The sequence below is a fragment of the Blautia sp. AF19-10LB genome (assembly GCF_003461245.1).
GTDB lineage: Bacteria > Bacillota > Clostridia > Lachnospirales > Lachnospiraceae > Blautia_A > Blautia_A intestinihominis.
Window position 1 is genome coordinate 115,343 of the sequence record NZ_QTWS01000002.1, and the last position, 57,671, is coordinate 173,013.

The 57,671-nt window shown below is 45.6% G+C and carries 52 protein-coding genes, 6 tRNA genes and 1 other annotated feature (2 of these 59 running past the window's edge); of the genes, 1 reads left to right on the top strand and 57 read right to left on the bottom strand.

Annotation, left to right across the window (positions count from 1 at the left end):
- From DWX28_RS02360 to DWX28_RS02620, 53 genes are all read right to left on the bottom strand, one after another.
- Positions 1–125 carry the start of a cobaltochelatase CobT-related protein gene (locus DWX28_RS02360; protein ID WP_118251620.1) on the bottom strand. Its footprint begins 1,669 nt before the window's first position, so only the first 125 of its 1,794 coding nucleotides appear in the window; its start codon is at positions 123–125; its stop codon lies beyond the left edge, outside the window.
- Positions 118–1,035, bottom strand: coding sequence for an AAA family ATPase (locus DWX28_RS02365; RefSeq protein ID WP_118251622.1), 918 nt, complete (start codon positions 1,033–1,035; stop codon positions 118–120). The genes DWX28_RS02360 and DWX28_RS02365 overlap by 8 nt, the downstream gene beginning before the upstream one ends.
- A gap of 21 nt (positions 1,036–1,056) precedes the next feature.
- The gene (locus DWX28_RS02370) at positions 1,057–3,171 is read right to left on the bottom strand and encodes a glutamine synthetase III family protein (protein ID WP_118251626.1); all 2,115 of its coding nucleotides are present in this window, start codon (positions 3,169–3,171) and stop codon (positions 1,057–1,059) included.
- Between the two features lie 46 nt (positions 3,172–3,217).
- On the bottom strand, positions 3,218–4,117 hold the full coding sequence (locus DWX28_RS02375; protein WP_118251739.1) for a diacylglycerol/lipid kinase family protein: 900 nt from the start codon (positions 4,115–4,117) through the stop codon (positions 3,218–3,220).
- 165 nt (positions 4,118–4,282) lie between these two features.
- Positions 4,283–4,356 (bottom strand) — tRNA-Met (locus DWX28_RS02380).
- 17 nt (positions 4,357–4,373) lie between these two features.
- Positions 4,374–4,446, bottom strand: a tRNA-Val gene (locus DWX28_RS02385).
- Between the two features lie 7 nt (positions 4,447–4,453).
- Positions 4,454–4,527: transfer RNA gene (locus tag DWX28_RS02390), tRNA-Met, on the bottom strand.
- Positions 4,528–4,544: 17 nt separating this feature from the next.
- Positions 4,545–4,617, bottom strand: a tRNA-Val gene (locus DWX28_RS02395).
- A 7-nt stretch (positions 4,618–4,624) separates the two neighbouring features.
- Positions 4,625–4,698: transfer RNA gene (locus DWX28_RS02400), tRNA-Met, on the bottom strand.
- Positions 4,699–4,714: 16 nt separating this feature from the next.
- Positions 4,715–4,787 (bottom strand) — tRNA-Val (locus DWX28_RS02405).
- Between the two features lie 126 nt (positions 4,788–4,913).
- Positions 4,914–5,396 carry a YdcF family protein gene (locus tag DWX28_RS02410; RefSeq protein ID WP_022213784.1) on the bottom strand — a complete coding sequence of 161 codons (483 nt, stop codon included), beginning with the start codon at positions 5,394–5,396 and terminating at the stop codon, positions 4,914–4,916.
- Entirely contained in the window at positions 5,396–5,905 is a 510-nt protein-coding gene (locus DWX28_RS02415; RefSeq protein WP_022213785.1) for an SEC-C metal-binding domain-containing protein, read from the bottom strand. Before DWX28_RS02415 ends, DWX28_RS02410 begins: the two co-directional genes overlap by 1 nt.
- A 243-nt stretch (positions 5,906–6,148) precedes the next feature.
- A complete protein-coding gene (locus tag DWX28_RS02420; RefSeq protein ID WP_022213786.1) occupies positions 6,149–6,970 on the bottom strand; it encodes an HAD family hydrolase in 822 nt (273 codons plus the stop codon).
- A gap of 52 nt (positions 6,971–7,022) precedes the next feature.
- On the bottom strand, positions 7,023–8,303 hold the full coding sequence (locus DWX28_RS02425; protein ID WP_022214776.1) for an adenylosuccinate synthase: 1,281 nt from the start codon (positions 8,301–8,303) through the stop codon (positions 7,023–7,025).
- Between the two features lie 39 nt (positions 8,304–8,342).
- Positions 8,343–9,776, bottom strand: a complete 1,434-nt coding sequence (gene purB / locus DWX28_RS02430) for an adenylosuccinate lyase (RefSeq protein WP_022214777.1) — start codon at positions 9,774–9,776, stop codon at positions 8,343–8,345.
- 117 nt (positions 9,777–9,893) lie between these two features.
- Positions 9,894–10,643, bottom strand: coding sequence for an amino acid ABC transporter ATP-binding protein (locus DWX28_RS02435; protein WP_173905270.1), 750 nt, complete (start codon positions 10,641–10,643; stop codon positions 9,894–9,896).
- Between the two features lie 32 nt (positions 10,644–10,675).
- Positions 10,676–11,323, bottom strand: a complete 648-nt coding sequence (locus DWX28_RS02440) for an amino acid ABC transporter permease (RefSeq protein ID WP_022214779.1) — start codon at positions 11,321–11,323, stop codon at positions 10,676–10,678.
- Between the two features lie 100 nt (positions 11,324–11,423).
- Positions 11,424–12,302 (bottom strand): amino acid ABC transporter substrate-binding protein, encoded by an 879-nt coding sequence (locus DWX28_RS02445; protein ID WP_022214780.1) that lies wholly within the window; start codon positions 12,300–12,302, stop codon positions 11,424–11,426.
- A 162-nt stretch (positions 12,303–12,464) separates the two neighbouring features.
- Positions 12,465–14,576, bottom strand: coding sequence for a glycoside hydrolase family 13 protein (locus DWX28_RS02450; RefSeq protein ID WP_022214781.1), 2,112 nt, complete (start codon positions 14,574–14,576; stop codon positions 12,465–12,467).
- Positions 14,577–14,865: 289 nt separating this feature from the next.
- Positions 14,866–16,653 carry an ATP-dependent zinc metalloprotease FtsH gene (ftsH, locus tag DWX28_RS02455; protein WP_118251741.1) on the bottom strand — a complete coding sequence of 596 codons (1,788 nt, stop codon included), beginning with the start codon at positions 16,651–16,653 and terminating at the stop codon, positions 14,866–14,868.
- A 64-nt stretch (positions 16,654–16,717) separates the two neighbouring features.
- Entirely contained in the window at positions 16,718–17,251 is a 534-nt protein-coding gene (gene hpt / locus DWX28_RS02460; protein ID WP_118251634.1) for a hypoxanthine phosphoribosyltransferase, read from the bottom strand.
- Positions 17,248–18,666 (bottom strand): tRNA lysidine(34) synthetase TilS, encoded by a 1,419-nt coding sequence (gene tilS, locus DWX28_RS02465; protein ID WP_118251638.1) that lies wholly within the window; start codon positions 18,664–18,666, stop codon positions 17,248–17,250. The genes hpt and tilS overlap by 4 nt, the downstream gene beginning before the upstream one ends.
- 13 nt (positions 18,667–18,679) lie before the next feature.
- Entirely contained in the window at positions 18,680–20,173 is a 1,494-nt protein-coding gene (locus tag DWX28_RS02470) for a SpoIIE family protein phosphatase (protein ID WP_022214785.1), read from the bottom strand.
- A gap of 109 nt (positions 20,174–20,282) precedes the next feature.
- A complete protein-coding gene (locus tag DWX28_RS02475; protein WP_118251743.1) occupies positions 20,283–20,540 on the bottom strand; it encodes an FtsB family cell division protein in 258 nt (85 codons plus the stop codon).
- 10 nt (positions 20,541–20,550) lie between these two features.
- Positions 20,551–20,934: a spore cortex biosynthesis protein YabQ gene (yabQ, locus tag DWX28_RS02480; RefSeq protein ID WP_158565269.1), complete on the bottom strand. Its 384-nt coding sequence runs from the start codon at positions 20,932–20,934 to the stop codon at positions 20,551–20,553.
- 14 nt (positions 20,935–20,948) lie between these two features.
- Positions 20,949–21,230, bottom strand: a complete 282-nt coding sequence (gene yabP, locus DWX28_RS02485; RefSeq protein WP_022214787.1) for a sporulation protein YabP — start codon at positions 21,228–21,230, stop codon at positions 20,949–20,951.
- 85 nt (positions 21,231–21,315) lie between these two features.
- Positions 21,316–21,558 (bottom strand): RNA-binding S4 domain-containing protein, encoded by a 243-nt coding sequence (locus DWX28_RS02490; protein ID WP_118251644.1) that lies wholly within the window; start codon positions 21,556–21,558, stop codon positions 21,316–21,318.
- A gap of 65 nt (positions 21,559–21,623) precedes the next feature.
- Positions 21,624–21,899, bottom strand: coding sequence for an HU family DNA-binding protein (locus DWX28_RS02495; protein WP_022214789.1), 276 nt, complete (start codon positions 21,897–21,899; stop codon positions 21,624–21,626).
- Between the two features lie 155 nt (positions 21,900–22,054).
- Positions 22,055–22,435, bottom strand: a complete 381-nt coding sequence (locus tag DWX28_RS02500; RefSeq protein WP_022214790.1) for a MazG nucleotide pyrophosphohydrolase domain-containing protein — start codon at positions 22,433–22,435, stop codon at positions 22,055–22,057.
- Between the two features lie 15 nt (positions 22,436–22,450).
- A complete protein-coding gene (locus DWX28_RS02505; RefSeq protein ID WP_022214791.1) occupies positions 22,451–24,184 on the bottom strand; it encodes a phospho-sugar mutase in 1,734 nt (577 codons plus the stop codon).
- A 154-nt stretch (positions 24,185–24,338) separates the two neighbouring features.
- A complete protein-coding gene (locus DWX28_RS02510; protein ID WP_118251649.1) occupies positions 24,339–25,322 on the bottom strand; it encodes a CotS family spore coat protein in 984 nt (327 codons plus the stop codon).
- A gap of 115 nt (positions 25,323–25,437) precedes the next feature.
- Positions 25,438–26,754: a CCA tRNA nucleotidyltransferase gene (locus tag DWX28_RS02515; RefSeq protein WP_118251651.1), complete on the bottom strand. Its 1,317-nt coding sequence runs from the start codon at positions 26,752–26,754 to the stop codon at positions 25,438–25,440.
- A gap of 1 nt (position 26,755) precedes the next feature.
- Positions 26,756–28,189, bottom strand: coding sequence for a proline--tRNA ligase (gene proS / locus DWX28_RS02520; RefSeq protein ID WP_118251653.1), 1,434 nt, complete (start codon positions 28,187–28,189; stop codon positions 26,756–26,758).
- Between the two features lie 76 nt (positions 28,190–28,265).
- Positions 28,266–28,484, bottom strand: a binding site (T-box leader).
- Between the two features lie 80 nt (positions 28,485–28,564).
- A complete protein-coding gene (locus DWX28_RS02525) occupies positions 28,565–30,472 on the bottom strand; it encodes an LTA synthase family protein (protein WP_118251655.1) in 1,908 nt (635 codons plus the stop codon).
- 13 nt (positions 30,473–30,485) lie between these two features.
- Positions 30,486–30,974 (bottom strand): deoxycytidylate deaminase, encoded by a 489-nt coding sequence (locus DWX28_RS02530; protein ID WP_118251657.1) that lies wholly within the window; start codon positions 30,972–30,974, stop codon positions 30,486–30,488.
- Positions 30,975–31,090: 116 nt separating this feature from the next.
- A complete protein-coding gene (gene rpiB, locus DWX28_RS02535; protein WP_022214797.1) occupies positions 31,091–31,552 on the bottom strand; it encodes a ribose 5-phosphate isomerase B in 462 nt (153 codons plus the stop codon).
- Entirely contained in the window at positions 31,549–32,613 is a 1,065-nt protein-coding gene (locus DWX28_RS02540) for an L-threonylcarbamoyladenylate synthase (RefSeq protein ID WP_118251659.1), read from the bottom strand. The genes rpiB and DWX28_RS02540 overlap by 4 nt, the downstream gene beginning before the upstream one ends.
- A 159-nt stretch (positions 32,614–32,772) precedes the next feature.
- On the bottom strand, positions 32,773–35,022 hold the full coding sequence (locus tag DWX28_RS02545; RefSeq protein WP_118251661.1) for a DUF2298 domain-containing protein: 2,250 nt from the start codon (positions 35,020–35,022) through the stop codon (positions 32,773–32,775).
- Positions 35,012–37,003, bottom strand: a complete 1,992-nt coding sequence (locus DWX28_RS02550; protein WP_118251663.1) for a hypothetical protein — start codon at positions 37,001–37,003, stop codon at positions 35,012–35,014. The genes DWX28_RS02545 and DWX28_RS02550 overlap by 11 nt, the downstream gene beginning before the upstream one ends.
- A gap of 119 nt (positions 37,004–37,122) precedes the next feature.
- Positions 37,123–37,830 (bottom strand): N-acetylmuramoyl-L-alanine amidase, encoded by a 708-nt coding sequence (locus DWX28_RS02555; RefSeq protein ID WP_319638473.1) that lies wholly within the window; start codon positions 37,828–37,830, stop codon positions 37,123–37,125.
- A gap of 103 nt (positions 37,831–37,933) precedes the next feature.
- The gene (gene sigE, locus DWX28_RS02560) at positions 37,934–38,665 is read right to left on the bottom strand and encodes an RNA polymerase sporulation sigma factor SigE (RefSeq protein WP_022214802.1); all 732 of its coding nucleotides are present in this window, start codon (positions 38,663–38,665) and stop codon (positions 37,934–37,936) included.
- A gap of 12 nt (positions 38,666–38,677) precedes the next feature.
- On the bottom strand, positions 38,678–39,529 hold the full coding sequence (locus tag DWX28_RS02565; RefSeq protein WP_022214803.1) for a sigma-E processing peptidase SpoIIGA: 852 nt from the start codon (positions 39,527–39,529) through the stop codon (positions 38,678–38,680).
- A gap of 246 nt (positions 39,530–39,775) precedes the next feature.
- Complete coding sequence (thrS, locus tag DWX28_RS02570) at positions 39,776–41,737, bottom strand: threonine--tRNA ligase (protein WP_118251667.1); 1,962 nt, start codon at positions 41,735–41,737, stop codon at positions 39,776–39,778.
- Positions 41,738–42,152: 415 nt separating this feature from the next.
- Positions 42,153–43,547: an aldehyde dehydrogenase family protein gene (locus tag DWX28_RS02575; protein ID WP_243002302.1), complete on the bottom strand. Its 1,395-nt coding sequence runs from the start codon at positions 43,545–43,547 to the stop codon at positions 42,153–42,155.
- Positions 43,548–43,677: 130 nt separating this feature from the next.
- Positions 43,678–43,956, bottom strand: a complete 279-nt coding sequence (locus tag DWX28_RS02580; RefSeq protein ID WP_022214806.1) for a BMC domain-containing protein — start codon at positions 43,954–43,956, stop codon at positions 43,678–43,680.
- Positions 43,957–43,978: 22 nt separating this feature from the next.
- Positions 43,979–45,043, bottom strand: coding sequence for a galactitol-1-phosphate 5-dehydrogenase (locus DWX28_RS02585; RefSeq protein ID WP_022214807.1), 1,065 nt, complete (start codon positions 45,041–45,043; stop codon positions 43,979–43,981).
- Positions 45,044–45,076: 33 nt separating this feature from the next.
- Positions 45,077–45,727 carry a deoxyribose-phosphate aldolase gene (gene deoC / locus DWX28_RS02590; protein WP_334290848.1) on the bottom strand — a complete coding sequence of 217 codons (651 nt, stop codon included), beginning with the start codon at positions 45,725–45,727 and terminating at the stop codon, positions 45,077–45,079.
- A 171-nt stretch (positions 45,728–45,898) separates the two neighbouring features.
- Positions 45,899–46,687 carry a triose-phosphate isomerase gene (tpiA, locus tag DWX28_RS02595; RefSeq protein ID WP_158565270.1) on the bottom strand — a complete coding sequence of 263 codons (789 nt, stop codon included), beginning with the start codon at positions 46,685–46,687 and terminating at the stop codon, positions 45,899–45,901.
- 120 nt (positions 46,688–46,807) lie between these two features.
- On the bottom strand, positions 46,808–47,032 hold the full coding sequence (locus DWX28_RS02600; protein WP_022214810.1) for an HPr family phosphocarrier protein: 225 nt from the start codon (positions 47,030–47,032) through the stop codon (positions 46,808–46,810).
- A gap of 100 nt (positions 47,033–47,132) precedes the next feature.
- Positions 47,133–48,137: a substrate-binding domain-containing protein gene (locus DWX28_RS02605; RefSeq protein WP_118251672.1), complete on the bottom strand. Its 1,005-nt coding sequence runs from the start codon at positions 48,135–48,137 to the stop codon at positions 47,133–47,135.
- A gap of 70 nt (positions 48,138–48,207) precedes the next feature.
- Positions 48,208–49,155 carry an ABC transporter permease gene (locus tag DWX28_RS02610; RefSeq protein ID WP_022214812.1) on the bottom strand — a complete coding sequence of 316 codons (948 nt, stop codon included), beginning with the start codon at positions 49,153–49,155 and terminating at the stop codon, positions 48,208–48,210.
- Complete coding sequence (locus DWX28_RS02615; protein WP_022214813.1) at positions 49,152–50,660, bottom strand: sugar ABC transporter ATP-binding protein; 1,509 nt, start codon at positions 50,658–50,660, stop codon at positions 49,152–49,154. The genes DWX28_RS02610 and DWX28_RS02615 overlap by 4 nt, the downstream gene beginning before the upstream one ends.
- Positions 50,661–50,684: 24 nt before the next feature.
- Complete coding sequence (locus DWX28_RS02620; protein ID WP_118251674.1) at positions 50,685–52,187, bottom strand: FGGY-family carbohydrate kinase; 1,503 nt, start codon at positions 52,185–52,187, stop codon at positions 50,685–50,687.
- A gap of 373 nt (positions 52,188–52,560) precedes the next feature.
- Here DWX28_RS02620 and DWX28_RS02625 point away from each other — a divergent pair, with 373 nt between their 5' ends.
- On the top strand, positions 52,561–53,529 hold the full coding sequence (locus DWX28_RS02625) for a sugar-binding transcriptional regulator (protein WP_022214815.1): 969 nt from the start codon (positions 52,561–52,563) through the stop codon (positions 53,527–53,529).
- A 104-nt stretch (positions 53,530–53,633) separates the two neighbouring features.
- Here the strand turns inward: DWX28_RS02625 and DWX28_RS02630 are convergent, their stop codons facing one another.
- From DWX28_RS02630 to DWX28_RS02645, 4 genes are all read right to left on the bottom strand, one after another.
- Positions 53,634–54,791, bottom strand: coding sequence for an iron-containing alcohol dehydrogenase (locus DWX28_RS02630; protein ID WP_022214816.1), 1,158 nt, complete (start codon positions 54,789–54,791; stop codon positions 53,634–53,636).
- A 117-nt stretch (positions 54,792–54,908) separates the two neighbouring features.
- A complete protein-coding gene (locus DWX28_RS02635) occupies positions 54,909–56,036 on the bottom strand; it encodes an alcohol dehydrogenase catalytic domain-containing protein (protein ID WP_022214817.1) in 1,128 nt (375 codons plus the stop codon).
- Positions 56,037–56,059: 23 nt separating this feature from the next.
- A complete protein-coding gene (locus DWX28_RS02640; RefSeq protein ID WP_158565271.1) occupies positions 56,060–57,595 on the bottom strand; it encodes a xylulokinase in 1,536 nt (511 codons plus the stop codon).
- A gap of 29 nt (positions 57,596–57,624) precedes the next feature.
- A protein-coding gene (locus DWX28_RS02645) for a Gfo/Idh/MocA family protein (RefSeq protein ID WP_022214819.1) crosses the window boundary here: on the bottom strand, positions 57,625–57,671 show its 3' portion. Its footprint extends 940 nt past the window's final position; the window shows 47 of its 987 coding nt (coding positions 941–987); its start codon lies off the right edge, out of view; the stop codon is at positions 57,625–57,627.

The window sequence follows — 57,671 nt, forward strand, 5'->3', positions numbered from 1 at the left end:
AAAAGTGAAACATCCGGTTTCATATCCAGTTTATAATCACCGCTGACTGTCCACAGAAGATTTCGGATCCGGTTCTCGAGTTCCAGACGGCTGTCCTCTATTTCCAGTGTTTCTTCTTTATTCATAGACATCCTCTCTGATCCATTCTGCCGGAATCCTCGTATGTACAACGTCCTCCACGATTTCCTTCTCAAAGACATCAAACGTCTTGTTCACGATTCCCATCTGCACTGCAAGGGACGGAGAAAGTCCGACTTTGATGATCTTCATTGCCGCCAGAAGTCCTCGAAGATCCAGCGCCTTCGTGGAGATCTCACTGTTCAGTGCTTTGAGCTGGAGATCCAGGAACAGTCCGGTAAACTGCTCAATGGCTTTTTCCTTTGCATCCGGGAACATTTCTTTAAAAATAAAACGAAGTGTTTCCTCTGTCTGCGCCGGCATATCGATCACGAGGAAACGGGAAACCAGAGCTTCGTTCAGCTCCTTGGTTCCTGCGTATCCATAGTTCATCGTTCCGATAAACCGTGCTGCCGGATGAAGGTCTATCTTGTCATATCCCGGCACATCGATGGAACGGCGGTAGTCCAGTGTCGCATGAAGCACAGAAACTGCGTCGTTTTTTGCCATATTGATCTCGTCCAGGATACCGAATCCGCCATATTCTGCACAGCGGTAGATACTTCCCTTGCGAAGCTTCACTTCGTTGTCCTCAAAAGTATCCGTTCCGATCAGATCACCACTGTTGGTATTTACGTGAAACGATACATTGTAAGACGGACGGTTAAAAATATATGCCAGGTTCTCGGCAAGGATATTCTTGCCGGTCGCTTTCGGTCCGGTCAGGAGCAGGTTCTGACCCTGGAGGATGGCTGCGATCGCCATCTCCAGGATCTCCTTTCCATAGAAAGGTATGGAAGGTTTCGTGATCCTTCCTGCTGCTTCTTCCTTTACCGAATAAGCCTGTCTGAATTCTTCGACTCTTTTTATCAGTTCTGGAGAAACATTCTGTTCCTCCAGAAATCTTAATTCTTCCATTTATAAGTACTCCCAGAAATCTTATACTTCAAAGATCAGATCGCCGTAGGAAGGCATCGGCCACATTTCCTTGTCAACCAGCATTTCCAGTTCATCCACCGGTGTACGCAGTTCTTCCATTGCTTTTGTGATGGTGTCCTTGCAGTATACGGCGCGTTCTCTTCCCTCCGGGATCTCCGGAACTCTGGCTACTGCCTTGGAAAGTTTGTTCATTGCGCTGTTGGTGCTCTTGAGAAGTGCAGAGCATTTCTTGAGAAGGTCAAGCTGTACGCTCACATCGATCGCACCGACTGCCTGTACGGCATTGATGGAATCTGCCAGTACAGTCGTATATCTGATCACTGCCGGGATGATCTGCTTGGTTGTAATGTCGATCATGGCCTTGGCTTCAATGTTGATCGCTTTTGCATAGATCTCGTACTGGATCTCTGCACGGGATTCCAGCTCTGTTCTGGTAAATACATGGAATTCCTCGAACAGTTTCACAGCTTTATCTGTGGTGAGTGCCGGGATCGCATCCACCATGGATGGAAGGTTCGGAAGTCCGCGGCGTTTCGCTTCCTCTGCCCATTCCGGAGCATATCCGTTGCCGTTGAATACGATCCTCTGATGATCGATCGCGTATTCCTTGATCAGATCATGGACTGCCATATCAAAGTCCTCGGCAGCTTCCAGACGGTCGCAGGCTTCTTTGAAAGCCTCGGCTGCAATCGTATTCAGTACGACGTTGCATTCAGAGATAGAGTCCCTGGAGCCCACCATACGGAATTCGAACTTGTTTCCGGTAAAAGCGAACGGTGAAGTACGGTTTCTGTCCGTTGCGTCCTTCATGAAGTCCGGAAGAGTCTTGACACCTGTCTCCAGGATGGTTCCCTTCTTGCTGTGTGTGGCTGTTCCTGTGCTGATAAGCTGATCCAGGACATCACCAAGCTGCTCGCCAAGGAATACAGAGATCACCGCCGGCGGTGCTTCGTTTCCACCAAGTCTCTGGTCGTTTCCGACATCTGCCGCGGACTCACGGAGAAGGTCTGCATGTGTATCTACAGCCTTGAGGATACAGGTCAGGACGAGAAGGAACTGAACGTTCTCATGCGGTGTCTTGCCAGGATCCAGAAGGTTGATCCCGTCATCTGTAGTCAGGGACCAGTTATTGTGCTTACCGGAACCATTGACTCCTGCGAATGGTTTCTCATGGAGCAGGCAGCGCATACCGTGACGGCTCGCTACTTTCTTGAGGATGCGCATCATGATCTGGTTATGGTCTGCTGCGATGTTTGCCGGTGCATAGATCGGAGCCAGCTCATGCTGTGCCGGTGCAACTTCGTTGTGCTGTGTCTTGGCTGTCACGCCCAGTTTCCAGCATTCTTCGTTGACTTCTTTCATATAAGCGGAAATCCTCTGACGGATGGTTCCAAGATAATGGTCGTCCATCTCCTGTCCCTTCGGAGGCATTGCTCCAAACAGAGTCCTTCCTGTATATGTAAGGTCTTTTCGCTGAAGCCATTTTTCCTTATCTACGAGGAAGTATTCCTGCTCTGCACCGACAGACGGAGTTACTTTCTTAGATGTGGTATTTCCAAAAAGTCTGATGAGACGTAATGCCTGTGTATTGATCGCTTCCATAGAGCGGAGAAGCGGTGTCTTCTGGTCCAGTGCCTCTCCTGTATAGGAGCAGAATGCAGTCGGGATGCAAAGTGTGCCGCCTGCGGCATCATGACGTACAAAAGCCGGTGAAGTGCAGTCCCACGCTGTATAACCTCTCGCCTCAAATGTAGCACGAAGTCCACCTGACGGGAAAGAAGATGCATCGGATTCTCCTTTGATCAGTTCTTTACCTGAAAAGCTCATAAGAACCTTGCCATTTTCCTTCGGTGCTGTGATAAAAGCATCGTGCTTCTCTGCTGTCACACCTGTCAGTGGCTGGAACCAGTGGCTGTAATGTGTCGCACCTTTCTCGATTGCCCATTCCTTCATCTCATGAGCAACAACATCTGCTACTTCCGGTGAAAGCTCCTTGCCTTCCTCGATGGTTTTTTTGAGTTCTTTGTAAACTTTCTTCGGGAGTCGTTCTTCCATGACAGAATCATTGAATACATCGCATCCAAAAAGTTCTGTTACATTCACGTAATCTGACATTCTGTTTCTCCTTTGATTGTATTTCTATTAATTGTTTCTTGACAGTTTAATTTTGGGTACTCTTAAGATAAAGATTCAGTGCCTTATGACGGTTCTCAATCTCTATGATCCTGTGGTCGCCGCCAAATTCTCCATCCAGAGTCCATGGGACTTCTTCTTCTGCCTCGATCGTAAGCTTCCTGGTCTTGAAGGAATATACAAGATCCGTATTGTCCTCTGCCATTACAAGAGCTGTAATGATCTCCTGCAGTTCCAGCGGATTCTTTGGATTCACGATCAGTGTCACCTCAAAAAGTCCATCATTCATATCGACATTCTTCCCGGTAAGATTCTTAAATCCACCTACAGATCTGGAATTTGTTACCATTCCGACGATAAAATCATCTTCCACCTCAAGTTCATCTGAAGTAACCTTCATATGATAAGACTTGATGTCAAAAAGACGCTTTACACCTTCCAGAATGTATGCCACATGTCCAAGAACATTCTTGAGATCCTGGTCTGTCTCATAGGACACATCTGTAAAAAGTCCAAAAGCAGCAACGTATGCAAATATCTGCTGATTAAATCTGCCGATGTCACAGTGATAAAGTTCTTCTTTCGTAATCATCTCTGCCGCTTTGACCATATTCTTAGGCATAAAAAGACTGTTGGCAAAATCATTCGTACTTCCGGCAGGAATATATCCGATCGGTACATTGCTTCCTGTTTCCATAATTCCGGTAACAACTTCGTCAAGAGTGCCGTCACCTCCACTGCATACGATCAGATCAACAGAATCTGCATATTCTTTGGCTTTTTCATAGGCATCACGCGGTGCCTGCGTAGCACGGATAATGACTTCATAATCATGTCCGCTGAAAATATCTACGATATCCAGGAGGTGCATCTTGATCCTGCCCTTTCCTGCTTTGGGATTAAAAACAAAAAGCATTTTTTTCCCCACGGTCTGATGTCCCCTTTCTTTTTTATTTCTTACGCATTCTATATCATACAACAAATCTTTTGAAATTCCTAGACGCAAATTTTTCGACAGGTGACACCAAAAAAATTTATTGTACAGCCTGTGTTTTTATGCAAAAAAAATCCCCTGAATTTCAGGGGATTCAAGTAGCGAGAGGGGGATTCGAACCCTCGACACCACGGGTATGAACCGTGTGCTCTAGCCAACTGAGCTATCTCGCCATATTCTATTTGAGGTATGGGACCTATAGGGCTCGAACCTATGACCCTCTGCTTGTAAGGCAGATGCTCTCCCAGCTGAGCTAAGATCCCATTCTAATAGCGAGAGGGGGATTCGAACCCTCGACACCACGGGTATGAACCGTGTGCTCTAGCCAACTGAGCTATCTCGCCATATTCTATTTGAGGTATGGGACCTATAGGGCTCGAACCTATGACCCTCTGCTTGTAAGGCAGATGCTCTCCCAGCTGAGCTAAGATCCCATTCTAATAGCGAGAGGGGGATTCGAACCCTCGACACCACGGGTATGAACCGTGTGCTCTAGCCAACTGAGCTATCTCGCCATATTCTCTTGAGGTATGGGACCTATAGGGCTCGAACCTATGACCCTCTGCTTGTAAGGCAGATGCTCTCCCAGCTGAGCTAAGATCCCACTTCCTGTGCCTGCCGCTTCAAGAACTCTCTTTCGAGGTGCTCTCTCGCAACCGACTTCGTTAGTATACTATGTGTTTGGCAAAGTGTCAACACTTTTTTTAATTTTTTTTATATTTTATTTTGTTCACAAATTTCCTACTATTTTATCCTTGATGATCGCAAGGATTTCACGTGGAATATAAACCAGCAGTCTCCAGGTTCTGTATCTCGCCGGAATGGGATAAATCTGCCTGCATCCACACTTTCTGCCGATCGCCACACCACGGAACACATGAAAATGATTCGTCACGATCCCGATCGAGGTATCCAGTGTCCCGATCTTCTCCAGGCTGAAATCCAGATTCTCCTTTGTATTGGTGGACCTGTCCTCAAGGATCAGCCGGGAACCGTCAATCCCATGCTCTGTGAGATACCGGTACATTGCCTCCGCCTCGCTGATTTGCTCTCCCTGCCCCTGTCCGCCGGAGAGAACCGCGCGTGTCTCAGGATTCTCCTCAAGATAACGCAAAGCCCTCCTGGTTCGTTCCAGAAGGGCTTTGGATAACCGTGTGCCTGCGACATGTGCGCCAAGCACGATAATATAATCCAGATCTGGCCGGACTTTCATTATCTTCCACAGCAATGTTTGTATTTCTTACCGCTGCCGCACGGACAAGGATCGTTACGGCCAATCTTGTGCGGCTTTACAACTGTACCGGATTTCTTCTGCTCCATGTACAGTTCTTTACGTTTCTCCTCTGTGAAGATCGCATCCCACTGAGGAAGCTGATACAGCCAGTCTGCCTTGGCATCAACCATGTTCTTGTAAAGAAGTTCTTTATCAAAAGCCAGAGTTACTCTGGTGTTCTCATCCATTGTCTCGATCGGGTTCGGGATCTTAAGGCTGTCATTGATTCCGTCAAGAAAACCAACCATAGTCAGGACTTCCTGTCCGTATTTCTCAGCCAGTTCTTTGACTGTACCGCTTACAACTTCGTCCGGATTGGAAAGAAGCTGCTCGTAGATTCCCTTCTCGATATTGAAATAGTTTGCCCAGAATCTCTGGAGCTGATTGCGGTCTGCCTGCTGATCGTAAGCAATTGAACGCCACTGCTCTAAGATTGTTTTATCACTCATTTGTTTTCATCCTCTTTTCAAAAATTTTGCCTGTGCCCCATTATATCATCTTTTCTCACAAAAGACAAATCCCTTTTTATACAAATTATAAGAAAGTTGTATAAAAAGGGATTCACATGCCCATACTATAAATGTCCACCGAAACCCATATCGGCGGCACAGCAAAAGATACAATCTAAGAAATACTTATATCCTCCCCTTACAAGGTCCTGGGACTGACGAAATGCCGCGGTCCCGGGATTTTTATTTGATCCCGTAAGTTTCTTCCATTTCTTTCGCTGCCTGTTTGAGATCTTTAAACTGAATTGTGTGGATTCCTGCCTTTTCTGCACCCTGGCAGTTCTCTGCACGGTCATCAATGAACAACGTCTCCTCTGCTTTCAGATTAAATTTACTGAGCAGTGTCTGATAAATCTCTATATCCGGTTTCATCTGGTTTACATCACAGGAGAAAATAACTCCGTCCATATATTTCAGAAATGGCATTTCGTTCTGCTTCGTGCCGTCCAGCATATATCTGCTGTAATTGGACAGGATGTAAAGGTTATATCCCTGCTCCTTAAGATATTTTGTCCAGGTCTCTGCATAGTCCATCTTCGTGACACATCTCGTAGAATTCCTGATAACATCCTCGATATCCTCTGCATACTCCGGAGCCAGTGCCTTGAATTTCTCACGATATTCTCTTTCTTCAAGAAGTCCTTTGTCACGCTCATCCCACACTTCACTCTGGAAGGTTGCCTTTGCGATCTTATCTCTTTTTTCTTTGTCAAAGTGAAAACTGTCCAGATAAGACTGCCAGTTAAATTCCACCAGCACAAGTCCTACGTCAAAAACAATATTTTTGATCATACGTTTATCCTCCTCGTTTTTCTTCTTATTTACAAGTCGAAATACCATCCAGATCACATACCCCATGACTGCCACAAAAAGCACCGTATACAAGGATGCCATAAATGCTTCCTGCGAAAAATCGCCCTTCAATGCAAAAAACATCGGCAGGCAGAAGATGATCAGCAGTGCCACAACACCCAGAAGGGCTGCGATTCTTTTTCCGTTTTTCATAAACACCTCAATATGAAATACGCCGGAGAAAAACTCCCCGGCGCTTTGTAATTTATTTATTTCTGTAGATAATATCGTTTCTTCCTGGTCCGTTGGAGATCATGGTGATCGGGAATCCGATCTGTTTCTCTACGAACTCTACGTATTTACGGCAGTTTTCCGGAAGATCTTCGTAGTTCTTGATTCCACGGATGTCTGTCTTCCATCCCGGAAGTACCTCGAGAACAGGTTTTGCTTTCTCAAGAAGTCCTGTTGTCGGGAATTCTGTAGTAACTTTGCCGTCGATCTCGTAGCCTGTGCATACCGGGATCTCATCAAGATATCCAAGTACATCAAGTACAGTAAATGCCACGTCTGTGGTTCCCTGCATACGGCATCCGTATTTGGAAGCAACACAGTCAAACCATCCCATACGTCTCGGACGTCCGGTTGTTGCGCCGTACTCTCCGCCGTCGCCGCCTCTTCTTCTGAGTTCGTCAGCTTCCTCGCCAAAGATCTCAGAAACGAAAGCACCTGCTCCTACTGCGCTGGAGTATGCTTTGCAGACTGTGATAACCTGTTTGATCTCATATGGCGGGATTCCTGCACCGATCGCACCATATGCAGCCAGTGTGGAAGATGATGTAACCATTGGGTAGATTCCGTGATCCGGGTCCTTGAGGGATCCAAGCTGTCCTTCGAGAAGGATCTGTTTGCCGTCTTTGATCGCATTCCACAGGAACAGGGAAACGTCTCCAACATACGGAGCTACCATTTCTTTGTATTTCATCAGTTCTGCATAGATCTCATCCGGATCAAGAAGCGGTTTATGATACAGGTGCTCCAGTAAAACATTCTTTGTTGCAACAACGCGCTCTACTTTTTCTTTCAGGGCATCGTCGTGGAACAGTTCATTTACCTGGAAACCGATCTTTGCATATTTATCTGAATAGAACGGAGCGATACCGGATTTGGTGGATCCGAAAGATTTGCCGCCAAGACGTTCTTCTTCATACTGATCGAACAGGATGTGATATGGCATTACGATCTGTGCTCTGTCGGAGATCATGATCTTCGGTGCCGGAACTCCTCTCTCGATCACTTCGTTATATTCTTTGAAGAACACCGGAATGTTCAGAGCAACACCATTTCCGATCACGCTTGTGGTGTGATTGTAGAATACACCTGACGGAAGTGTGTGCAGTGCAAATTTACCATAGTCATTTACGATTGTATGACCTGCGTTTGCACCTCCCTGAAATCTTACGATGATATCTGCCTCCTGAGCAAGCATATCGGTAATTTTACCTTTACCTTCATCTCCCCAGTTAGCTCCAACTACTGCTTTGACCATAACACTTTATCCTCCTCGTGTTTTTGATTGATCTGTATTTTAGACATTGATTTCTGCTTTGATTCCCAGCATTTCTTTGTGCTCGTCGAGAACCGGCTGTACCACTTTCTCAATGAAAGCTGTGGTCTGCTCTTTGGCTCTTCCTACATATCTGGAAGGCTCCATGGACTTGTTGAGTTCTTCGATCGTAAGGTTGAATGCCGGATCTGCCGCGATCAGGTCAAGAAGGTTATTGTCCTTTCCTTCTACCTTCACAGTGCGTCCTGCTTCCATGGAAAGCTCACGGATGCGCTCATGAAGTTCCTGACGGTCGCCGCCTGCCTTAACTGCATCCATCATGATGTTCTCAGTTGCCATGAATGGAAGCTCTGCCATCATGTGTTTCTCGATTACTTTCGGATATACTACCAGTCCGTCTACTACGTTCAGACAGAGGTCAAGAATACCGTCAATCGCAAGGAATCCTTCCGGAATGCTGAGACGCTTGTTTGCAGAATCATCCAGGGTTCTCTCAAACCACTGTGTTGCGGAAGTGATCGCCGGATTCAGTGCGTCGATCATCACGTATCTGGAAAGAGAAGCAATACGCTCACTTCTCATTGGATTTCTCTTGTATGCCATTGCGGAAGATCCGATCTGAGATTTCTCGAACGGTTCCTCAACTTCCTTGAGGTGCTGGAGAAGGCGGATGTCGTTGGACATCTTGTGTGCACTTGCCGCAATACCTGCAAGAATATTCAGGACTCTTGTATCGACTTTGCGGGAGTAGGTCTGTCCGGAAACCGGATAGCACTGCTTGAATCCCATCTTCTGCGCGATCATCGGATCGATCTTGTCAATTGTTTCCTGATCCCCGTCAAAAAGTTCCAGGAAGCTTGCCTGTGTTCCGGTTGTTCCCTTGGATCCAAGAAGCTTGAGACTTCCGAGAACATATTCCAAATCCTCAAGATCCATCATGAATTCCTGAGTCCACAGAGTAGCACGTTTACCAACAGTTGTCGGCTGTGCCGGCTGGAAATGGGTAAATGCCAGTGTAGGCTGATCCTTGTATTTATCTGCGAATTTGGAAAGCTCTGCGATCACATTGACCAGTTTCTTCTGAACCAGCTTCAGAGCTTCTGCCATTACGATGATATCTGTATTATCTCCTACATAACAGGAGGTTGCACCCAGATGAATGATTCCCTTTGCTTTCGGGCACTGTACTCCATATGCATACACATGGGACATAACGTCGTGACGTACCTGACGTTCTCTCTCCCTGGCCACGTCATAGTTGATATCATCCTTGTGAGCCTTGAGTTCGTCAATCTGCTCCTGGGTGATATTGAGGCCAAGTTCTTTTTCTGTTTCTGCCAGAGCGATCCACAATCTTCTCCATGTACGGAATTTCATATCCTGAGAAAAAATGTACTGCATTTCCTTGCTGGCATAACGCTCTGAAAGGGGGCTTACATATCTGTCTGTACTCATGGTATTTACTCCTATCCTCTCGCCAGATTAACCGCAGGGGTAACTGCGGTTAATCTTAGTATTTTTCCTGTCTTTACGCTGAAATTATATAACATTGCCTGATTAAAAGCAATCCCTTTATTTTTCTCCCTGATGAAATTTGCCAAGGAATTCTTTCATTCTGGCGTTGCTGGAAGAAAATACCTCGGAAGGTGTTCCTTCTACTGCGATCACGCCCTTATCCATAAAGATGACTCTGTCGGAGATATCTTTTGCAAAATTCATCTCATGTGTTACGATCACCATCGTAATATGAAGATCCGCCAGAGAACGGATAACACGAAGGACTTCTCCTGTAAGTTCCGGATCGAGTGCGGATGTCGGCTCATCAAAAAAGAGGATCTTCGGATTCAGTGCAAGTGCCCTTGCGATCGCGACACGCTGGCACTGTCCACCTGAAAGCTGATACGGATAGGCATCTTCCTTATCAGAAAGTCCCATCTTTGCCAGAAGTTCTCTTGCTTCTTTATAAACTTCGTCTTTGTTTCGTTTCTGTACATGGATCGGTGCATCTGTGATATTTTTCATGACGGTAAAATGCGGAAAAAGATTGAAGTTCTGGAACACCAGACCGAAGTAGGACTGGATATCCTTGATCTCATTCTTGGACGGCATACAGACTTTGCCATTTTCTGTCCAGATCGCCTTTTTGCCCATGTAGCTGATTTCTCCACCGTCGATGCGTGTCAGAAGTGTCGCACAGCGGAGCAGTGTAGACTTGCCGGAGCCGGAAGGTCCGATGATAGAAAGCACCTCTCCTTCCTCTACATGGATGGAAACGTCTTTCAGCACCTGAAGCCCGTCAAACTGTTTTTTGATATGATTCATTTCAAGAAGATTCGTACTCACGCCCATTCCTCCTAACGATAATAGTTCATTTTCTTTTCAAGCCATTCCATTACCCATGCAACAACAAAATTGAATACATAATAGAATACACCTGCGATCACAAACGGAAGGACCGTTGTCTGTGCTGCTGCGATCTGTTTTGCCAGTGCAAACATCTCGATGTAGGATACAGAATATACAAGTGATGTATCCTTGACAAGGGTGATAACTTCATTCGTCACTGACGGAAGTACGATTTTGACAACCTGCGGAAGTACGATCTTAAAAAATGTCTGGCTCTTGTTATAGCCGAGAAGCTGTGCTGCCTCATACTGTCCGACCGGGATAGATTCAATTCCGGAGCGGTAGATCTCAGCAAAATAAGCTGCATAGTTCAGAGAACATCCAAGGATGATCGCTGTAAATTTGTACCCCCCGATATTCATTCCCCAGAGATAAAACGGTCCGAAATACCACAAAAGCAGCTGCAGCATCAGCGGTGTTCCTCTCATAATAGAAATATAGGCTTTCACGATCCAGCTCAGTGGCTTGAAACGGCTTACTCTTCCGAAATATACTACCATCCCCAACGGCAGTGAGAAAAGTAAAGTCAGAAAAAAGATAACCAGCGTAGAACCGAATCCTGTGGTAAGCTGCTGTAACATTACCTGAAAACTCATGTCTTCTCCTCCATTAACTTACAACAGGGATGCTCCCCGGTGAGACCCCAGGGAGCATCCCATATGTCTTATATCTTATTTCGTATTTTTGAATTTCTGATCATTCTGCGTCTTCGGATGTTTCCTCAGCTGCCGCATCATCAGAAGCTTCTTCTGTATCTTCTTTCGCATCAGCATCATCAGAAGCCTTGAGAGTTACCATATCAGCGATCTCATATTTCTCAGCAAGCTCTGCTACAGTTCCGTCGTCTGCCAGTTTCTGAAGGTCTGCGTTTACGATATCGCAAAGCTCGTCATTGCCTTTCTTGAAACCGATCGCATACTGCTCTGTGTTCAGAGTCTCATCAAGGATCTTGAATCCCTCTCCTCTGGAGTTGAGCTGGTATTTGGCAACACCGATATCGATTGCAAGTGCATCCAGTGCTCCTGCCTGCAGTTCTGTGAATGCTGTGTTGTAATCAGCAAATTCATTCAGTGCTCCGAAGGTATCTGCCAGTTCTTTCTGTCCGCCTTCTTCTTCGCTCTGAAGAAGATCAAGTGCTGCAGAAGCTGCCTGAACACCAACAGTCTTGCCTGCAAGGTCTGTGAGTTTCTCGATGCCGGAATTGTCAGCAACAACGATCACCTGGCTGTTATCTACGTATGGTACGGAGAAAGTATAGTCATCTTCTCTTCCGTTCATGGTAAATCCGTTCCAGATACAGTCGATAGATCCGGAATTCAGTTCCATATCCTTGGAATCCCAGTTGATCGGTTTCTTATCCAGAGTCCAGCCCTCCAGATCACATACTGCCTGAGCAAGTTCCAGGTCAAATCCTGTGTACTCTCCATCCTCATCCATATAGCCATATGGCGGATACTCTGCATCAAATCCTACGATCAGGGTCTTGTCCTCTACGCTCGCCTGTACACTTGCTGCAGAAACCATTCCCATAGCCATTACTGTGCTCAGCATCAATGCAACTGCTTTTTTCTTCATACCTCTATCTCCTCTTAAATTATTTTTATAGTTTATCACATAGTCACTCTACCACGTGAAAGTATGGTTATCGTAACATACCAATCCTTTTCTGTCAAGAAAAAAACAAAGTCCGGAGCCGTGATATTTGAAAACAGGTCCGGACTTTGCATTTTTGCGTGATTATGAAATCTTGTCTTTGTGATAAAGAAGAGTGACGCTGCGCGGCGGCAGATAGAGATTTACCATTCCGGCACGTGCCCGAATCTCCTTCGGGCGGTCATTGTAACCATCCTGGCTGGAACGGATCAGTCTCGTCATGGAAACTTCTTCCATACGGGTGATCCCCGCCGGCCATACCTTGATCGTGACTTCTCTTCCCTCATCACGGTTATTCAGGACAACGATCATCTGCTCGATATGCGAGAAACGTCCGTAGCACAGTCCCTGATAGTCGTTCCACAGGAATTTGAGGGATCCTGTACGAAGGATACGGTATTTCTTGTGGATCGCGATCATTTTTTTGTAAAAAGAAAGCAGTTCCTTGTCCTCGTGTCCCCACGGATAGGTACGGCGGTTATCCGGATCGGTAAATCCGCAGACACCAGCCTCATCACCATAATAAACAGTCGGTGCTCCCGGCCAGGTCATCTGGATCGCGATCGCTTCTCTCATGATCGCCGTATTGATATTCTCAGAAGCCGCCTCTGCTCCGGCGTAGGAAACCCTTCCCACGCGGCGGTTCGTTCTTGTCAGGAATCTGGAATGATCGTGATTCGACAGTTCATTCATCGCCACATGAAGGGCAGACATATGAAGAGAACGCATATGTGTCTTCATTGCACCGATAAACGCCTCACTGTTTCCATACAGATCCTCTCTGTACTCATCACTGTGCTTCTCCATACCGGTCAGGAACCAGGTCACAGGCTCCATAAAAGCATCATAGTTCATGACAGAATCCCATTCATCGCCCTGAAGCCAGCCTTCCGGGTTGCCGTAGTGCTCTGCAAGGATCAGCGCATTCGGATTTGCCTCCTTGACTGCCTTGCGGAAGTCCTTCCAGAACTGATGATTGAACTCATTGCTGTGTCCAAGGTCCGCTGCAACATCCAGTCTCCATCCATCTACGCAATACGGCTCAGACACCCATTTGCGCGCGATATTCAGGACATAGTCATAAAGTTCTCTGGATCCTTCATAATTGAGCTTCGGAAGCGTATCGTGCGTCCACCAGCCATCATAAGACAGGTTGTACGGCCATCTTCCCTCGTCACGGAAATTGAAGAAATAACGATACGGGCTGTCTGCTGAGATATAAGCCCCCGGCGCATAGCCCTCCTGTCCTTCATAGATCCGCTCACGGTCCATCCATTTATTGAAAGAACCGCAGTGATTGAAAACGCCATCCAGGATAACTTTCATTCCACGTTTATGCAGTTCCTGCACCAGCTCTGCAAAAAGCTGATTACTTGCTTCCAGATTCTTCTTGTCGGTAACTCGCTTGATGTATTTCGCCGCATGTGAGTTCTCACGGTCCCATGGAGCCAGAAGTCCGTCACAGTCCTCTACGATCCTTCCATAATGTGGATCTACATAGTCATAATCCTGTGTATCATACTTGTGGTTACTCGGCGATACAAAGATCGGATTCAGGTATACGACCTCCACGCCAAGATCCTGGAGATAATCCAGTTTATCCATAATGCCCTTAAGGTCTCCGCCATAAAATTCCCGGACACCCATGACAGCCGGTGTCTTGGACCAGTCATGTACCTGCTCACAGTGTTCTCCAATATAAGAATATTCATCTGTCAGAACACTGTTGGTCGGATCTCCGTTGCAGAAACGATCCACAAAGATCTGGTACATCACCGCCCCCTTCGCCCAGTCCGGAGTCTGGAAATCTGGATAGATCTCAAAATCATCGCGTTCCTGTAATTCTGTACAGACTCCCCGCTGATTATAGTAACAGTTTACCCAACCATACAGAATTTCAAAGTGATATCGAAAAACCTCATCCGGCATCACGATCTTGGTTCCGTAATAGTCGAAGCCCTTGACCGTCTTATAGATCTTCATCTTATGTTTCTTCTCACCGGATACAAGGTATACTGCGTCTGCATTGTTTTTCTGGGTCCGGAAACTGATCATTACCGTTTCCCCCGCCTTTGGTTCGGTAGGATTTCTGTAATATCTCGTTCCGTCACTGAAAAAAGCGTCCTTATTCAGCACCGGCCGCATATTCAGAATGTACTGCATTTTTCTGGTAATGTCTTCGTTTTCCCATTCCATAATTAAAGTCCCCTTATTCTTAAGCATATGTCTATTCTAGTTGAAAATTCATAAAAGTACAATATAAAAACCACTGAAATACCGTCTCGATTATGGTTATTTTTACAAAATAAAAAAGACAGCGGGATAGGCTGTCTTTTTTGGAGAAGGTATTTCTTCTTATGGGGTGTAGCAAAAACTATATAATGTATTGGGGGGTTTTTACGATGTATATAGTACCATGCGTCTACCGAAAAGTGTGCACAAAGTTCACAAAAATCACAATTTGTTTTTGTGCATCTTGCATACTTTATTTTGAGAGATCAACTTTTTCTGATGTAAAAAGTGCCTCAAACTCTTCTCTGTGGACTTTTTCCTTCTCTAAAAGAAGAGCTGCACACTTGTGGAGCACGTCCATATGCTGAGTGATGATCTCTCTTGCATCCTGGTGGCACTTGTCGATGATATCATGTACTTCCTGGTCGATCTCCTTGGCAACTTCCTCGCTGTAGCTTCGGGTATGTGCCAGATCTCGTCCGATAAATACCTCATCACCGTCATCACCATAAGTGATCAGACCAAGCTTGTCTGACATACCATACTGCATGACCATTGCTCGGGCAGTTCCTGTCGCACGCTTGATGTCATTGGATGCACCTGTCGTGATATCGCCAAAGATCAGTTCCTCGGCAACACGGCCGCCAAGCAGCGTTGTGATATCCTGAAGCATCTTGCCCTTGGTATTGAACATCTCATCATTCTCCGGAAGAGGCATGGTATATCCTGCTGCCCCAACACCTGTCGGAATGATGGAAATCGTATAAACAGGATCCATATCCGGAAGCACATGGAACAAGATCGCATGTCCAGCCTCATGGTATGCTGTGATCTTCTTCTCTTTGTCAGAGATGACTTTGCTTCGTTTCTCTGCACCGACACCAACTTTGATAAAGGCCTGCTTGATGTCCTGCTGCGTGATATAGGATCTGGTCGCCTTGGCCGCCATGATCGCAGCTTCATTCAGGAGGTTCTCAAGATCTGCGCCTGTAAATCCTGCTGTTGTCTGCGCGATCTGTGCGAGATCAACATCCTCGCCAAGAGGTTTGTCCTTGGCATGAACGCGAAGGATCTCCTCACGTCCCTTGACATCTGGTCTGCCGACTGCAACCTTACGGTCAAAACGTCCCGGACGCAGGATCGCAGGGTCCAGAATGTCGACACGGTTGGTTGCTGCCATAACGATGATCCCCTCGTTCACTCCGAATCCATCCATCTCTACAAGAAGCTGGTTCAGAGTCTGCTCTCTCTCATCATGACCGCCGCCCATACCGGTTCCACGCTGTCTTGCAACTGCATCGATCTCATCGATAAAAATGATACACGGTGCATGCTTCTTGCCCTCTTCGAACAGGTCGCGGACACGGGAAGCACCGACACCGACAAACATCTCCACGAAGTCTGAACCGGAAATGGAGAAGAACGGAACCCCCGCTTCTCCTGCAACAGCCTTGGCAAGAAGTGTCTTACCTGTTCCTGGAGGACCTACAAGGATCACGCCCTTAGGAATTCTGGCTCCCACACTGGTATATTTCTGTGGAGATTTGAGGAAATCCACAACTTCCACCAGATCTTCCTTCTCTTCCTGAAGACCGGCTACGTTCTGAAAAGTTACTTTTTTGCCGTCCGGAAGCATCATCCTTGCACGGCTCTTGCCAAAATTCATCATCTTGGAGTTGCCGCCCCCTCCTGACATCTGTCTGTTCATCATGACAAACAGGATCAGGATAAATGCTCCTGTAAGGATCACAGGTAAAAACGTTGTGAGAAAAGCACTCTCCTGCGGAACATCCTTCACATCCGGATGAATATCGTATTTCTCAAGAATCTCCTGTGCAGTGTTTACATCTGTTACATTGACCTTTTTCTGTCCTTCGCCCTCGATCTCTGCCACAACAGATCCCGTCGGTACCTCCCTGTTCTGATACAAGGATGCAGAAGTCACCTTGCCGTCCTCGGCTGCCTGCTGCAGTTCTTCCATCGTGTAATTACTCTGGGAAGTTACCTGATTATTCAGATAAAAATATCCTGCAACCAGCATCACGATCAGCACCAGATAAAGACCAATTTTGCCTGGCTGTCTGTTCACTTAACTGAATCTCCTTTCACTCGCCGTCAAATTCCACAACTCCGATGAACGGGAGGTTTCTGTACTTCTGAGCATAGTCAAGCCCATATCCTACAACAAACTCATCTGGAATATTGAAGCAGCAGTAATCTACTTTTACATCTTTCTTAACTCTGCGCTCTGGCTTATCAAGCAGAGTACACAGACGGATGCTGTTTGGATGTCTGTTCTCAAGAATCTTGAGCAAATAGCTTAAAGTTCTTCCTGAGTCAATGATATCCTCTACGATCAGCACATCCTTACCGATCAGCGGCTGGTCCAGATCCTTCACGATCTTGACAACACCGCTTGACTTGGTATCATCTCCGTAACTGGATACGGACATGAAGTCCAGAGTTACCGGTACAGTAATTCTCTTTGCAAGTTCACAGGTAAAGAACACGCCGCCCTTCAGTACGCAGATCAGATGGACTTCCTTTCCTGCATAATCCTTGCTGATCTTGGCTGCAACCTGCTGGATTCTTGCATCCACTTCTTCTTCGCTCAGTAAAACCTTGATTCTCTCACTCATAACCTGGTTCCTCCTTGGTATGTAATTTCTAATACATTTCTTGTGCATGAAGTAATTTTATACCGTTCGCTGATCCTTCCGCCTATGATCCACAAAATCTCCCCGCCATCTGCGATCAGTGGTACCTGATCTCTGGTCTCCTTTGGAAATTTATCATCGATCATGCATCTGGTCAGCTTTTTGCGGCCTCCGTCCCTGCCGACAATGAGATAATCTCCTGTTTTGCGGGTACGGACTGACAAACCGCACTTTATTTTATCACAATCAAACCATTTCGTATACTTTTTTTCTAAAATCTTCTCGCCGGAATAGGAAAATACTTTGATCGTAAACCGGCCAAACGGTGTTTCCACCTCTTCCGATGTGGCTGGAAGGGGAATTTCCTGTTCCTTTCGCCCTTCTGTTCCCGGTTTCTGCTGTATTTTCTTCCTGAGGATCACTCCATCGTAAGTCCGCACAGCCTCCAGTCCATATGGAAGCGAAATCCGCTTGCTCACCCGGCAGGAATAAAGTTCCAGTACCTGCCGGATATGCGTCTGTGTGAGATCCCGGCTGCGGCCGCTCAGTTTTTCAAGGATCGTCCGGACTCCATAGCTTTTGAGGATCTGTTTTTTCTGAAAAAATCCTTCTCCAAGGCAGTAACTTCCATCCGGTTCTCTGTAATAATCTGCGGCCAGCTGCGCCGCCTCGTCTGTCAGAAACTCCTCCGCCTCTGAGAGCAGCCTCGAAGTCTCTGCCATGTGCTCAACCGTTTTGGCATTGATCTCTCGCTCCATCACAGGAAGAAGATGCCTGCGGATGCGGTTTCTCGTATATTCATCCTCCAGATTCGTGCTGTCCAGGACACTCGGGATCCCGCACTCTCTAATATAATCGTCAATTTCTCTTCTTTCTAAACACAAAAGAGGACGGATCACCTCTCCATTCACCGGTTTCAGAGAACATAAGCCCCTGAGACCTGTCCCTCTCGCCAGATGATGGAGCATTGTCTCGGCAAGATCGTTCTTATTATGTGCCAGTGCCGTACGGACAACCGCATATTGTTTCCGGCACTTGTGCGTCTCTGCGTCAAAAGCCTGCCTGCGCACGATCCTTCCCGTTTCTTCTGTTCCCAGTTTCCATTTCACCGAAAGCTCCGGGACATCATAGCGATACACGCTGCATGGGATATTCCATTCGGTGCATACAGTCTCCACCATCCGCTGATCCCTGTCTGCCTCCGCTCCCCGGATCCCATGGTTCACATGCACCACCCGGAGATGAAAATGCCAGATCTCTCTCAGTCTCCTCAGAAGATGCAGCATCGTCATAGAATCGTTTCCACCGGATACGCCCGCAATGACCGCGCAGTTCCTGGCGAGCATTTCATTTTCTTTCACAAAATCCTTTACTTTATCGAATGTCTTTTCCCGCATTTTCTTATGTCCTTTACTTTCTTACTACATTGGCAACCAGCACGGTCATGTCATCTCTCGCCCGATAGTCACTGTAGCCAAGCACTCTCTCCAGAATTCCCCGGCTGATCTCACGCGGAGCACTCTCCTGCACATCCAGAATGATTTCTTTCATTGTTTCTTCTTCACAGTCTGTTGGAAGGGCATCCAGAACTCCGTCCGTCATCATAACAAGACAGTCCCCATGATACAGTTTCCGTGAGGCTGTGTCAAAATCAATTCTCTGTACCAGACCTGCCGCAAGGCTCTCCGATGAGATTGCCTCTACCCAATGATCTCTCCTGATAAAAGTAGCTGCTGCTCCTGCCTTGAGGAATTCACAGATTCCCGTATAAAGGTCCACTGCACAGATATCAACTGTGGAGAACATACCTTCCCGTCCATTCAGAATCAGGGCAGAATTGACCATTCTCGCCGCTGCCTCCTGTGAAAAACCTGATTCCATGAACTGCTCCAGTAATTCTACCACAATCTCACTTTCCCTGCACGCATCCATTCCAGAACCCATTCCGTCCGAAAGACACATCACAAATTTTCCTCCATCCTCCTGTCGGCAGATGTAATTATCTCCTGAAACTTTTTCCTTTTCTCTGGTAAGCTTTGCGACACCATACAGCATCTGATAGCTGACATCCTCCACAAAGTGAACCGTATGGAAATCCCGGTTCACAATACAGCGGCTCCCCTGTGCCGAGGTCATTGTGCATTCGCATATCCCGGACAAAATCTGCGAGATTTCTGATACAGCAACACACTGTCCGCTTCTGGCGCGCATGGTCAGAAAAATCTGTCTGCGCCCTTCGACCTTGTCCATGACCCATGCCCGTTTCAGGATCACATGACGCTTTCGAAGACTCCTGGCAAGTTCTTCCTGAAAAACGGGTTCCGCCGCACTGATATCATAGAGATCTTCTGCAACCTGCTGCATAATATGTGAAATCTCATTCAACTGCTGTGCAACTGCAAGCCGACTCTCGATCATCCGGTTCCCCCAGATCATCTCCTGCTTTTCCTTCTGAAAACAGTCCTTCAGGGATTCCAGGTACTGCGCTGATCTGCCGCAGTTCTCTCCACATCGTTTCCGTGCTTCTTCGATCTTCTCCTCATCCGCCTGCTCTATCGCACGTACCATTGCCTCCCCGCACAGATACATCTCCTCTGCGTGGTCTCCCCAGCACAGTTCTCTCCGGTAACAGTTTCTGCAGAAACGTTCTCCCGTCTCCCGGATAACATTCTCAACCTGGGCACTGCTTAAATATTCTTTCTTATATGGCATTCCATAAAAAGTATCTGCAAGTTTCTGAAATGAGGCTGCGTACCGTTCTACTTTTTCTTTCTGGGGATGTTCTCCGCCTAAAGGAAAAGGCTCTTCTTTTCTGGATTTTCTTCCCTTCAAAACAGTTTTTGCCATGTCCCGCAAAATCAGCAGAATGCTGAGCACGAGCATGGCAATTATCCATTCCTGCATGTTTTCCCCTCCCCTGATGTCTTCATTAAGGGAAATTATAAAAGGGATTTTATAAAATATCTGTCAAATACTGTCAGCTATTTCAGAAAAGTTTTCTTCAAAATATGTGTTATTTCTCCTCTTCAAAAACAATCTCATTGCTTTTGACAAGCCCGAGACGGTCTCTGGCGATCTCTGCCACATATTCATCTGTCTGCATATATTCTTTCTCTTCGTCGATCTGTTTGGTTCGATCCTGTTCTTCTTCTATCGAAGTTCTTATCTCTGCTGCTCTTGTATCGTAGGATGAGATTTTGGCTTTCAGTTCATTACTTTGCACTGTAAGAACTCCCAGAAGAAGCACAACAACTACCGATATCAGAGCCATCCCGAGGTAATTATTTAATATTCTTGTGTTTTTTTTCTTTTTTTTGGACTTTTTCAATCTGCTTTCCCCTCTTCCAATTACAAAAGCGGTTTTCCATAATTATTGAAATTTTACCTCTTTTAACAAGAAATAGCAACCTCTTTAACAAAGAATTCATCAAAAAAGCCCCCAAAAAGACGGCAGGCAGCAAAAAGAGCCTCAAAACGCCTTCATTATACTGGTAAAGCTCTGCAAAAACCACACTACCTGACAGAATCCAGTACAAAAGGTCAAAAAACGCCACAGATCTCCGCCCCGGAAACATCCAGCGAAAAATTCCCAGGACCCTGTAAAACAAAAACAGCCCTGCACCGGTTCCTGCCGCTATCAGAAACAGGAACGTCTCTCTTTCCATATAACTGCTCATTTTCAGCGAAACATCCGTTTCAGAAGTTTCTCGTCCTTCTTCGGGGTGTTTCTGGAAAGATAGATCAGGCTGTTTATTTTGCCCTCGATATCTGCCTCACCTTTTTCCAGGTTCAGTCGTTTAACATGAAGTCCTTCGCCTTTGATCTGGAGCTTCCCTTCCTCGGTCAGAAGAAGGATTTCCTGTTCATGAAAGGACTGGACATCCTGGACTCCCGAAATCATGCTTTTTTTCCTGTTTTCGAGGACCAGTCTGTGAGGCTGCCGTGCGGTGCTCTGTTCCATCTCTCTGCCTCCTGTCGTTCCATTTGATCCATTACATTTCAGTTTATGTAAAGATCAGGGCAGATAGACCGGGCATTATCTGCGATCAGAGATATTTATAAAGATTCTCCGCGTCTTCCTTGCGGACAGTATCCTTTACTTCCAGAACTTCTACTTTGACATTCTTGCCGCCGCCAAACTGGATCTCAATGGTATCGCCTGCCTTGACCTGTGCGGATGCTTTGGCAGGACGGTCATTGACAAGGACCCTTCCTGCGTCACATGCTTCGTTCGCCACGGTTCTTCTCTTGATCAGACGTGAGATCTTCAGATATTTGTCAAGTCTCATAAGTTTCTCCTTTAAATTCCGTTAAAAAATGGGGGAACTCATCGTTCCCCCAGCTTACGCTATAATTATTCGTTTACCAGATCTTTCAGAGCTTTTCCTGCTTTGAATTTCGGTGCTTTGGAAGCTGCGATCGTCATTGTCTCGCCAGTCTGAGGATTTCTTCCTTCTCTTGCTGCTCTTTCGCTTACTTCAAATGTACCAAAACCTACTAACTGGATTTTTCCACCTTTTTTTAATTCGGATGCCACAACGTCGGTGAAAGATTTTAAAACTGCCTCTACGTCTTTCTTGGAAAGGTTTGTTTCTTTCGCCATTGCTGCTACTAATTCTGTTTTATTCATGGTGTTTCCTCCTCTAAATAATCTCTTTCTTAATTTATTGCGTAATGCTTCCTGGCATATGCACGCTATTTACTATATATATACCTTTTGTGTCAAATTGTCAAGGCTTTTCCTGCCATTGGAGGCTGCCTCCTGTCGTTTTTTTAAAGAAAAAATCACTCTGATTTCTTCTGTCTTTCACGGGCTTTCAATTCATCCCAAGACAAAGACACTGCCTCTGCATCATCCGGTGAAAAAATCTTCGGATGACGGAATTTCATCTTGGATTCCACGCCCGAGATCACATCCTTGATCGTAAAAAGCCCTTCTTCCTCCGCGATCACACTGTGAAGTGCAACCTGGAACAGAACGTCTCCCAGTTCCTCGCAGAGATTCTGGCTGTCGCCCTCTGCATTCAGGTGATCGATCCCCTCAAGGACTTCCCCTGCTTCCTCCATAAGATATGGCTTCAGGCTTTCATGTGTCTGCACACTGTCCCACGGACATTTCTTCCGGAGTTCCCGGACAACTTCCATAAATCTGTCAAATTCCTGCATACGCCAGTTACCTGATTATTTCATGGAGTCAACCATATCCAGAACTGCCTTGCCCATGATGTCAGATTTCTCATCTGCATCTGCAAGGGAAGTTCCCTTAACGCCGTAGTAGAATTTAACCTTCGGCTCTGTTCCGGACGGACGAACGCATACCCATGCATCATCTGTCAGTTCATAGTACAGAACGTTGGAGTTCGGAAGTCCTGTAGGTTTCACTGCGCCTGTTGCCACATCTGTGATCGTGTCTGCCTTGTAGTCTCTTACAGCAACGACCTTGTGTCCTGCAAACTCTGCCGGCGGATTCTGACGCAGGGAGTTCATGATCTCCTGGATCTTCTGAAGTCCTTCGATTCCCTTCATGGTTACAGACTGGATTGCATCCTTGTAGTAACCAAACTGTTCGTACATCTCAATCATTGCATCCCAGAGAGTCTTGCCCTGAGTCTTGTAGTATGCAGCAGCTTCGCAGAGTGCCATTGTAGCTACGATCGCATCTTTGTCTCTTGCATATGTACCGATCAGGCAGCCGTAGCTCTCTTCAAATCCGAAGAGATAGCTTCCCTTGCCGCTCTGCTCGAATCCGAGGATCTGCTGTCCGATGAATTTGAATCCTGTCAGAACTTCGATCAGTTTTACGCCGTATCCTTTGGCGATCGCATCTGCCAGGTTTGTGGTAACGATGGTTTTGATCAGAGCGCCATCCTCCGGAAGACTTCCGTTGATCGCTTTCTTCTGGCTGATCTCATAGTTTGCAAGCAGGCAGCCTGACATGTTTCCTGTCAGATCATGATATTCGCCGTTCTTGTCCTTGACACGTACACCAAGACGGTCTGCATCCGGGTCTGTTGCCAGAACGAGGTCTGCATCTACTTCTTTGGCAAGTTTCAGTCCAAGTTCGAATGCCTCTGCTGCTTCCGGGTTCGGATAGCTTACTGTCGGGAAATCTCCATCCGGCAGTTCCTGTTCTTTGACAACGTAAACGTTCTCAAATCCAAGTTCTTTGAGGATTCTTCTTGCCGGGATGTTTCCTGTACCGTGAAGAGGTGTGTAAACAACCTTGAGGTTCTTGCCCTCAGCCTTGATCGCATCCATGTGAAGAACCTGTTTCTTAAGTTCTGCCATGTAAGCATCGTCTACTTCTTTGCCGATCACCTGGAACAGACCTGCTTTTTCTGCTTCTGCCTTGTCTATAGTCTTAACAGTATTCCAGTCAGAAATGGATTTAACTTCTCCCATGATTCCGCTGTCGTGAGGCGGTGTGATCTGTGCGCCATCTTCCCAGTATACCTTATATCCGTTGTATTCCGGCGGGTTATGGCTGGCTGTTACGTTGATACCTGCAACACATCCGAGGTGACGTACTGCAAAAGAAAGTTCCGGTGTCGGTCTCAGTGATTCAAAGATATATGCCTTGATTCCGTTTGCTGCAAGACAGAGAGCTGCTTCCTCGGCAAATTCCGGTGACATATGACGGGAATCGTATGCGATCGCAACACCCTGTGATTTCTTGTCAACCTTTGCGATGTAGTTTGCAAGACCCTGAGTTGCTCTTCTTACTACATAGATGTTCATGCGGTTGGTTCCGGCTCCGATGATTCCACGGAGACCTGCGGTACCGAACTCCAGATCCATATAAAAACGTTCTTTGATCTCATTATCATCTTCTGCAATATTTTTTAATTCTTCCTTTGTCGCTTCATCAAAGTATGGGTTGGACAGCCACTGCTCATATACCTCTTTGTAATCCATACTGATATACCTCCCTGTTGATAGTATTTTCCAGTCTTTTTGTAAGACCATTGGTGCTTTATATTATACACCTCTTTGCGTAAAAAAGGAAGAGAAAACCGTACAGTTACAGTCAAATTTACCAATTTTTAACCTTGTTCCTGATAAAAAACAATCAAAAAGGATAATTTTCGAGACATTTTGCTCCGAAGTTTTGCCAGGCTTCTTTCTGCCCTGTCAGCTTCTTTAACTTCTGCGTGTTTTTTTCTGAGATCCAGGCTTTGTTGTGGGAATAGTAATAGTTTGCCAGTTTCCAGTATTTTTCCGGATAAAGAAAGCGGATATGGATATTCTGCCATTCATCCTCCGAGATACTTTTTTCTTTGTGATAGGCACTGAGCATTTTCATTCCAAGCCGCACATCCCAGTTATATTTCTCAAGGATCTTTCGCATAAAACGGTACAGATCAGCCATCTGCACATCAAAGCCCCAGTGCGCAAAGCTGGTGACTGCAGTCTCTTTTCTGATCATAAGGACATTATGCTGGTTATACTCCCCGTGGCAGATCCAGCCGTTTTCTGTCACATCCTGTCGAAGTTTCGAATAGGCAGAATCTCGCAGAAGCCCCAATGCCATGTCACCTTTTTCCAGATAATCCTCCACCGTCGCCAGATACAGTTTTTCGAACTGACAGGATGCCCCTTTTTTGCGGATAAATTTACGGATCTTTCGCAGTTCCTGATTATGTCTCTGATAGATATCTTCCAGTGAAGGTTCCATATAATCCTGAACCAGTGGAAGTTTCATATATTTATGCATCTGTGCCAGAGTCCGCACGCTCCGCAGGATATCCTCCTCCGACCTGGTATCGCACTCCCTTCCCTCATACCAGAACTGCAGTGTGTATGGAATATTATCACGGTCCCGGCTGACCAGATTTCCTTCTTTATTCGGAAGATAGCGGTCAACCCGGCAGCCGGCAGCCGAAAGTCCCTCGAGAAGCTCCTGCTGCTTCTTAAGCTTCTTCTCCGTCCCCTTGAATTCTTTCAGGATAAAAAGCCCCTCCTCGCAGCGGCAGAGAAGCGCCCCCCGCGTGCGGGCTGTGGAGAGCACGGTCAGGCTGTACTGTTCCAGCGTACTGAATCCATAATCATACAAATTAAAATCCCCCTCTTGTTTTTGTACCTTCTATCTTATGTACCCCGTCACGCAGAAATGCAAAAAAGACTGCCGCGGTACTGCTTCATGTGCAGCCGCAACAGCCTTAAGGATGTCAGATGAGTGACATTAATTTTTCTTTTGTATTATCCTCCGGAACATCCAGAACGTGCTCCAGAAGCCGGTTCAGGATCTCGCCAAGTTCCGGTCCCGGCTTGTATCCTGCCTGGATCAGATCTCTTCCGGTCACTGCCAGTGTCTTGAGGGAAACGCACTGATTCTGCTTCAACATTTCCTCATAGCAAGCTTTTACGCTCTCCTGCCGGGCAATCTTTTCATCACGGCGGTATTCGCTCTGTGCCAGCATATCTGCTTTCTGGACTTTAAGATATAATGGAAAAAGTTCCTCCCCGATCCTGTTCACAGCCCTTCTCACAGATTTCATCTGTCCCTCCGGTCTGTCGTCATGATAACGGATCAGATGGGAAACCTGCATGATCGTATCATTATCAAATTTCAGCCGGCGAAGGATCTGCTTCGACATCTCCTCACTTTTTACCGAATGCATTTTGAAATGATCCCGTCCGTTTTCGTCCGTGGTCTTCATAACCGGTTTCGCAATATCATGAAGCAGCATTGTCAGGCGTAGCACCTTGTCCGCCTCCACATAAAGAAGACTGTGCAGGATATGCTCTCCAACGGTAAAGCAGTGGTACGGGGTGTTCTGTTCCGTTTCCATGCAGCGGTCAAACTCCGGCAGAAACTCTTTCGTGATTCCTGTTTCATATGCCACACGGAGATAATCCGGATGCGGCGAGACAAGAAGCTTCACAAGCTCTGCCTGAATCCTCTCGGCACTGACATTCCGGAGATTCTGAGTCAGTCTGCTGATCCCCGCCTTCGTCTCTTCCTCGATCTCAAAACCAAGCTGTGCCGAAAAACGCACTGCCCTCATGATACGCAGTGCATCCTCATGAAAGCGCTCCAGCGGATCACCTACACAACGGATGACCTTGTTCTGCATATCATCCATCCCGTGAAAAAGATCGACAATCCCCTCCTTCGGATGGTATGCCATGGCATTGATCGTGAAATCTCTGCGTTTCAGATCCTCTTCCAGACTGGAAGTAAACGTCACCTGCTTCGGATGACGGCCATCTTCATATTCACCGTCCACACGGTAAGTTGTCACCTCATAACCTTCCTTATCCATCATTACCGTGACAGTACCGTGCTGGAGCCCGGTATCTATCGTGCGTGGAAATAATTCCTTGACCTGATATGGAGAGGCAGAAGTGGTGATATCCCAGTCGTTGGGGCAGCGTCCCAGAATAGAATCCCGGACACAGCCTCCGACTACATAAGCCTCATGACCATTTTCATTTAAAACCCGCAGAATTTCTTCTGCATCGGATGGAATCGTTAATTTCATATTAGTATGCTCTTCCCCAGTAAACCATCTTCTTCGCCGGTTTTCCACAGCATACGCAGACATCGCTCAGATGCTCCTGTTCAAACGGCATACATCTGGATGTTGCCTGAACATCTTCTTTGATCTTGTCCTCGCACTCGCGGTTTCCACACCACATAGCTTTGACAAAGCCCGGTTTGTTGTTGATGGTGTCTTTGAATTCTTCGTAGTTTGTTGCAACATAAGTGTGAGCATCGCGGTGTGCACGTGCGCGCTCCAGCATTTCCTTCTGCATAAGATCAAGAACTTCCTGAACTTTGGACGCAAGTTCTTCAAAGGAAACGACATATTTCTCTCTTGTATCACGACGGCAGATAACAGCCTGTCCGTTCTCGATATCCTTCGGTCCACATTCGATACGAACCGGAATTCCTCTCATTTCCTGCTCTGCGAATTTGAATCCCGGGCTTCTGTCGGTGTCGTCTACTTTGACACGGATGCCAGCTGCCTTGAGTGCTGCAAACAGTTCATCTGCTTTCTCAAGAACGCCTTCTTTGCGCTGCTGGATCGGAATGATGACTGCCTGAGTCGGAGCGATTCTCGGAGGCAGGACAAGTCCGCTGTTGTCACCGTGAACCATGATGATCGCACCGATCATACGTGTTGTCATACCCCAGGATGTCTGGTGTACGTATTTCAGTGTATTGTCCTTGTCTGTGTACTGAATGCCGAATGCTCTGGCGAATCCGTCACCGAAGTTGTGGCTTGTACCGGACTGAAGTGCTTTACCGTCATGCATCAGGGACTCAATTGTGTAGGTAGCTACTGCACCTGCGAATTTTTCTTTGTCTGTCTTCTGACCTTTGATGACCGGGATAGCCAGAACTTCTTCGCAGAAATCAGCGTACAGGTTCAGCATCTGGATCGTTCTCTCCTCTGCTTCCTCTGCTGTTGCGTGTGCAGTATGACCTTCCTGCCATAAGAACTCTCTGGAGCGAAGGAACGGACGTGTTGTCTTCTCCCAGCGGACTACAGAGCACCACTGGTTGTATACCTTCGGCAGATCTCTGTGAGACTGGATATCTTTCTGATAGAAATCACAGAACAGAGTCTCAGAAGTCGGACGTACACAGAGACGCTCCTGAAGTTCGTTCAGTCCACCGTGTGTTACCCATGCTACTTCCGGTGCAAAACCCTCTACGTGGTCTTTCTCTTTCTGAAGAAGAGATTCCGGAATGAACATCGGCATGTATACGTTCTGTACACCTGTCTCTTTGAATCTACGGTCAAGTTCGTGCTGGATGTTTTCCCAGATCGCATAACCTGCCGGTTTGATCGCCATGCATCCTTTTACGCTTGTGTAACCGCACAGCTCTGCTTTTTTTACAACGTCAGTATACCACTGTGCGAAATCTTCTTCCATGGAAGTGATAGCTTCTACTAATTTCTTTGCCATGATTTTCTCCTTTTCTGTAAATGATTTTATATCAGATCAGAGGCTTCTGTGTATAAAAAAAGTCCTCTGATCCCGGTAAAGGGACCGAAGGACTTCGGCGGTACCACCCTAATTAGCAACTCCTGTATGCCAGAAAAAAATTGCTCTCTCAAGCTCCCTTAACGCTGGATCTACGCTGCACTTCACTTGTACAGAGCTCCGAGGCCGGTTCCACGATTCGCGCACAGAATCCTCACACCATATGGATTCCTCTCTGAGATTGCTCCTCATGTACTATTCTCTTCATCGCCGTTATCTTATTTATGCCAGAAAACTTCTGCATATTTGATATTTATTCTATTCGAAATATCTGGTGATGTCAAGAGTGATTTTACCTCACTCAACTGTAAAAGCACTCTCTCTGATCTGTTTTTTCTCAAACTGGTTATTATACTGCAGAATCTGATATTCGTTCAGAAGGGTCTGGTATTTCTCCGGAAGATCGTCCATAGTATACCAGTTTCCGTCTTTATCACACACTGCACCCACTCCGATGATCGGAAGTTCCTCTTTCAGATTGGCAAGGAACTGTTCATATTCCGTAAGCTGAACACCCGCTTTTTCGAGCATGCTGGATCCGAGGTAATTGCAGCTGATATCCTCTTCTTTTGTCTCAGACGGGTAATTTGTCCATATGATATATGGTGTAGTGTAAGTTATCTGAGATTCTATAGTTTCCAGACTGCTTTTCTTTTTGCCAAGGAGCTGTTCAAAAAAGCCATCCTCAAGCTGCGGCCAGTGATCTCCGAACATGACGATCATTGTTGGTTCGTCAACTTTTTCAAAATATGTGAGAAGATCCTTAAACGCGAGATCCGACTGTCTTGCAAGTGACAGATATGTTTCTGCATACGGATATTCTTCATCATAATTTAATTTGACATCCGGTTCATAGTCTTCTCCATTTGTAGTTTCATCATAACCGCCATGGTTCTGCATCGTCACACAGAATGTAAAAAGCTTCTGATCCTCTTCTTTATCCTCATACATCTTAATTATTTTGTCATAGACAGTCGCATCACTGTAATAATGTTTACGGACTCTGTCACAAAATTCATCGCCCCAGTTCTCTATACTCAGGAATTCATCAAATCCCATTCTCACATACACCTTAGAGCGATTCCAGTTGGATGCATTGTTCGGATGCATTGCTACAGGTTCATAGTCCTGTGACCCCAGGATATCTGCCAGACCATACTCCGGATCCCTGACATAAAGTTCATATGGCTGGCAGGCTGCCGGGAAAAACTGAATACTGTTTCCTGTCAGAGCCTCATATTCGGATCTCGCTGTTCCACCTCCAAATGTCGGTACATGCAGCTTACCATACGTCACATTCTTATTCAGGCTGTGAATAAATGGCAGAATTTCTGTATCCGTCTGAAGGTCACCTGTACTTTCAAAATCCGCAAGACTTTCATTCATGATCATGATAATATTCTGCGGAACAGTCTGGTTTCCTGCAGCTGTTTTCTTCTCTTCGGAAGTTTCTTTCTCATTTTCTGCCAGGATTTCATCTACTTTCTGCGGTGAATAACCATCTGGCTTTTCAACACTGATGTACCGTGCCTCAAGTAAAAGTGTGTATAAATACCCTTTCTGAGTATAGTCTTTGTTAACATTCCAGAGATCAACTCCCTGTGCATTCTTGAGAAGTGGAAGCGCCTGCACTGCTACAATAAAAAGTATTACCAGACTTCCCATACGGCAGATCAGATTTTTCCTGCTCTTTTTTCCAAGTTCCAGTTTCTGGAATACAAACTGGAAGATAAGGAATGCCGCCTCAAAAAACAGTATTATTTTGAGATGCCGCGGTACCGTGAAACTGTAATTTCCCATTACATCCGCTGCTGTTCCCATTCCCAGAACGTCCAGCAGCATAAATGCCTGCCCACGGAACATAACGACATAATAATTTACCAGTGTAATTACGGTCAGCAGTACTCCATATACCAGTACTGCCCATCGAATCTTCCGAAAGATGAGGATCAGTACAAAAAGCACTGCTATATAGATCCACATATTTTTTATGACATAATCTGCCGGAATTTCTGTCAGTGATTTTATAACATTTCTGAACATTATATGTCCCAGTTGTTTCTGACCGCTCAGCCAGGTGATCATCTGCACAGCACAAAACATAACTACCGGTGATGCCACCAGCAGTAAAACACTTATAATATATCCGGGCAGGGAAGTTCTGCTTCCGGACTTAGCCTGTATGCTCTCTTTTTCTTCCTTCAAAATTTTCTCCTGTTCAGACAGTCAGATTGATCTCTCTGCCTGTCCGTTTGTATTTATAGTAACGTACTCCTGCCGCATCCAGCATTCGCTTGGACGCGATCACAGATGGCGTATTCTCGTATTTGTCACAGTCATAAACGATCGTCTTGATACCGGACTGAATGATTGCCTTGGCACATTCATTACACGGGAACAGGGAAACGTAAAGTTTCGCCCCTTCCAGGCTTCCGCCTCTGTAATTCAGAATCGCATTCAATTCGCTGTGCGTAACATACAGATACTTCGTATCCAGTGGTTCACCTTCCCTTGCCCACGGAAACTCATCATCAGAACAGCCCTTCGGAAATCCATTATAACCCATCGAAAGAATCTTGTTATCCTCACTTACGATGCAGGCGCCCACCTGAGAATTCGGATCCTTCGACCGCATGCCTGAAAGCATTGCCACACCCATAAAATATTCATCCCAGGAAATATAGTCTTTTCTTTTTTGATTATACATCTTCTGTAAAAACCTCCCCCGCAAATTTTGTTATTGCTGACAATAGCCAAATTTTACCGGCTTCCTGATATTCCAGAAAGCCGGCAGTAATTTTTTGTATATTTTATGATCGCGATTTATACTTCCGGATTCACATCCACGATATCTGTATCTTCTTCCATCTGTTTGATCCTGCGGATATGACGTTCCTCCTCAGAAAACGGAGTGTTCAGGAAAGTATCTACGATCTTGACCGCAAGTCCCGGGCCTACAACTCTTCCACCCATTGCAAGGATGTTTGCATTATTGTGAAGTCTTGTTGCCTCTGCACTGAAGCAGTCAGAACACAGTGCTGCACGGATTCCCTTGAATTTATTTGCTGTGATGGAAATACCGATTCCGGTTCCACAGATAAGGATTCCCTTATCACAGTCACCACTCTGGACAGCGATTGCCACTCGCTTTGCATAGATTGGATAATCTGTAGATTCCAGGCTGTCACATCCGAAATCTGTATATTCCAGATTATGCTCCTCCAGATATTTGATGATCTCCTGTTTCAGTTCGTAACCGCCATGGTCACATCCTAATGCTATCATTTCTCTTCCTCCTGTGTCTTGATAATTTTGTGTCCGGCCGCCTTGAGAAGCCGGTTCATGATTGCCTGACCCATCCTTGGTGTATAGAAAGCTTCTGAATAGATCACATTGACCTGCGCCTCATCAAAATCTCTCAGTACCCCATAAAGATGGTGTGCAATCGTCTCTTCTTCTTCTCTGCTGCCTATGCTTAAAACCAGTCCGTCTGCGTACTGATCTTTCGTCTCGTCTGTCGCGATAATTCCTGTCTTCAGCCCGGTTGATGCCGCTTCACGGGTCAGACGGTTGATGCAGGCGATCACCTCATCCTGCGGTCCTTCTACAATGGACAGATCTGCCTTCGGCGCATAATGCCGATACTTCATTCCGGGTGCTTTCGGATGTACACTGCTGTCAGTGATCAGAAGACCTCTGTCCATACGGACATCCCCCAGTGTATCCTTAAGCATCTCAAGCGAAATATATCCAGGTCTTAAGACTACCGGTGCATCCTCGGTAAAATCAACGATCGTAGATTCCAGACCGATACCGACCTGTCCCCCGTCAATAATCATCTCAATCGCATCACCCAGGTCCTCCTCGACATGCTCTGCCATCGTAGGACTCGGTCTGCCTGAAGTATTCGCGCTCGGTGCTGCCACAAAACCACCGGCAGCTTTAATCAGTTCCTGTGCAATACGGTCGCTCGGGAAACGTACTGCCACACTATCAAGCCCTCCCGTAGTCTCCTTCGGCACAATATCTGCTTTTGGCAGGATCATGGTCAGCGGTCCCGGCCAGTATTTCTCTGCAAGGATACGTGCGCCCTTAGGAATCTCTGTCGTGATTTTTGCCAGATCGTCGATGTCTGCGATATGCACGATCAGCGGATTATCGGAAGGTCTGCCCTTCGCCGCATAAATCTTCATGGATGCTTTCGGATCCAGGGCGTTGCCGCCAAGTCCGTAAACTGTTTCCGTAGGAAAAGCGACAAGACCGCCCTCCTTTAATATCTTTCCTGCTTTTTGTATGGCTTCCATATCCAGATGCTCTGCATCCATTGCCACAACTTCCGCTTTCATTTCTGTATGTCCTCTCATTCTGTTTCGTTACTGTCCACTCCGTTCAGTTTTACTGAAGGATGTAGATTTTTCCATGATTTTCTCATGTGCTCTATTATAGTAGATTTCTGTGAAATGTACAACAGGCGATTTTGACGCATAATCATCTGATTTATAGGGTTATTTCTCAATCTTCACAATATAGGTCTCATAATCCGGATCCTGATATACGATCTCACCAAGGCTTTCCAGCCCTGCATTATTAAGGTTCTCGCCATATTTTTCTCTCTCACAGGAGCCTACAAAGATATAGGAAATATCATATTTCTCAATCAGCTCCTGAACTCTCGCAGTGTCTGTCGAAGTGTAGATAGTCTCGATTTCGCTGGATTTCTCATTCAGGTCAGCTACGTCATTTCGCCACAGCCATTCATGTACATACCATCCCATGACTGTCGGAAGACCGGTCATAGCGGAAACTCGTTCGTATTCAGAATAGCTGTCGCCGTTTGCCTCCAGCACTACCGGGGAACCTTCGATGTTTTCTTTGAGCCATTTGATCGCACCGACATCCTCAACATAATCTGTCTCCAGGAAAGCCGTCGCATTCAGTCCTTTATACTGGGATGGATCCAAAACCTGTCCAAACCAGGAATTTACGCTTCTTCCAAAATATCCGCAGGTCCACAGAAGAAGAACCAGCCCGATCGCTGCGATCGCTTTGAGAATCTTTTTGCGGTTCACGATCAGCAGGCGGAAGATCACATATGCCATCGTCATTCCAAACATGATATACGCCTGATAAGTCAGCTTGAACATGGTGTTCGCACGGGCATTTCTGTTCTCATAAATATCACGGACATAAACCAGTTCCGGGATCGCCACAAGTCCGATCGCACACAGTCCCATAATTACCGCAAACAGGTCCGGCGTGCGGACTGCTTTCATCAGCCGATACAGAGATTTATGCTCCAGTCCTTTGAGTTTCTCCACGATCAGCGAAATTACAAATACAAGCGTCAGAACTGTCGGAAGTCCCCACAGGATCAGAAGCTGGTGTGGAAGGGAGTGATTCTGTGCCAGTCTCACGCCCTGCACCATTGTTGTAAACTGTAAAGTAAACGGCAGGATGATCACTGTCGCAATGGCAAAGATCTCGACTGCCTGTGCTGCTGTCACTGCAGCGATCCGCCTGATATCACCCTTAAGGCAGATAATATTCATAAACAGAACCGTTCCGCCGGTCACAACATAATAGATAACGAAATCCCAGTAGTTTGTCCAGTGGAACATTCCAAGGAGCATTGCCGCTGCAAGGATCTGCGGCATCAGAAGCTGCTTCATCCAGAATTTCTTCCGGCCCTGTTTTTCCATAGACGGTGTCGTATTCCGTACTTTCTTCATCCATGCATACAGAAGTCCCAGAAGAAGCAGGACAAACATAATATTTACCACATGTGCATGGAGATCTCCTAATACAAATGAATAGCACGGAAATTCATGGATCGTCTTATCCGGCACATCCGGATTAAATCCAATATAGCGTGTCGCATCCGGAAACCAGTAGCTGCTCACTTCCTCGCCCTTTAATTTCTGGATCAGCGGAATAATCTGTGCATAGACAACATAATGCATATTTCCTGCAATGGAAACTGCCAGACCTGCAAGGAAGCCTGTGATGGACGGAAGATTCTTCTTCCATCCTGAAACTCTGCCCTGCATGTCCAGAGTCATCTGGTGTACCAGCGAAAACGGAAGTACAAAAGCAAACGCTGCCACAAAAGTACGCATCAGATTGTATGTGAGTTCTACTTTCGTTCCGGAAAGCTTCGTCAGAAATACGGCGAAATACTGACCGCCATAATAATAGTTGATCTTGCCCTGGGAATACCAGAGATCGGTTGCCGGAAGTGTCTTGCTTCGCATCATGGCTTCCATGAAACCATAGTCCATAAATTTCTCTGTCCCGTGTGCTGCCGGATGAAATCCTGCCAGATAGGTCCACAGAAGAAATACGGCAAAAAACAGAATCTCCTCTGCATAAACAAGATCCAGATTTTCGATCGGCAGGCAGTCATATCCCTGTCTCCGCTGTCTTTCATACAGAAAAATGCAGGCAACGCCAAATGCCGCCGTAATTCCCACACAGGTAACAGTCGTGAATTTCAGTATTCTGACGGATACCAGAAACCATGTCAGGAATCCTGTGATCGTGATGGAAACAACCTTTGAAAACATCCATCCCTTATCCGCAAATCCCCGGAACAGCCGTCCTGTAACCGCCATTCCCACAATCCCCAGTACTCCTGCAAGCAGATACCAGGTCCAGAATGTCCACACATCTCCTTTGAGAAGGAACGCAGACAGCGCCACAAGAAAGGCTGCCGGTATGACTCTTATTATTGTTTTTTTAATCATTTCAGGTTTCATAAATTCTTATTCTCCCATCCTCTGACTGGTATACAAGACGAAATGCCTCTGCAATCGTATCTTCTCTGCATTCCGTTTCTTCAAACGTCATTCCATCTTCGAATAAAATATAGGTGATTTTCTCCTGCTTTACAAGTTTTTTCACAGTATTTTCATCAGTTGAACTGTAAATTGTTTTTGCGATGTCCGCGCGTCTGTATGTGTCATAACCCGCTGACCATGCATAATACGGCCATCCCATATACATCATGACACCCGCCATTGTCACCTCATTGATGCTGTATTCCGGTGTCAGGATCAGATCTTCACTCGTCAGATTCTCTGCCAGCCAGTCTGTCAGTGCACTGTTCAGATTTACCGACACCCTTCTTCCCGGGCCATTGTCCCTGACAATGATCACAAAATCATAGATACCGGTGATCGTCAGGCAGATGGCGAGTACAACTGCTGCCAGTTTCCGCCAGATCCCCTTCTGGAACAGTTTCACAAATGCCCATCCCCAGAACATTGCCACAAATGCGTAGGAGATCATAATATATTTCTGGTTTACCGCAATATCCGGTGTCAGCGAAATACAAAATGCGAAAATCAACGGAAAGAGAAAACTTGTCAGAAGCACTCTCTGTCTGCGGTCTTTCAGGAAATACAGAAGTACCAGTGCGCCAAGAAAAAAAACTCCGCTCATCTGCAAAAGGAACCACAGTACCCCGTGCAGTGATTTGTCCTCTGCCAGAAATCCCCAGTAAAACGAAGTACTTACCGCATCGCCCCAGATAAAAACTTTCGCCTGAAGCTCTGCAAAAACAACTGCTGCTATGGCAGTCACAAGATAATCAAGCTTTCCGTCGGAGAACGCCGCAAATCCAAACAGGATCAGAAGTCCTCCGATCACAGCCGCTCCATTCCAGAAAGAAGTCAGCCCCAGCATCATACCTGCCATTAATGCATTTTCGAGGTTACGGCTTTTCCATGCCTCCCTGCTGAATATTCTTCCGGTCAGCCAGTTCCAGCCTTTCTCCTCATGTGCACAGCCTGCGTCCACCCATTCCAGAAACATCCACAGAGCCAGTGTAACGATCAGAAGTCCAAATGCCAGGTGTCTCTGATTCAGATAAACATTAAAATTCCAGAGTCCCCAGTTTTCATTTGGCGTATAACCGATAAAGTTCATATTATTCCTGAACGTTTCCATAAGATCCCCTGCCTGAAGATGCTCCAGCACAAAATGAAAGAACGTCAGTGCACTTCGAAAGAAGAAAAAAACGATCGTCATTACAGAAGCTGCAAAACTTCCGGTAATCCGCAGTGCCAGATTATAAAGCATCATCAGAAATGCCAGTAATGCCAGAATACTGACGATATTATAGGCAAAATCCAGCCGCAGTCCAAGGAATTCCAGATTTCCTACAAGAAACTGAAACATAAAATGATATTTTACATCCTGACCGCCAAAATGTGGATACTGCGTTGGAAAATTGTTTCCAAGAGAGAAGGACCTCATCATCGCTGTATGCGGTGCATAGTCTCCATAAACCGTATAGCCGGAATAAAGGACACCGTCTTTTATGTAAAAAACATAGAACATGATCCATGTAAGAAATACAGCAAGGATCACAAGCAAAATCAGTTCCTTCCGGAATTGTTTCTTATCGTGGATCAGAGCCTGTTCATATTCTGACAGAATCGAATTCTCTTTTCGATAACGTCTGCCGTACAGAAGGGCCAGAAAAACAGCCGCTCCTGCCATCACTGCCAAATTTCCATAAATAAGTGGTTTCTCCGCTCCAAGTGCGCTTGCCGCCCAGGAAATCATATAAGTGATCCATCCAAAGATCAAAAGTCCGGTTCCCAGGGCTCCGGAAGCCAGAATCCAGAACTGATTTGTACGGGTACTCTTATTCCTGTTTTCAGAGACGAAAAACATGCCTGCCACTTCTTTTCCGATCAATATTGCCAGCAGACAGTAAATAATTCCTAACATATCCTATTCCTCCGGGATCGTACTTTCTGTATCATAATTCCTGTATTTTATCCTGCACTTACTTTTCTTACGATCCTCTAGTCAGTATAACAGAATACGAAATCAATAGCAAAAAAGTTTTATACTTTTCGCAAATATGTCACAATTCCATCTGTCAGTGCGTCCGCTACCTTCTCCTGATATTCTTCTGTCTGGAGAAGATCTGCTTCATCTGGATTGGTCAGGAATCCGCACTCTGCGATCACCAGTACTCCTTTGCTTCTTTTGAGGAGATAGTAGCTCGTATTTCCTTTGATCTCCCGTGGCCGTTCAACTTCAAGTGTCGTATTCAGACTTTCCTGCAGATCTGCTGCCAGTTCTTTCCCTTCACCGGACGTTTCATAATAAAAGACCTGCGGTCCCTTTACGCTGGGATCATGGTAGCTGTTCTGGTGGATACTCACAGTCAGCACAGGTGCAGTTTCATCAATCAGTGCGATCCTTCTCTGCATATCTTGGGCTTTTTTGTTCTGGGCTGAATCATCGTAGAGTCCCTGATCCGATTCTCTTGTCAGAACAACTGTATAACCTTTTTCTTCCAGTTTTTCCCTGAGAAGAAGGCTCACTGACAGGTTGATTCCTTTTTCTTCCAGTCCGTCTATACCGATCATGCCAGGGTCACTTCCGCCATGTCCAGGATCCAGTACGATTACATTCCCTTTCTGTTCTGCCTCTTCGGAATTCATCCAGACAGACACCGTCGCAGCCTGTCTGGACAGAAAATAAAAACATATCAGCAAAAAGCACGCCATTATCAGTTCCATTACACATTTTTTCAAAAAGAACACACCCTTTTGCATATTCTCTTTATGTATATGCCCGGGTGCGCTCTCTTATAAACAGAATCTGTTACTGTCCGCTTCGTTCACAGTAACTGTGTGTATTGCATCTTTATTCATATTTTACGATCTCTTTCTTCAGCCTCTTCATGATCCGTTTCTCAAGTCTGGAAATGTAGGACTGGGAGATTCCAAGAAGATCTGCAACTTCTTTCTGGGTCTTTTCCTTGCCTTCTGCATTGTTGAGGCCAAAACGCAGTTTGATGATCATCTGCTCCCGCGGAGAAAGCTTGTTGATCGCCTTTCCGAGAAGTTTGATCTCCACTTCATCCTCCATCCTGCGTGAGATCACATCATCGTCTGTTCCCAGAATATCCGAAAGAAGAAGTTCATTTCCATCCCAGTCCACATTCAGCGGCTCATCGATGGAAACTTCCATCCTGGTCTTGCTGTTCCTGCGAAGGTACATCAGAATCTCATTCTCAATACATCTGGAAGCATAGGTTGCAAGTTTGATATTTTTGACCGGATTAAACGTATTGATCGCTTTGATAAGACCTATGGTACCGATCGAGATCAGATCCTCCACACCTACTCCTGTGTTATCAAATTTCTTGGCGATATAGACAACCAGCCTTAAATTATGTTCAATCAGGATTGCCTTGGCTTCCTGGTGCTGATCTGTATCCAGCTTGCTGATCACATATGCTTCTCTCCTCGGTTCCAATGGTGCCGGGAGGACATCGCTGCCTCCAATATAATAAACTTCTCTCGGTCTCGTAAGTACCAGTCTCTGAAAAAACTGAAACGGATTATAATCCACGCCTGCTGCTGATCTTGTCATAATCTGCCCCTCCTAACGCAATAATCTGGAATTCAACAATAGCTTATATTCCTTGCCCAAAGCGGAGGATTCAAATGTCAGAGCAAAAACCGGTTCTGCTATATGAATCACATCTCCGGGAGTATGGATGCACAGATCGTCTAATCTCACAGCAAGAAACGTCTGTGGGTCTTTTCCCACTGTCTTAAGTAACAGATAGTGTGGTTTCAGACCTGCGATCTCTGTGCTTTTCAGGTTCTCCGGATCTCCATTGAGGTTCTTCAGTGCCTCTGCATGTTCCTTCGGCAAAATCTTCGCAAGAAGTTCTGCCTCCATGATCGATACCGGCTTGCCGCTTATTGGATCTTCCAGCAGGTTTCCACTGTCATAAAGTCCGTAAGCCGACTGTACTCTGCCCTGATAGCCAAACGTCACCGGATAAATATTCCGTCTGCCCGCCCGGATCGAGTCCGCTGCAAAAAGAAATGCACTGCTGCCTGTGTACACCACAAACACGCATAACAGAAAAACTTTGATCGTAAGTGTTCTCTCTCTTGAAACAGCTTCCCAGAATCCACCACATAAGAACGCAGTCAGGTACAACATCAGAAATGCTTTGAGGAGCAATGCTCCCTTCTGGATCTTAAGCCCGATCCGAAGCATCACCAGTGCACAGAATCCATGGAGTGCCACTGTCAGTACAGGAGTGTTTTCCGAAGGAATACAGAGGATCAGGCAGGAACCAAATGCGCCCAGAGCAGCCGCCGCAAAGCATCGTCTGCGCCCCGCACGACACCGCAGGAACCATCCCACCAGACGGAGGAGAAGATAATCCATCAAAAGATTTGCCGCAAACACAACGTCTATGTAGATCTCCTGATACATAAATCCAAACCTCCCCAAAGAAAAAAGCCCTCTGAACCTGTATAAATCCTTCACTTTGGTAAGTGAGCTAATTATAGTGGACAAAGGGCGCAGATTTTGTCAAAACAGGGAGACAGATTCACAGAACTTCTCGTGCCTTATCGACAGAATAGAAACGTTTTTGCATCATAATGAAATTTTCGTAGAAAAAACAAAAAGAAAGAGAGGACTTCGCATCCTCTCTTTCGATAAAACATTTGTTATTTATTATTTTTTCTCTTCCTGAACTTCGATCTTGCGGATCGTTTTGTTCTTGATCTCTTCTTTGATCGCGCTCATGAAATCTCCGAGGTCTTTCATTCCTTCATCGCCAAGGTAACGGCTTCTTACGGAAACTTTGCCCTCTTCCTCTTCTTTTGCACCAACAACGAGCATGTATGGAACTCTCTCAAGACGAGCTTCACGGATCTTGTATCCCATCTTCTCAGAACGTCTGTCAACGGAGCAGCGGATTCCTTCTTCTTTCATCTGTGCTTCTACTTTGTCAGCATAAGCATTGAATTTCTCAGAGATCGGGATTACACGAACCTGTTCCGGGCACAGCCATGTCGGGAACATACCAGCGTATTTCTCGATCAGCCATGCAAGTGTTCTCTCATAGCATCCCATGGATGTACGATGAATGATACACGGACGTTTTTTGTCACCGTTTTCGTCGATGTAGTACATATCAAACTGTTCAGCAAGAAGTGCATCCCACTGGATTGTGATCATGGTATCTTCTTTGCCATATACGTTCTTTGCATTGATGTCGACTTTTGGTCCGTAGAAAGCTGCTTCTCCGACATCCTCTGTGAATGGGATGTTCAGTTCTTCGAGCATCTGACGAATATCTTCTTCTGTCTCATTCCATACTTCCGGATCACCGATGTATTTTTCTCTGTTGTTCGGATCCCATTTGGACAGATGGTAGGTTACATCCTCCTCAACTCCAAGTACCTGCAGACAGTACTGTGCAAGTGCGATACAGTCTTTGAATTCTTTTACCATCTGGTCTGGTCTTACGATCAGATGTCCCTCAGAGATTGTAAACTGACGAACTCGTGTCAGGCCGTGCATCTCACCGGAATCCTCGTTACGGAACAGTGTGGATGTCTCGCCGTAACGCAGCGGCAGATCACGGTAGCTGTGCTGTTCTGCTTTGTATACATAGTACTGGAACGGGCATGTCATCGGACGAAGTGCAAATACTTCTTTGTCTGTCTCTTCATCACCGAGAACGAACATTCCGTCTTTGTAATGATCCCAGTGTCCGGAGATCTTGTAGAGATCGCTCTTTGCCATCAGAGGAGTCTTGGTTCTTACATAGCCACGTTTTGTCTCCTCATCTTCAATCCATCTCTGCAGTTCCTGCATCATGATAACACCGTTTGGCATGATAAGCGGAAGTCCCTGACCGATCACATCTACAGTTGTGAAGATCTTCATCTCACGACCAAGTTTGTTGTGGTCACGTTTCTTTGCTTCTTCCATCTGCTCCAGATGTTCTTTGAGCTCATCCTTTGTAGCGTATGCTGTTCCGTAGATACGTGTCAGCATAGCGTTTTTCTCGCTGCCTCTCCAGTATGCGCTGGAAGAAGAAAGAAGTTTGAATGCTTTGACAGGTTTTACGCTCATCAGGTGCGGTCCTGCACAGAGGTCTGTCCAGTCTCCCTGTGAATAGAAGGAGATTTCTGCATCTTCCGGAAGGTCTTCGATCAGTTCTACTTTGTAAGGTTCGTTTTTCTCTTTGAAGTATGCGATCGCATCTTCTCTGGATTTGGTGAAACGTTCGATCTTTGCGCCTTTTTTGATGATCTTCTTCATTTCTTTTTCGATCGTATCAAGGTCCTCACGGGAGAACGGCTCGTGATCGAAATCATAATAAAATCCTGTATCAATAGAAGGTCCGATGGCAACTTTGGCTTCCGGATATAAGTTCTGTACTGCCTGTGCAAGTACATGGGAAGCTGTATGACGAAGAACAGCAAGTCCCTTCCCGTCCTTAGCTGTCAGAATGTTCAGTTCGCAGTCGCTGTCAAGAACTGTACGGAGGTCTACAACCTCTCCGTTTACTTCTCCTGCACATGCTGCGCGTGCCAGTCCTTCGCTGATGTCATAAGCGATGTCAATTATGGATTTTGCTTCGGAATATTCTTTTTTGGATCCGTCTTTCAGTGTGATAATCATAGTTTTGAACTCCTTTTGTGTTTGAATAAATCTGTAAGTTTTTTCCACAGGGACGAGCTGACTTCTGATTCATTTGATAAATAAAAAAGTCCCTTACAATACATCTCTGCACTGTAAGGGACGAATATGATCATAGCATACGATACTCGCGGTTCCACCCTGCTTGCTGTAACTGTCATACGGCAGTCTCAGCCACTCTTATAAGATGATAACGGAATCACCGGACCGGATTAGGGCCACTCGGAGATGGTCTTCGACTGCTTCCAGCTGAAATACTCTCAGCAAATGTATTCCTCTCTGGAGCCTTCCACAGCTTACTCTTCTCGTCAACGTGTTTCTTATTTATTCTGTAGTTCATTATATCCGCACGTTTTCCGTTTGTCAATGGGTGATTTTGTTTTTTGGTAAGACCGATTTAAATAACGCGGAGTCCGCCATCTGCCAGCATGCAGCGTCTTCTTCTGGTGAAGCTTCTTGCACAGGTCAGGCCTTCACCGGTTGGTCCTGCAATTGTCATAGTCGTATGACCTTCACCGCCGATTCCGACACCGACAAGCGTTGCTGCATTTTTGGTAAAGATGGTTGTTTCGATTTCTTTTGCAAATCTTGTCATATGGTCTACGTTCTTGGAGAACATGGATGCTGTGTGGCGGTTTCCGTTTTCTGCAACTACAGCATATTTTACACAGTCCTCAAAAGTCTTGCAGCGGACGATCGGCATGATCGGCATCAGCTGTTCTACAAGTACAAATGGATGATCATGCGGTACTTCACAGAGAACCAGCCTGGTGTCTGCATCTTTGATTCCGATGCTTTCAAGAATCAGAGAAGCGTCCTTGCCGACCCATTTCTTGTTTACGGAATATTTGCCGTCTTTTTCCAGGAAAACAACTTTGAGAAGCTGCTCTGTCTCCTGCGGAGTGATAAGATGTGCACCGCAGGCACACATCTTGCGGATCAGCTCATCTGCCACATTGTCCATAACGAAGGTTTCTTTTTCTGCCAGACACAGAAGGTTATTATCAAAGGATGCCCCTCTGTAAATCTCAGATGCTGCTTTGTCAAGATCAGCAGTGTCATCTACTACAACCGGAGGATTTCCGGCTCCTGCACCGATGGTCTTTTTGCCGGATTTAAGAAGTGCATTTACCATTCCCATGCCTCCGGTACCAACCATCAGACGGATCTTCGGGCTGGCAGTCAGTTTGTTGACTGCTTCCATATCCGGCTTTCTCTGCATGGTGATGAGGTTTGCAGGACCTCCGTTCTCTACGATTGTTTTGTGCAGGATCTGCAGGCAGACAGCGCAGACTTTCTTTGCGCCCGGATGTACGTTGAATACAACAGCATTTCCGCCGCCGATCATGCTGATGGTGTTATTGATGATGGTTTCTGTCGGATTTGTAGACGGTGTAATTGCACCGATAACGCCAAACGGAGCCTGTTCTTCGATCATAAGACCGGAATCACCGGAAATCGCATCTGTTACAAGACATTCCACACCCGGTGTCTTGTCGATAACGGCAAGGTTCTTGGTGATCTTATCCTCATAACGTCCCATACCGGTCTCTTCGTGGATCATTTTTGCGAACATCGGGGCATTTTCTCTTGCCACAACACGGATTGCCTCGATAATGCGGCGTCTGTCTTCTACTTTGTAATTCATGTACCAGTCTCTCTGTGCGATGTATGCGGCATCGATTGCATCGTTTACGTCCTCAAATACACCCTGGTCACTCTTACAGGAAATATCCAGATTTGTTTTCATCAGAACTTCTCTGACTATGTTTTTGATCATGATCTCATCCATGGATCGTTTTCTCCTTTCTTTATTCTTCTTTATTCTGTTAAAAACGCCTCTGTCCGGAATATCCAGGCAGAGGCATTTAAAACTGCTTGACGTAGCGGCCGCTCATGTATCGCGGTCTTTCTTTATTTGATTATTTTACAGTAGGAAGAATTTTTTCTACGTCAGTGTGCGGCCTTGGGATTACGTGAGTTGCTACTAACTCACCAAGTCTGGATGCAGCTGCGCTTCCGCTCTCTACGGCTGATTTAACAGCTCCTACATCTCCACGAACCATAACTGTTACCAGTCCGGATCCGATTTTTTCTGTTCCGACAAGTGCAACGTTAGCTGCTTTACACATCTGGTCTGCTGCTTCGATCGCTGCTGTAAGTCCTCTGGTTTCTACCATTCCTAATGCTTCCTGTGTCATGATGATCTCCTCCTAATCTCTCTTACATTTCCGGTTTGAATAATACTTTTGTGAACACTTCTGTTCTGTTGAACATCATTTCAAATACTTCTTTGCAGTCCTCCAGACGAACACGATGTGTGATCAGTGGATTTACATTCATCTGACCTGTGCTCATGAATTCAAGTCCGCTCTTCCACTCGTTGATCGGCAGTGGATTGATAGAAGAGTTCCAGCTTCCGTGGATGGTAAGCTCACCACGAAGGATAGCCTGGATTACTTTGTTTGGATAAGTTACGTCGTCGTATGTAATACCGCCGTATACAACTTCACCGTTCTTCTTGCAGGATGCTACCGCCTGAACGTGTGTGATCTTGTTTCCGGCAAATTCAATTGCGATATCTACGCCTTCACCGCCTGTCAGTTCTTTGATCGCTGCCACAGCGTCTGTCTTCATTCCGTTTACGCCAGCTGTTGCGCCAAGACGTTTTGCAAGTGCAAGTTTATCGTCTGCAACATCTACTGCGATAACCTTTGTGCAGCCAAGTGCACGGAGCCACTGAACACAGATAAATCCGATTGCGCCAAGTCCGAAAACTGCTGCTGTCTTGCCAGCTTCCATACGGCATTTACGAACTGCGTGGAGACCAACAGATACAGGGTCTGTGAAGGAACCTTCTTCATAATCTACGTTGTCCGGTAATTTCAGGCAGTTTGCAGATTCTACAACTACATATTCTGCCATGGCACCATCTCTTCTTGATCCATAGTAATCATAGTGATCGCAGAGGTGAGACTGTCCAACTTTACAGTACTGGCATTCGCCGCACGGGATCAGAGGCATAACGGAAACTCTGTCACCTACTGTCAGGTTATTCTTTACTTTATCGCCGCAGTCTACGATCTGGCCTGCAAATTCATGTCCGATCGTTGTCGGGAAATGGTAAGTTCCTTTTACCATTACCCGCGGAATATCAGATCCGCAAACACCGCAGCTTTTTACTTTGATCAGTACCTGTGTATCTTTCTCAATATGAGGAACGTCTACCTCCACACATCTGATATCTTTTGGAGCAAATAAACGAACCGCTCTCATTTTCTGTGCCATTTATATGCCATCTCCTTTTCTTACTTATACTTATTAGTATGTACTTTTGCTTGTCTCACCTTTTGCAATTGCAACTCCGGCACTTGTTCCCAGTCTGTTTGCACCTGCTGCGATCATTGCCTTTGCATCTTCCGGTCCTCTGACACCGCCGGATGCTTTCACTCCCATATCCGGTCCTACAGTCTTTCTCATCAGTGCAACGTCCTCAACAGTTGCTCCACCTGTGGAGAATCCTGTAGATGTCTTAACAAAGTCTGCACCGGCTTCTTTGGCGATCTGGCAAACCTGAACTTTTTCTTCGTCTGTCAGAAGGCAGGTTTCGATGATAACTTTGACGATGGCTCTTCCATGAACGGCAGTTACAAGATCAGCGATATCTTTCTTTACGAACTGCCAGTTTCCAGATTTGATCTTGCCGACATTTACTACCATATCTACTTCATTGGCACCGTTTTCTATTGCTTCGTTTGCTTCAAAAATTTTGGATTTTGTGGTAGTTGCTCCCAGAGGAAAACCGATTACTGTACACACTTTTACCCCGCTTCCACGAAGCTCCTCATAGCATAATGGAACATAACATGGGTTTACGCACACAGAACAAAAATGATATTCCTTTGCCTCCTGGCATAATTTTTTGATCTGTTCTTCACTTGCATTCTGTTTCAGCAGTGTGTGGTCGATCATTCCGGCTACGCTTCCGGCTGTATTAAAGGATGCACTGACTCCGCCCTGATTCTGCATAGTTTTCAGAATCTCCGTCGTAATCTTACTGACTAACTGTTCCATCTCCATAGCTTATTCCTCACTTTCCATTTGTAATTGCTTGTATATGGTAAACTCCCTTCTGCAAGGGTCTTACTCTCGTTTACTTACTTCGATGATCTTTCGGAATTTCTCCGGTTTCAGGCTGGCTCCTCCGATCAGGAATCCATCTACTCCCGGGCAGCTTCCAATGTCTGCGGCATTCTTCTCATTGACACTTCCACCATACAGAAGCGGGATATCGCTTCCGGTGAGTTCCGAAAGAACTGCCTTAAGATATCTGTGTGTTTCTGTGATTTCTTCCGTAGAAGCACTTACACCGGTTCCGATCGCCCAGATCGGTTCATATGCGATCTGTATGTATGGAATCCTGTCTGTCGAAAGTCCCTCCAGGTCTTTCTCAAGCTGTTTTCTTAATACATTCTTCCACTGTCCGCTCTTTCTCTCTTCCAGATTTTCACCGATGCAGAGCATTACGGAAAATCCTTCTTTGAGTGCCGCCTGTATTTTCTTCTGAATCTCTTCATCCGTTTCGTTGTAGTAGCTGCGGCGTTCGGAATGTCCCACCAGCAGACAGTCACAGCCGAGTTCTTTAATCATAGGAAGAGAAATCTCTCCTGTATATGCCCCGCTTTCCTTATAGTGGAAATTCTGCGGTCCATAGATAATCCCTCTCTTACGGAACTCTCCTGCAAGAACTGCCAGGGTTGTATACGGCGGAAAGATCATTACCTTACCGTCGACCGGTCCCAGTTTCTCCAGAAATTCCATGCCTTCTCTGACCGTCATATTCATCTTCCAGTTTCCTGCAACGATCAGGGATCGGTTCATATATCTGGCTACTGTCTCCCGGATGATCTGGTCCAGATTCTTCTGTTCCATAGATCCTCCTTCCTGCCTTACAAAAGCAGGCAATTTTGTATTCACCTTTTGCATTAGTTTACAAATGTTCCTGTGTTTATATCATTTGTAACTTCTGTGCTTATCTTAGCACAAAGGTTCTTACATGTCAACTGCCCATTTGTCCAACTTCTTCAAAAAATCCTCATCTTCAGTAACTACTTTGACTGGCTGATCGTAGTCCAGTGCCATCAGGCCAAGAATTGACTTCGCATCTGCGATCTGGTTATGATCCGTATGCACACCTACATCACTCCTGCATTTGCATGCAAGGTTCATAAAGTCTCTTAAGTCATTTGCCTCTGTCAGTTTGATTAATCGGTACATGTTCTTCCTCCTACTGTGTATAACATTTATTAATAAAAGAAAATCTGGTCAAAAAAGGCCGGTCAAATCCATGACCAGCCTTTTCCTGCAAAATTTTCTATTATTTCATTGCTGCGAAAGCAAGGCTGTCGTCTACATAATCGGCTACATTGCTGCTGTCAATAACGCCAGTACCTGCATCTACAAATTCGTCATAATCTTCCCCATTCAGAACTTTGAGAGTTGTGTTCATAGCAACTTTCAGCAGAGAACCTGGGTCATTCATGGTTGTGATGGAATATTTACCATCCTGGATAGCCATAACAGCTTCCATAAGTCCGTCTACACCTGTTACCTTAACGCCTTCGATTCCTTTTTCTTCGAGAACCTGAGCTGCTCCAAGGGACATATCATCATTGTGTCCGTAAACAGCAACGATGCCGTCATTACTCTGAAGTAAGTCCTGTGCAGCTGTAACAGCTTTGCTTCTTGTGTAATCGCAGTATGCGGACTGGATTACTTCAAGGCCAGGAGCTTCTGCGATCGCAGCTTCGAAGCCGTCACGTCTTGCCATCATAACGGTATCACCGGCTGTTCCCTGAATCTCAAGGATCTTGCCTTCTGCCTTGTCCTTACCGCCGAGTTCTTCTACAAGAGCTTCTCCTACGAGTCTTCCCATCTCTTCGTTGTCACGGCCTACATAAGCGGTGTTTCCATCATTTACATTACGGTCAACGGTGATAACCGGAATGTCTGCTTTCTGGCAGGCTTCGATTGCCGGAGCAACACCTTCTGCATTGATCGGATTCAGGATCAGCGCATCGATTCCACTGGAGATCATGTCGTTGATATCGTTGTTCTGTTTGGTAACATCATCATCCGCACTTACACAGACAAAATCAACACCAAGCTGTTTTGCATAATCTTCTGCAACTTCTTTCATGGTTACATAGAACGGAGAAGCCAGTGTGCACTGTGAGAAGCCGATCTTGTAATCTGCTTTTCCTGTGTAATCAGCCAGAACATCTTCTGTGGATGCAGCGTCGTCTGCCGCGTAAACGCAAACTCCCATAGACCCGATCATTGCCATTGCTGTCAGAATTGCAAGGAAACCTTTTCTTTTCATGTTGAAATCCTCCTTTAAAATGATATAGTTTTTTTATTATGATAAGCACCCCTTGTACTTCATCATTCTGTTATTTTTTTGCATCGATAGCTCTGTTAAGAAGAAGAGCTGCGATGATAATGATACCTTTGGCGATCTGCTGATAGAAAGAAGCAAGACCTACAAGGTTAAAGATATTGGTGATGATCTGCAGAAGGAATACACCGCCGAATGTTCCAAGCATGGAACCAATACCACCGGAAAGGCTGGCGCCGCCGATTACGGATGCTGCGATCGCATTCAGTTCCATTCCATCACCTGCTGTCGGCTGTCCTGTTGCCAGCCAGGATGCGGTAAGAACACCTGCAAACGCTGCCAGGGCTGCACAGAGAACATAAGTGATCGCATAGTTTCTTGTTGTTTTGATACCGGAAAGTGTTGCTGCCTCACGGTTTCCGCCGATTGCAAACAGGCTTCGGCCAAAGGATGTATATTTCAGAAGCAATGCAAAGAAGATCGTCAGAATGATCCAGATGATACCGCTGACAGATACTTTGCCGATAAAACCGCCGCCGATGAATTTGAAATCATTTGAAAGTCCGAAAACAGGGACACCTTGTGTAGTCAGAAGGGCAGCACCTCGGGCAATCTCCATCATTGCAAGGGAAGCAATGAAATCCGGAAGTCCGAATTTGGCGATAAGGATACCTGTAACAAGACCAAGTGCCGCTCCGAGAACCACACCTGCAAGTACAGCTATAATAATAGGAACATTTTTACTTACAAGGATCGCACTGATCATTCCTGCAAACGCTGCAACAGATCCAACAGACAGATCAATACCGGAGATGATGATTACAAGGGTCATACCAATGGCTACGATTCCCGGTATTGATGCCTGCTGCAAGAGGTTCAGTACATTCCCGACTGTCAGGAAATTTGGTGATAATATAGAAGCAATAACGATAAATACGATCAGCAGTACCAGTAAGTTATATTTTTTAAGCAGATCGCCGATCTTCATAGGTTCTTTTCTCATGATTCGTTCCTCCCCGTAACAGATACTGATAAAATTTTGTCTGGATTAAAGTTTTCTTTTGATGAAGTCATAACTTCTTTGCCATCGAACATTACAATGATATTGTCACAGATTCGAAGCAGTTCATCCAGTTCTGAAGAAACCACGATCATACTCTTACCTTCGTCTGCGAGGTTACGGATGATCTTGTAGATCTCCTCTTTTACCATAACGTCGATTCCCTGTGTCGGCTCATCGATCAGAAGAATATCACAGTCACGGAACAGCCATTTCGCAATGATGACCTTCTGCTGATTTCCACCGGAAAGGTTCTGAATCACCGTATTGATCGACGGTGTTTTTACATTGAGACTCTTCTTATAAAGTTCACAGGTTTCGCGGATCACGCCATAGTTGATGACTCCATTTTTCTTGCACTTGTCAAGTGCAACCATTGTCATGTTCTCCCAGACAGGAAGGATCTGGACAAGTCCCTGTGTCTTGCGGTTCTCCGGGATCAGACCGATCTTGTTTGCGATCGCCTCACCGGTATGTCTGAAATGTACCGGTCTGCCATGAAGCTTGATTTCTCCTTTTTCGTATGGGTCTGCTCCAAAAATCGAACGGATAACTTCTGTTCTGCCCGCACCAACCAGACCATACAGTCCGAGAACTTCTCCTTTATGAAGATCGAAGGAAATATTCCGTACTTTATGATTGGTAAGCCCTTTTACTTCGAGGACTTTTTCATCATTCAGAGGTTTTGCTTCTGTATATTCGTTTTTCTGGCTGACTTTGGCTCCTGTCATGTATTCCACCAGATGATCTTCGTTGATCTCTGATGCGTTACGACAGGCCACAAACTTGCCGTCGCGGAGAATCGTGATACGGTCTCCGACCATAAACAGTTCTTCCAGATGATGTGAGATGTAGATCAGGGTGATACCCTTGGCTTTCAGGTCTTTGATCAGCTGAAGCAGTGTTTCAAACTCTCGTTTGGAAAGCGTTGAAGACGGCTCATCCATAACGATCAGCTTCGCATTGCTGGCAAGTGCCTTCATGATCTCTGTCATCTGCCTCTGGCCAATGTTCAGGCTGCTGACTTTGGCTTTGACATCGATCTGCATGTTCATCTCATCTGCAATTTCCTGTGTTTTCTTATAGACCTCTTTCCAGTCTACAGTTCCTAATTTTGTCTTCGGGTAATTGTTGATATATACGTTTTCACCTACCGTAAGTTCATTTACCAGAGAAAGTTCCTGATAAATAACGGAGATGCCTTTTTTCTTACGTTCCAGTGTTCCATGCGGTTTGAGTTTCTCACCGTCAAAAATGATCTCGCCGCCATCCTCTACATAAGCTCCTGAAAGAATCTTCATCAATGTAGATTTACCGGCTCCATTGGCGCCGATCAGACAGTGTACTTCGCCTCTTCTTACCGAAAAGTCCACTCCATCCAATGCCTTAACTCCTGGAAACAACTTATCGATCTTTCGCATTTCCAGAATGTTGTCACGTTCCTGCACTATGTACTCCTCCTTTGCCTCTGCTTATTGATGCATCAGATTTTTCAGGCTTTCATATAATTCCAGGTATTTATGGAAATATGGCTGATATTCTTCGTGGTTCTGCATATCCGGCTCCACAATAAATTTCGGTTTTATCATGTGGGCTGCTGCTGACTGAAAATCATCGTAGAATCTTCCTTTGGATGCCGCTACAACACAGCAGCCAAGGACACCTGCCTGTATATTTTCATTTACAATGATCGGTTTTCCGGTAACATCTGAGATCATCTGCAGCCAGCGGCGGTCTTTGGTTACGCCTCCGCATGCTGTAATGGATTCTACCGGATATCCCTGTTCTTCAAAGTTTCGGATAATATTCTGTGTTCCGTAGGAAACAGATTCCAGAACTGCCCGGTAAATGTGTTTCCATGTATGCTTGATGTTCAGACCGAAGATCACGCCCTTTGCCATTGCATCCTTATATGGTGTACGGTTTCCCTGGAAAAAATCGAGTACGGTAACTCCGTCTGCACCGATCGGAATCTCATCTGGAATTCCCAGAAGGTTTCCATATGGATTGCCGTCCTTTTCCGGAATGTGGAAATTATGCCGGAACCAGTTTACCAGTCCGGAGGCAGAAATCTGTCCGCCTTCAAGGAGCCACATATTATCAAGGACTGCTCCATCGTAAGGTCCCCAGATACCTTTCATATCTGGTTTCTCATCAGAAAGACACAGATGTACGAAACTTGTTCCCATGATAACGCCAAGCTTGCCTGGCTTCAGGACATCCAGACCAAACATTGCCATATGGGCGTCAATGCCGCCCTGCACGATCTGCATTTCTCTGGAAAAGCCATATTTCTCACTGAGTTCCGGGCGAATGGTTCCTACCGGATCCCCAATCTTGTCGACCCGCATGGTCAGTTTTTCTTCATAATCTTCAAAACCGATCTGCTCAAAAAAATCTCTCTGATAACCGCCCATGGAAGAAACATAATTCCATTTGCAGGTTGTATTGCAGATTGAACTTGACCACTCCCCGCATAACTGATAATTCATCCAGTCAAGCTGATCTACGATCCTGTAACAGACATCATAAATATCTTTCCTGTGTCTCTTGATCCAGAGTGCTTTGGGAATCATCCATTCGAAGGATGTCTCCTTGCCACAGTAATCAAGTACCGGATGACCGGTATCGTTGATCTCCTGCATTTCTTTTCTTGACCGGGCATCCATCCACATCATGGCATTCATGAGCGGGCGGCCTTCCTGATCTACCGGAATAGCAGTGGTAGAGGTAGCACATACGCAACAGGCTCTGATATTCTGTCGGATCTCAGAATCCAATGTGTGTGCAATCTGTTCAAAAATTCCGTTGACAGCTTCCCACCAGTTCAACGGATTCTGTTCAGCCCATCCAACCTTTGGAAATTCTGTCTCCCATTTCTGTTCCTTCTCAAAGATCAGTTTTCCTCTGGTATCGCTGATTCCAATCCGCACGCCCTGAGTTCCGGTGTCTATCCCCATAAAATAAGCTTCCATCTTTAACCTCCGCGCTAATAAAATCGGAATTTTCTATTTTCTTTTGTTCTTACATTTGTTACTATGAACATTTGTTACTGCACTTGTATCGTTTGTTTATAATTGAATATTACTATACGATTTTGATATTGTCAATCACTTTTTGGGAGTTTATCCATTTTTTGCTCGTTAATAATTTGTTTTATTTCTATTTTGCATTATAAACATTTTTTTCTTGCATTTTCGTTCGTCATTTCAGCCAATAGTTTTCTTTTTAGCGAATATTTTGACAATAAATTGACAAAAGCCTTATTGCGATACAGAACAATTTGTGTTATACTCGCAGTAAGTAGAACTATCGAAAATATTATGAAAAAGAAAGAGAACACAGCTTATGCCAGATTACAAACGAATTGAGCTGCTTGTTAAAGTGGCTAAACTTTATTACGAGAATGATTACAGTCAGGAAATGATCGCGAAGAAACTTGGACTTTCCCGTCCATATATTTCCAAACTCCTGAACGAGTCCAAATCGAATGGTATTGTCAAGGTTCAGGTAATAGACCCCTTAAGCATCGAAACTCCTCTGGAGAAAAATCTTCGTGAGCATTTCGGTCTGGAGAAAGTCCGGATCGTTCCGATGTCCGAGGGAATTGCATCCCTTTCCCGGCTTGGACTGGAAGCAGCCAGGTATCTTGATACCATTCTTCAGGATGGTGATATCATTGGCCTTTCCTGGGGTGCCACTGTTTACGAATGTTCCAAGGCACTGATCCGCAGAGATGATCTTCGTGATATCATCAATGTCCAGCTCTGCGGTGGTGTCAGCAATCTGAACAAGAACGTTTTTGCAACAGAGATCGCCCAGAATTTTTCTACCGCTCTCGGAAGTTCTTCTTTTATCCTTCCGATGCCGGCAGTTCTCGATTCCAGGAAAATGCGTGATCTTCTGGAGGAGGATCACAACATGGGCAAAGTTTTCCAGTATGGGCGTGATGCCAACATCGCACTCGTGACTATGGGTTCTTTCGGACCTAAGAGTGCACTTGTACATACCGGCTACATCAGCCAGGACAAGATGGATGAACTTTCTGCCAGAGGTGCAGTCGGCGATATCTGTACACATCTCATTGATATTAACGGAAATATCTGCGATCAGGAACTGGATCAGCGCACAGCCGCTGTCCCGCTTGAGGATATCCGAAATAAGAAATACCGGATCGGTGTTGCCCAGGGTCTCAGCAAAGTAGACTGTATCCTCGGTGCACTTAAGGGTAAGATCGTCAATGTCCTGATCACAAATGAAGAGACTGCACAGTGGGTTCTCAGCAAGGATGAGCAGCTCTGTGCCGATGCTGTATAGACTGCCAGTTCCCTTTAGTTGTCTTTTCGATATGTATCAAACAGCAAAATGCCCTCTGCATTTCAAACTGAATGCAGGGGGCATTTCCTGTTTGTCTTTTTTATTTATTTTGCGTAGTATGCGTCCATGAACACTTTCTGTACATCTACAAGGGTTGCTTCTCTTGGATTCTCCGGCATTCCGGTATCTTCGAGTGCATGAAGAGAAAGTGTCAGCACATCCGACGGTTTGAATGCAGTCTCTGATAATTTCGGGATATGTATTCTTTCTGCAAGCTGTTCAATATAGGTGATTGCTGCATTTGCTGCCTGATCTGGTGTCATATGTGCTGTATTGATCTTGAGTGCACGTGCAATATCTGCATAGCGTTCCTTACAGGAAGGGAGATTGAATTTCATTACGTGTGTAAGGAGGATCGCGTTTGCAACTCCATGCGGTGTATTATAAAATCCACCAAGCTGATGAGCCATCGCATGTACCATGCCAAGTCCTGCATTGGAAAAAGCAAGCCCTGCCATATATTCTGCCCAGCACATATCTGTTCTTGCATCCATGTCGCGTCCATTTTCGCAGGCTTTCTGCAGGGATTTGGCTACCAGTCCGATTGCTTCAAGTGCCAGACCGTCAGTAAACGGAAAATGCGACTTCGCAACATAGGCTTCGATCGCATGGGTCAGAGCATCCATTCCGGTAGCTGCGGTAAGGGGTGCCGGCATATCCACCATCAGTGCCGGGTCGTTCAGTGCCAGATAGGAAAGGCAGTGTGCATCGACCATCAGCATCTTTACTTTACGAACTTCATCTGTTACTACATATGCTCTGGTAACTTCTGATCCTGTTCCGGCTGTTGTATTGATCGCGATCAGCGGAACACCGGATTTCTTTGATTTGTCAAGTCCATTGTAATCTTCGATATTACCGCCGTTTTTTGCCAGGATACTGATTGCTTTAGATACATCCAGCGGGGAACCGCCTCCGATTCCGATCAAGTAGTCGCATCCCTCTCTGTCGTAAACTGCCTTCGCCTCATTGACCAGGGATACGGTCGGGTTTGGCTTAACTCCGGTATACAGCGCATACGGTTTACCGGCACGATCCAAAACATCTGTTACCTTCTTCACTGTACCAATCTTATACAATCCCTCATCCGTAACGACCAGCGCCTTATTTCCGGCTATGGTATCGATATATCTTGGTATCTCCTGAATGCAGCCCTTACCAATGATGGTATGTGCAGGCTGGTACAATTCTTTGTAGTTCATATTGACTTCCTCCATTCATCCTAAGCCTTTCTATGAACAAATGATACGCATTAAGTAACTTTCGTTCTTGATTCAGAGTATCATATTGCTTTAAAAAAGTCAATATTTATCGGAAGATTATGGGTGAACCAGTACTTTCATTGCGTTTCTGTCTCTGATTGCCAGGAAGCCTTCTGAAATATCCTTCAGATCATAGACATCTGTTACATATTTTTCCAGGTTCAGTTTCCCCTCTTCCACATATCTGATGATTTCTTTCATCATTCCTGCGGTAGTTGCATGAACACCATGAATGGAAAGTTCTTTGTAATGAATCAGATTACTGTCCAGATATCCTTTTCCGTCGCCTGCAATTCCACCGAACAGGCTGATTCGTCCTCTCTTGGCTGCGATGATCTGTGCTTCTGTGTGGGCACTCGGAACAGAAAGTGCTGTGATTACAACATTTGCGCCTCTTCCGTTCGTGATTCGTTTCACTTCCTCTACAGTGTCCTGCTCCTTCGGATTGATTACGATAATGTCCGGAATCATTTTCTTTGCAATCTCAATTCTTGGTTTTGCAATTTCTACCATGATAATCTTGGATGCACCTGCAAGACGGGCAAGTTCTGCATGAATACAGCCAATGTATCCACTTCCATAGATGACTACATAATCATCTGGCTGAATATTCAGATAGGTCTGTGCGTTAAATGCACATGCTGCCGGTTCAGAAAGTGCTGCTGACATATCAGAAACACTGTCCGGAATTTTGATCACATTTCCCATATCAATAACGTGCTTCGGAATTTCCATTTTTTCTGCAAAAGCACCTTCATACTGGAAACCAAATGTCTTAAGAGAATCGCACATATTGGTGTGACCGGTCTGGCAGGACCAGCATTTGCCGCATCCTACTGCCGGTGCTACCGTTACACGGTCTCCTTTTTTGAATCCTTTTCCTTCTGCATACGCACCGACATGTATTACAACTCCTGCCGATTCATGTCCCATGATCCTCGGTGGGGTAATTTTGGCATTGCCTTTCATAAAAGTTCTGAAATCGGTTCCGCAGATAGATGCATAATTAATTTTTACAATCATGTTATCTGCTTTCGGAACTGGTTCCGGCATCTCTTTGATCACCATTTTTCTTTCTTCATTCATCACATATGCTTTCATTTTGCCGGAAACAGTTGTTTCTGATACATATTCTGTAATTGTATTCCGTACAATAGATTCTACCTGTGATTTTGTCAAACTCATTTCTCCGTTCCTCCTGTCAGCCTTTATTCATTCGCAAGATCCTGGATCCTCTTATAGAAATCATGCAGCTCTGTCACATATTTCTTATACAGACTCATGTATTTATAATACCGTTTTCCATTCTCCGGATCTGGTGTGTAGATTGTCTTGCTGCTTACAAATTTCTTTGCGGTTTCTTTAAGATCTCCAAATACACCAATTGCATTTCCGGCGAGAATGGATACGCCCCACATTGCCACGTCATCTCTGTTGATGGTCGTATACTTTTTGTTCTGGATATCTGCACTGAGCTGCGTCCAGACCGGTGATTTTGCACCGCCTCCTATAATTTTGACCAGATCAATCGTATATTCCGGATACAGTCTCTCAATGCTGTTCATACATAACGTAAAATCATAAGTAAAGCTTTCAATCAGAGCTTTGTAAAAATGCGCTTTGCTGTGGCTCCAGTCATATCCCATCCACATTCCACGAAGTGCACCATCAGATGGCATGGAATTTCCTCCAAGGAGTCCGATCGCCATCAGTCCGTCACATCCAGGCGGGATGTTTTTCATTTCTTCTTCCATCTGTGCAAACATCTCTTTGGAAGTGATTCCTTCGTGTTTCACAAAAGTGTTCATAAACCAGTCCAGTGTAATTCCTGAACCTGCAACAAAGTGTGTCGCATAGAAGTCACCTGGAATCGCCGATGGCAGAACATCCAGTCTGCGTTCTTCCATATCCGGTCGATATTCCGGTACACAGGTGCTGACTTCGCCGTAAGATGAAGCTTCAAAAATCGTATCACCATAGTCCACAATTCCTGCCCCCAGGCATCCTGCTACTTTGTCACCTGCACCGGAAACCAGCGGAATTCCCTCTGTAAACCCTAACTCTGCTGCCATTTTTTTGTTCAGATGTGCACAGATATGATTTGAATTTACGATTCTCGGAAGATATTTCTGGTCCAGATGGATCGCATCACAGATTTCATCTGACCAACGGTCGTTCTGCACATCTGCAAGTCCTGTCCACTCTGTAAACGATCTGTCCATTACTGCATCTTCTGTAGAGATATCGCCCAGTTTTCCGATTACATAGCCACTGATCATCAGATACTTCGCAATCTTTTCGCTTTCTTTCGGATATTCGCTGCGGAACCATTCTACCTTTGGTGCCATCTGTGGAAAGTTGGTTCCTCCGACTCTCAGGAACTCATCTTTTAATTCTTTCATCTGCCGCTCTGCATATGGCATATAACGGCTGTCCAGGGAACAGGACCAGGTTGTGATATCATTCCAGTCTTTATCAACTCCCATGAATCCTGACATCTGTCCGGTAAAAGAAATCGCTGCGATATTCTTCTTTCTGTCACCGATTTTTTCTCCGACTTTTTTCATGCACGCAATTACCGATGCAAGAAGTTCTTCTCCTTTCTGAATAAAAACTCCCGGCTTTGGACGGTAGTCTTTCACAGGTTCCATCTCAATTGCAATGCACTGACTTTCTGTATTGTAAACCCCTGCTTTGATAAAGCTTGTACCAAGGTCAACCGCCATTAATAATATTTCTTTCATACTCAATCTGCCCTTTCTGAATTTGTGCGTCAGTCTGATGCATAAAGGATTCCCCATTCTTTTCGGGTCTTTTCTA

Bases quoted from the DNA above. Each gene is read 5' to 3' on its own strand.
- DWX28_RS02365 (WP_118251622.1), bottom strand. From the start codon at position 1,035: ATGGAAGAATTAAGATTTCTGGAGGAACAGAATGTTTCTCCAGAACTG.
- DWX28_RS02370 (WP_118251626.1), bottom strand. From the start codon at position 3,171: ATGTCAGATTACGTGAATGTAACAGAACTTTTTGGATGCGATGTATTC.
- DWX28_RS02410 (WP_022213784.1), bottom strand. From the start codon at position 5,396: ATGAAAGTCCGGCCAGATCTGGATTATATTATCGTGCTTGGCGCACAT.
- DWX28_RS02415 (WP_022213785.1), bottom strand. From the start codon at position 5,905: ATGAGTGATAAAACAATCTTAGAGCAGTGGCGTTCAATTGCTTACGAT.
- DWX28_RS02420 (WP_022213786.1), bottom strand. From the start codon at position 6,970: ATGAAAAACGGAAAAAGAATCGCAGCCCTTCTGGGTGTTGTGGCACTG.
- DWX28_RS02425 (WP_022214776.1), bottom strand. From the start codon at position 8,303: ATGGTCAAAGCAGTAGTTGGAGCTAACTGGGGAGATGAAGGTAAAGGT.
- purB (WP_022214777.1), bottom strand. From the start codon at position 9,776: ATGAGTACAGACAGATATGTAAGCCCCCTTTCAGAGCGTTATGCCAGC.
- DWX28_RS02435 (WP_173905270.1), bottom strand. From the start codon at position 10,643: ATGAATCATATCAAAAAACAGTTTGACGGGCTTCAGGTGCTGAAAGAC.
- DWX28_RS02440 (WP_022214779.1), bottom strand. From the start codon at position 11,323: ATGAGTTTTCAGGTAATGTTACAGCAGCTTACCACAGGATTCGGTTCT.
- DWX28_RS02445 (WP_022214780.1), bottom strand. From the start codon at position 12,302: ATGAAGAAAAAAGCAGTTGCATTGATGCTGAGCACAGTAATGGCTATG.
- DWX28_RS02450 (WP_022214781.1), bottom strand. From the start codon at position 14,576: ATGGAATGGGAAAACGAAGACATTACCAGAAAAATGCAGTACATTCTG.
- ftsH (WP_118251741.1), bottom strand. From the start codon at position 16,653: ATGCTGGTTGCAGGATATTTTTATCTGAATAATCAGGTAACTTCCCAG.
- hpt (WP_118251634.1), bottom strand. From the start codon at position 17,251: ATGAGTGAGAGAATCAAGGTTTTACTGAGCGAAGAAGAAGTGGATGCA.
- tilS (WP_118251638.1), bottom strand. From the start codon at position 18,666: ATGCGGGAAAAGACATTCGATAAAGTAAAGGATTTTGTGAAAGAAAAT.
- DWX28_RS02470 (WP_022214785.1), bottom strand. From the start codon at position 20,173: ATGCAGGAATGGATAATTGCCATGCTCGTGCTCAGCATTCTGCTGATT.
- DWX28_RS02475 (WP_118251743.1), bottom strand. From the start codon at position 20,540: ATGGCTCTGATATCGGTAGTTGTTGTGCTTCTTCTGGGAGTTCTTACA.
- yabQ (WP_158565269.1), bottom strand. From the start codon at position 20,934: ATGGAAAGAGAGACGTTCCTGTTTCTGATAGCGGCAGGAACCGGTGCA.
- yabP (WP_022214787.1), bottom strand. From the start codon at position 21,230: ATGGAACAGAGCACCGCACGGCAGCCTCACAGACTGGTCCTCGAAAAC.
- DWX28_RS02490 (WP_118251644.1), bottom strand. From the start codon at position 21,558: ATGAGACTTGACAAATATCTGAAGATCTCACGTCTGATCAAGAGAAGA.
- DWX28_RS02495 (WP_022214789.1), bottom strand. From the start codon at position 21,899: ATGAATAAAACAGAATTAGTAGCAGCAATGGCGAAAGAAACAAACCTT.
- DWX28_RS02500 (WP_022214790.1), bottom strand. From the start codon at position 22,435: ATGCAGGAATTTGACAGATTTATGGAAGTTGTCCGGGAACTCCGGAAG.
- DWX28_RS02505 (WP_022214791.1), bottom strand. From the start codon at position 24,184: ATGGATTACAAAGAGGTATATGAGCAGTGGCTGTCCAACCCATACTTT.
- DWX28_RS02515 (WP_118251651.1), bottom strand. From the start codon at position 26,754: ATGAAATTAACGATTCCATCCGATGCAGAAGAAATTCTGCGGGTTTTA.
- proS (WP_118251653.1), bottom strand. From the start codon at position 28,189: ATGGCAAAGAAATTAGTAGAAGCTATCACTTCCATGGAAGAAGATTTC.
- DWX28_RS02530 (WP_118251657.1), bottom strand. From the start codon at position 30,974: ATGTATAATCAAAAAAGAAAAGACTATATTTCCTGGGATGAATATTTT.
- rpiB (WP_022214797.1), bottom strand. From the start codon at position 31,552: ATGATAGCATTAGGATGTGACCATGGCGGTTACGAACTGAAACAGGAG.
- DWX28_RS02540 (WP_118251659.1), bottom strand. From the start codon at position 32,613: ATGAAAGCGGAAGTTGTGGCAATGGATGCAGAGCATCTGGATATGGAA.
- DWX28_RS02545 (WP_118251661.1), bottom strand. From the start codon at position 35,022: ATGAAACCTGAAATGATTAAAAAAACAATAATAAGAGTCATACCGGCA.
- DWX28_RS02550 (WP_118251663.1), bottom strand. From the start codon at position 37,003: ATGTTAGGAATTATTTACTGTCTGCTGGCAATATTGATCGGAAAAGAA.
- sigE (WP_022214802.1), bottom strand. From the start codon at position 38,665: ATGACAAGATCAGCAGCAGGCGTGGATTATAATCCGTTTCAGTTTTTT.
- DWX28_RS02565 (WP_022214803.1), bottom strand. From the start codon at position 39,529: ATGTATCAGGAGATCTACATAGACGTTGTGTTTGCGGCAAATCTTTTG.
- thrS (WP_118251667.1), bottom strand. From the start codon at position 41,737: ATGATTATCACACTGAAAGACGGATCCAAAAAAGAATATTCCGAAGCA.
- DWX28_RS02575 (WP_243002302.1), bottom strand. From the start codon at position 43,547: ATGGATGAGATCATGATCAAAAACATAGTCAGAGAAGTTCTGATGAAA.
- DWX28_RS02580 (WP_022214806.1), bottom strand. From the start codon at position 43,956: ATGACACAGGAAGCATTAGGAATGGTAGAAACCAGAGGACTTACAGCA.
- DWX28_RS02585 (WP_022214807.1), bottom strand. From the start codon at position 45,043: ATGGCACAGAAAATGAGAGCGGTTCGTTTATTTGCTCCAAAAGATATC.
- deoC (WP_334290848.1), bottom strand. From the start codon at position 45,727: ATGATCGACCACACACTGCTGAAACAGAATGCAAGTGAAGAACAGATC.
- tpiA (WP_158565270.1), bottom strand. From the start codon at position 46,687: ATGGAACAGAAGAATCTGGACCAGATCATCCGGGAGACAGTAGCCAGA.
- DWX28_RS02600 (WP_022214810.1), bottom strand. From the start codon at position 47,032: ATGTACCGATTAATCAAACTGACAGAGGCAAATGACTTAAGAGACTTT.
- DWX28_RS02605 (WP_118251672.1), bottom strand. From the start codon at position 48,137: ATGAAAAGAAAAGGTTTCCTTGCAATTCTGACAGCAATGGCAATGATC.
- DWX28_RS02610 (WP_022214812.1), bottom strand. From the start codon at position 49,155: ATGAGAAAAGAACCTATGAAGATCGGCGATCTGCTTAAAAAATATAAC.
- DWX28_RS02620 (WP_118251674.1), bottom strand. From the start codon at position 52,187: ATGGAAGCTTATTTTATGGGGATAGACACCGGAACTCAGGGCGTGCGG.
- DWX28_RS02625 (WP_022214815.1), top strand. From the start codon at position 52,561: ATGCCAGATTACAAACGAATTGAGCTGCTTGTTAAAGTGGCTAAACTT.
- DWX28_RS02630 (WP_022214816.1), bottom strand. From the start codon at position 54,791: ATGAACTACAAAGAATTGTACCAGCCTGCACATACCATCATTGGTAAG.
- DWX28_RS02635 (WP_022214817.1), bottom strand. From the start codon at position 56,036: ATGAGTTTGACAAAATCACAGGTAGAATCTATTGTACGGAATACAATT.
- DWX28_RS02640 (WP_158565271.1), bottom strand. From the start codon at position 57,595: ATGAAAGAAATATTATTAATGGCGGTTGACCTTGGTACAAGCTTTATC.